At 73.5% G+C, this 54766-nt stretch carries 55 protein-coding genes (1 of these 55 cut by a window edge); 35 read left to right on the forward strand and 20 right to left on the reverse strand.

Features of this window, described 5'->3' with window-relative positions:
• Together ACFYP3_RS02030 and ACFYP3_RS02035 are read right to left on the reverse strand one after the other, a co-directional pair.
• Positions 1 to 501 (reverse strand): EamA family transporter (locus tag ACFYP3_RS02030; RefSeq protein WP_388825256.1); only part of this gene is annotated, 501 nt, incomplete at its 3' end.
• 62 nt (positions 502 to 563) lie between these two features.
• Positions 564 to 1298, reverse strand: a complete 735-nt coding sequence (locus ACFYP3_RS02035; RefSeq protein ID WP_388825258.1) for an ArsR/SmtB family transcription factor — start codon at positions 1296 to 1298, stop codon at positions 564 to 566.
• A 148-nt stretch (positions 1299 to 1446) separates the two neighbouring features.
• On the opposite strand from ACFYP3_RS02035, the gene ACFYP3_RS02040 reads away from it, so the two are divergent.
• The 5 genes from ACFYP3_RS02040 (at position 1447) to ACFYP3_RS02060 (ending at position 4228) form a co-directional block, all read left to right on the forward strand.
• Positions 1447 to 2280 (forward strand): class I SAM-dependent methyltransferase, encoded by an 834-nt coding sequence (locus ACFYP3_RS02040; RefSeq protein WP_388825261.1) that lies wholly within the window; start codon positions 1447 to 1449, stop codon positions 2278 to 2280.
• A gap of 69 nt (positions 2281 to 2349) precedes the next feature.
• The gene (locus ACFYP3_RS02045; protein ID WP_388825264.1) at positions 2350 to 2724 is read left to right on the forward strand and encodes a glyoxalase superfamily protein; all 375 of its coding nucleotides are present in this window, start codon (positions 2350 to 2352) and stop codon (positions 2722 to 2724) included.
• A gap of 4 nt (positions 2725 to 2728) precedes the next feature.
• The gene (locus ACFYP3_RS02050; protein WP_388825267.1) at positions 2729 to 3070 is read left to right on the forward strand and encodes an ArsR/SmtB family transcription factor; all 342 of its coding nucleotides are present in this window, start codon (positions 2729 to 2731) and stop codon (positions 3068 to 3070) included.
• Positions 3067 to 3546: an SRPBCC domain-containing protein gene (locus tag ACFYP3_RS02055; protein WP_388825270.1), complete on the forward strand. Its 480-nt coding sequence runs from the start codon at positions 3067 to 3069 to the stop codon at positions 3544 to 3546. The genes ACFYP3_RS02050 and ACFYP3_RS02055 overlap by 4 nt, the downstream gene beginning before the upstream one ends.
• A gap of 88 nt (positions 3547 to 3634) precedes the next feature.
• Positions 3635 to 4228, forward strand: a complete 594-nt coding sequence (locus ACFYP3_RS02060; RefSeq protein ID WP_388825273.1) for a GNAT family N-acetyltransferase — start codon at positions 3635 to 3637, stop codon at positions 4226 to 4228.
• Between the two features lie 159 nt (positions 4229 to 4387).
• Here ACFYP3_RS02060 and ACFYP3_RS02065 read toward each other — a convergent pair whose 3' ends face one another.
• Positions 4388 to 5371: an IS481 family transposase gene (locus ACFYP3_RS02065; RefSeq protein WP_388825276.1), complete on the reverse strand. Its 984-nt coding sequence runs from the start codon at positions 5369 to 5371 to the stop codon at positions 4388 to 4390.
• A gap of 160 nt (positions 5372 to 5531) precedes the next feature.
• Positions 5532 to 6149 carry a sigma-70 family RNA polymerase sigma factor gene (locus ACFYP3_RS02070; protein WP_388825279.1) on the reverse strand — a complete coding sequence of 206 codons (618 nt, stop codon included), beginning with the start codon at positions 6147 to 6149 and terminating at the stop codon, positions 5532 to 5534.
• A 77-nt stretch (positions 6150 to 6226) separates the two neighbouring features.
• On the opposite strand from ACFYP3_RS02070, the gene ACFYP3_RS02075 reads away from it, so the two are divergent.
• Positions 6227 to 7057 carry an alpha/beta fold hydrolase gene (locus tag ACFYP3_RS02075; protein ID WP_388825282.1) on the forward strand — a complete coding sequence of 277 codons (831 nt, stop codon included), beginning with the start codon at positions 6227 to 6229 and terminating at the stop codon, positions 7055 to 7057.
• A 21-nt stretch (positions 7058 to 7078) separates the two neighbouring features.
• Here ACFYP3_RS02075 and ACFYP3_RS02080 read toward each other — a convergent pair whose 3' ends face one another.
• From ACFYP3_RS02080 to ACFYP3_RS02095, 4 genes are all read right to left on the reverse strand, one after another.
• A complete protein-coding gene (locus ACFYP3_RS02080; RefSeq protein WP_388825285.1) occupies positions 7079 to 8416 on the reverse strand; it encodes an MFS transporter in 1338 nt (445 codons plus the stop codon).
• Positions 8417 to 8529: 113 nt separating this feature from the next.
• Positions 8530 to 8880, reverse strand: coding sequence for an ArsR/SmtB family transcription factor (locus ACFYP3_RS02085; protein ID WP_388825288.1), 351 nt, complete (start codon positions 8878 to 8880; stop codon positions 8530 to 8532).
• A 90-nt stretch (positions 8881 to 8970) separates the two neighbouring features.
• Positions 8971 to 9804: a CbtA family protein gene (locus tag ACFYP3_RS02090; RefSeq protein WP_388825291.1), complete on the reverse strand. Its 834-nt coding sequence runs from the start codon at positions 9802 to 9804 to the stop codon at positions 8971 to 8973.
• Positions 9805 to 9816: 12 nt separating this feature from the next.
• Positions 9817 to 10044, reverse strand: coding sequence for a CbtB-domain containing protein (locus tag ACFYP3_RS02095; protein WP_189733983.1), 228 nt, complete (start codon positions 10042 to 10044; stop codon positions 9817 to 9819).
• 366 nt (positions 10045 to 10410) lie between these two features.
• On the opposite strand from ACFYP3_RS02095, the gene ACFYP3_RS02100 reads away from it, so the two are divergent.
• Positions 10411 to 11640 (forward strand): MFS transporter, encoded by a 1230-nt coding sequence (locus ACFYP3_RS02100; RefSeq protein ID WP_388825294.1) that lies wholly within the window; start codon positions 10411 to 10413, stop codon positions 11638 to 11640.
• A gap of 61 nt (positions 11641 to 11701) precedes the next feature.
• On the forward strand, positions 11702 to 12337 hold the full coding sequence (locus ACFYP3_RS02105) for an alpha-ketoglutarate-dependent dioxygenase AlkB (protein WP_388825297.1): 636 nt from the start codon (positions 11702 to 11704) through the stop codon (positions 12335 to 12337).
• A gap of 26 nt (positions 12338 to 12363) precedes the next feature.
• Here the strand turns inward: ACFYP3_RS02105 and ACFYP3_RS02110 are convergent, their stop codons facing one another.
• Both ACFYP3_RS02110 and ACFYP3_RS02115 read right to left on the reverse strand, forming a co-directional pair.
• Entirely contained in the window at positions 12364 to 12678 is a 315-nt protein-coding gene (locus ACFYP3_RS02110) for a YkvA family protein (protein ID WP_388825300.1), read from the reverse strand.
• 54 nt (positions 12679 to 12732) lie between these two features.
• Entirely contained in the window at positions 12733 to 13197 is a 465-nt protein-coding gene (locus ACFYP3_RS02115; protein ID WP_388825303.1) for a MarR family winged helix-turn-helix transcriptional regulator, read from the reverse strand.
• 120 nt (positions 13198 to 13317) lie between these two features.
• Here ACFYP3_RS02115 and ACFYP3_RS02120 point away from each other — a divergent pair, with 120 nt between their 5' ends.
• The 3 genes from ACFYP3_RS02120 to ACFYP3_RS02130 all read left to right on the forward strand — a co-directional run bounded on the left by ACFYP3_RS02120 (position 13318) and on the right by ACFYP3_RS02130 (position 17217).
• Positions 13318 to 13881, forward strand: coding sequence for a DoxX family protein (locus ACFYP3_RS02120; protein ID WP_388825306.1), 564 nt, complete (start codon positions 13318 to 13320; stop codon positions 13879 to 13881).
• 359 nt (positions 13882 to 14240) lie between these two features.
• Complete coding sequence (locus ACFYP3_RS02125; protein WP_388825309.1) at positions 14241 to 15275, forward strand: AraC family transcriptional regulator; 1035 nt, start codon at positions 14241 to 14243, stop codon at positions 15273 to 15275.
• A 64-nt stretch (positions 15276 to 15339) separates the two neighbouring features.
• Positions 15340 to 17217 (forward strand): glycoside hydrolase family 15 protein, encoded by a 1878-nt coding sequence (locus ACFYP3_RS02130; protein ID WP_388825312.1) that lies wholly within the window; start codon positions 15340 to 15342, stop codon positions 17215 to 17217.
• Positions 17218 to 17232: 15 nt separating this feature from the next.
• Here the strand turns inward: ACFYP3_RS02130 and ACFYP3_RS02135 are convergent, their stop codons facing one another.
• Both ACFYP3_RS02135 and ACFYP3_RS02140 read right to left on the reverse strand, forming a co-directional pair.
• Complete coding sequence (locus ACFYP3_RS02135) at positions 17233 to 19338, reverse strand: SpoIIE family protein phosphatase (RefSeq protein ID WP_388826076.1); 2106 nt, start codon at positions 19336 to 19338, stop codon at positions 17233 to 17235.
• Between the two features lie 49 nt (positions 19339 to 19387).
• Positions 19388 to 20851 (reverse strand): MFS transporter, encoded by a 1464-nt coding sequence (locus tag ACFYP3_RS02140; protein WP_388825315.1) that lies wholly within the window; start codon positions 20849 to 20851, stop codon positions 19388 to 19390.
• A gap of 143 nt (positions 20852 to 20994) precedes the next feature.
• Between ACFYP3_RS02140 and ACFYP3_RS02145 the strand changes: the two genes are divergently transcribed.
• Both ACFYP3_RS02145 and ACFYP3_RS02150 read left to right on the forward strand, forming a co-directional pair.
• On the forward strand, positions 20995 to 21915 hold the full coding sequence (locus ACFYP3_RS02145) for a LysR family transcriptional regulator (RefSeq protein WP_388825318.1): 921 nt from the start codon (positions 20995 to 20997) through the stop codon (positions 21913 to 21915).
• Positions 21916 to 22029: 114 nt separating this feature from the next.
• Positions 22030 to 22767 carry a class I SAM-dependent methyltransferase gene (locus tag ACFYP3_RS02150; RefSeq protein ID WP_388825321.1) on the forward strand — a complete coding sequence of 246 codons (738 nt, stop codon included), beginning with the start codon at positions 22030 to 22032 and terminating at the stop codon, positions 22765 to 22767.
• 54 nt (positions 22768 to 22821) lie between these two features.
• Here ACFYP3_RS02150 and ACFYP3_RS02155 read toward each other — a convergent pair whose 3' ends face one another.
• Positions 22822 to 23730 (reverse strand): alpha/beta hydrolase fold domain-containing protein, encoded by a 909-nt coding sequence (locus ACFYP3_RS02155; protein ID WP_388825324.1) that lies wholly within the window; start codon positions 23728 to 23730, stop codon positions 22822 to 22824.
• A 211-nt stretch (positions 23731 to 23941) separates the two neighbouring features.
• Here ACFYP3_RS02155 and tdh point away from each other — a divergent pair, with 211 nt between their 5' ends.
• From tdh to ACFYP3_RS02175, 4 genes are all read left to right on the forward strand, one after another.
• Entirely contained in the window at positions 23942 to 24970 is a 1029-nt protein-coding gene (gene tdh / locus ACFYP3_RS02160) for an L-threonine 3-dehydrogenase (RefSeq protein WP_388825327.1), read from the forward strand.
• A gap of 122 nt (positions 24971 to 25092) precedes the next feature.
• Positions 25093 to 26301 carry a glycine C-acetyltransferase gene (locus tag ACFYP3_RS02165; RefSeq protein ID WP_388825330.1) on the forward strand — a complete coding sequence of 403 codons (1209 nt, stop codon included), beginning with the start codon at positions 25093 to 25095 and terminating at the stop codon, positions 26299 to 26301.
• A 192-nt stretch (positions 26302 to 26493) separates the two neighbouring features.
• Positions 26494 to 27408, forward strand: a complete 915-nt coding sequence (locus ACFYP3_RS02170) for a LysR substrate-binding domain-containing protein (protein ID WP_388825333.1) — start codon at positions 26494 to 26496, stop codon at positions 27406 to 27408.
• 153 nt (positions 27409 to 27561) lie between these two features.
• The gene (locus ACFYP3_RS02175) at positions 27562 to 28299 is read left to right on the forward strand and encodes a hypothetical protein (RefSeq protein ID WP_388825336.1); all 738 of its coding nucleotides are present in this window, start codon (positions 27562 to 27564) and stop codon (positions 28297 to 28299) included.
• A 51-nt stretch (positions 28300 to 28350) separates the two neighbouring features.
• Here ACFYP3_RS02175 and ACFYP3_RS02180 read toward each other — a convergent pair whose 3' ends face one another.
• Positions 28351 to 29130 (reverse strand): DeoR/GlpR family DNA-binding transcription regulator, encoded by a 780-nt coding sequence (locus ACFYP3_RS02180; RefSeq protein WP_388825339.1) that lies wholly within the window; start codon positions 29128 to 29130, stop codon positions 28351 to 28353.
• A 190-nt stretch (positions 29131 to 29320) separates the two neighbouring features.
• On the opposite strand from ACFYP3_RS02180, the gene ACFYP3_RS02185 reads away from it, so the two are divergent.
• From ACFYP3_RS02185 to ACFYP3_RS02195, 3 genes are read left to right on the forward strand one after another with little or no spacing between them, the layout of a single operon-like run.
• Positions 29321 to 30223, forward strand: coding sequence for an SIS domain-containing protein (locus ACFYP3_RS02185; protein ID WP_388825342.1), 903 nt, complete (start codon positions 29321 to 29323; stop codon positions 30221 to 30223).
• A complete protein-coding gene (locus ACFYP3_RS02190; protein WP_388825345.1) occupies positions 30220 to 31056 on the forward strand; it encodes a class II fructose-bisphosphate aldolase in 837 nt (278 codons plus the stop codon). Before ACFYP3_RS02185 ends, ACFYP3_RS02190 begins: the two co-directional genes overlap by 4 nt.
• A gap of 24 nt (positions 31057 to 31080) precedes the next feature.
• Positions 31081 to 31608, forward strand: a complete 528-nt coding sequence (locus ACFYP3_RS02195) for a hypothetical protein (protein WP_388825348.1) — start codon at positions 31081 to 31083, stop codon at positions 31606 to 31608.
• Between the two features lie 11 nt (positions 31609 to 31619).
• On the opposite strand, the gene ACFYP3_RS02200 is transcribed toward ACFYP3_RS02195, so the two are convergent.
• Positions 31620 to 32171, reverse strand: coding sequence for a DinB family protein (locus tag ACFYP3_RS02200; RefSeq protein ID WP_388825351.1), 552 nt, complete (start codon positions 32169 to 32171; stop codon positions 31620 to 31622).
• 124 nt (positions 32172 to 32295) lie between these two features.
• Here ACFYP3_RS02200 and ACFYP3_RS02205 point away from each other — a divergent pair, with 124 nt between their 5' ends.
• A complete protein-coding gene (locus ACFYP3_RS02205) occupies positions 32296 to 33486 on the forward strand; it encodes an acyl-CoA dehydrogenase family protein (RefSeq protein WP_365473727.1) in 1191 nt (396 codons plus the stop codon).
• A 132-nt stretch (positions 33487 to 33618) separates the two neighbouring features.
• Here ACFYP3_RS02205 and ACFYP3_RS02210 read toward each other — a convergent pair whose 3' ends face one another.
• The gene (locus ACFYP3_RS02210) at positions 33619 to 33834 is read right to left on the reverse strand and encodes a hypothetical protein (RefSeq protein ID WP_388825354.1); all 216 of its coding nucleotides are present in this window, start codon (positions 33832 to 33834) and stop codon (positions 33619 to 33621) included.
• Positions 33835 to 34237: 403 nt separating this feature from the next.
• Here ACFYP3_RS02210 and ACFYP3_RS02215 point away from each other — a divergent pair, with 403 nt between their 5' ends.
• The 3 genes from ACFYP3_RS02215 to ACFYP3_RS02225 all read left to right on the forward strand — a co-directional run bounded on the left by ACFYP3_RS02215 (position 34238) and on the right by ACFYP3_RS02225 (position 36807).
• Entirely contained in the window at positions 34238 to 34513 is a 276-nt protein-coding gene (locus ACFYP3_RS02215; protein ID WP_388825357.1) for a hypothetical protein, read from the forward strand.
• 141 nt (positions 34514 to 34654) lie between these two features.
• Complete coding sequence (locus ACFYP3_RS02220; RefSeq protein ID WP_388825360.1) at positions 34655 to 34861, forward strand: hypothetical protein; 207 nt, start codon at positions 34655 to 34657, stop codon at positions 34859 to 34861.
• 473 nt (positions 34862 to 35334) lie between these two features.
• Positions 35335 to 36807 (forward strand): sialidase family protein, encoded by a 1473-nt coding sequence (locus ACFYP3_RS02225; RefSeq protein ID WP_388825363.1) that lies wholly within the window; start codon positions 35335 to 35337, stop codon positions 36805 to 36807.
• A gap of 110 nt (positions 36808 to 36917) precedes the next feature.
• Here the strand turns inward: ACFYP3_RS02225 and ACFYP3_RS02230 are convergent, their stop codons facing one another.
• The gene (locus tag ACFYP3_RS02230) at positions 36918 to 37490 is read right to left on the reverse strand and encodes a TetR/AcrR family transcriptional regulator (RefSeq protein ID WP_388825366.1); all 573 of its coding nucleotides are present in this window, start codon (positions 37488 to 37490) and stop codon (positions 36918 to 36920) included.
• A gap of 149 nt (positions 37491 to 37639) precedes the next feature.
• Here ACFYP3_RS02230 and ACFYP3_RS02235 point away from each other — a divergent pair, with 149 nt between their 5' ends.
• The 6 genes from ACFYP3_RS02235 to ACFYP3_RS02260 all read left to right on the forward strand — a co-directional run bounded on the left by ACFYP3_RS02235 (position 37640) and on the right by ACFYP3_RS02260 (position 45236).
• Entirely contained in the window at positions 37640 to 38431 is a 792-nt protein-coding gene (locus ACFYP3_RS02235; protein ID WP_388825369.1) for an SDR family NAD(P)-dependent oxidoreductase, read from the forward strand.
• Between the two features lie 152 nt (positions 38432 to 38583).
• Positions 38584 to 41061, forward strand: coding sequence for a CehA/McbA family metallohydrolase (locus tag ACFYP3_RS02240; protein ID WP_388825372.1), 2478 nt, complete (start codon positions 38584 to 38586; stop codon positions 41059 to 41061).
• Between the two features lie 64 nt (positions 41062 to 41125).
• Positions 41126 to 41692 carry a TetR/AcrR family transcriptional regulator gene (locus ACFYP3_RS02245; RefSeq protein WP_030708757.1) on the forward strand — a complete coding sequence of 189 codons (567 nt, stop codon included), beginning with the start codon at positions 41126 to 41128 and terminating at the stop codon, positions 41690 to 41692.
• A 108-nt stretch (positions 41693 to 41800) separates the two neighbouring features.
• Entirely contained in the window at positions 41801 to 43285 is a 1485-nt protein-coding gene (locus ACFYP3_RS02250) for an MFS transporter (protein WP_388825375.1), read from the forward strand.
• A 53-nt stretch (positions 43286 to 43338) separates the two neighbouring features.
• Complete coding sequence (locus tag ACFYP3_RS02255) at positions 43339 to 43779, forward strand: SRPBCC family protein (protein ID WP_388825378.1); 441 nt, start codon at positions 43339 to 43341, stop codon at positions 43777 to 43779.
• An 86-nt stretch (positions 43780 to 43865) separates the two neighbouring features.
• A complete protein-coding gene (locus tag ACFYP3_RS02260) occupies positions 43866 to 45236 on the forward strand; it encodes a carotenoid oxygenase family protein (RefSeq protein WP_388825380.1) in 1371 nt (456 codons plus the stop codon).
• Between the two features lie 51 nt (positions 45237 to 45287).
• Here the strand turns inward: ACFYP3_RS02260 and nadE are convergent, their stop codons facing one another.
• Positions 45288 to 46118 (reverse strand): ammonia-dependent NAD(+) synthetase, encoded by an 831-nt coding sequence (gene nadE, locus ACFYP3_RS02265; protein ID WP_388825383.1) that lies wholly within the window; start codon positions 46116 to 46118, stop codon positions 45288 to 45290.
• A gap of 417 nt (positions 46119 to 46535) precedes the next feature.
• On the opposite strand from nadE, the gene ACFYP3_RS02270 reads away from it, so the two are divergent.
• The 4 genes from ACFYP3_RS02270 to ACFYP3_RS02285 all read left to right on the forward strand — a co-directional run bounded on the left by ACFYP3_RS02270 (position 46536) and on the right by ACFYP3_RS02285 (position 52781).
• Positions 46536 to 47936, forward strand: a complete 1401-nt coding sequence (locus ACFYP3_RS02270) for a hypothetical protein (RefSeq protein ID WP_388825386.1) — start codon at positions 46536 to 46538, stop codon at positions 47934 to 47936.
• 206 nt (positions 47937 to 48142) lie between these two features.
• Entirely contained in the window at positions 48143 to 49003 is an 861-nt protein-coding gene (locus tag ACFYP3_RS02275) for an oxygenase MpaB family protein (protein ID WP_388825389.1), read from the forward strand.
• Positions 49004 to 49029: 26 nt separating this feature from the next.
• Positions 49030 to 51219 (forward strand): tetratricopeptide repeat protein, encoded by a 2190-nt coding sequence (locus ACFYP3_RS02280; protein WP_388825392.1) that lies wholly within the window; start codon positions 49030 to 49032, stop codon positions 51217 to 51219.
• Positions 51216 to 52781, forward strand: a complete 1566-nt coding sequence (locus ACFYP3_RS02285; RefSeq protein WP_388825395.1) for a phytoene desaturase family protein — start codon at positions 51216 to 51218, stop codon at positions 52779 to 52781. Before ACFYP3_RS02280 ends, ACFYP3_RS02285 begins: the two co-directional genes overlap by 4 nt.
• A 25-nt stretch (positions 52782 to 52806) precedes the next feature.
• On the opposite strand, the gene ACFYP3_RS02290 is transcribed toward ACFYP3_RS02285, so the two are convergent.
• Both ACFYP3_RS02290 and ACFYP3_RS02295 read right to left on the reverse strand, forming a co-directional pair.
• Complete coding sequence (locus ACFYP3_RS02290) at positions 52807 to 53256, reverse strand: nitroreductase family deazaflavin-dependent oxidoreductase (RefSeq protein ID WP_388825397.1); 450 nt, start codon at positions 53254 to 53256, stop codon at positions 52807 to 52809.
• A gap of 39 nt (positions 53257 to 53295) precedes the next feature.
• Entirely contained in the window at positions 53296 to 54504 is a 1209-nt protein-coding gene (locus ACFYP3_RS02295) for an FAD-dependent monooxygenase (protein ID WP_388825400.1), read from the reverse strand.
• 69 nt (positions 54505 to 54573) lie between these two features.
• Here ACFYP3_RS02295 and ACFYP3_RS02300 point away from each other — a divergent pair, with 69 nt between their 5' ends.
• On the forward strand, positions 54574 to 54766 hold the beginning of the coding sequence (locus ACFYP3_RS02300; RefSeq protein ID WP_388825403.1) for a TetR/AcrR family transcriptional regulator. 458 nt of this gene lie beyond the right edge of the window; 193 of the gene's 651 nt are visible here — the first part of the coding sequence; it begins with the start codon at positions 54574 to 54576; its stop codon lies off the right edge, out of view.

Here is a 54766-nt window from a genome sequence, read left to right on the forward strand (position 1 = left end):
CACAACAGCGGCTACCCCATGCCAGCCACACCCGACTCCCCTGGGTGTCCCGATCTTACGAATGACCCGAATCAACCCACGAAGAAAGGTATGGACGCCCATGCCCGCCAGCAGCCGCGGGGGCAGCGCCTCGCCGAGGAGGCGGGCCGCGAGGAGGGCCATGAGGATGGGCCCGGTGTTCACGAGCAGGGACGCCGTTCCCGCGTCGACCAGACGCTCACCCCAGTTCAGGGCGACCGTGTAGCCGCCGAACCACACCACGCCCGACACCAGGATTCCGCGCCGGGCCCCGCGGGGCGGCAGCCCTTGACGGCGGACGAGGAGCAGGACGGCGAGCACCAGCGAGGCGGCCAGCAGCCTGCCGAGGGCGAGGGCCCCGGGGGAGTAGGCGGCGCCCGCGCTGCGGATGGAGACGAAGGCGGAGGCCCAGGCGAACACCGTGAAGGAGACGGCGCCGATCGTGAGCACGTGGGGAGGGATTCGACCCGAGCGGAACGTCATACCCGCACCCTACGACCGCAACATTTCGTTGTCGACCGAAATATCGATCCGGATGCTCAGGGTCAGGTCCACGCCTCCGGGGTGAGCCCGAGCAGATCGCCGAAGGCCCGCTCCCCGGCCCGGGTCACCTCCAGGGCCCGTCCGCCGCCGGCCGGGCGCACCACCCATTCCTCGCCCACGGCGTGCGCGCACAGCCGCGCCCCGGTGATGCCGCCCAGGTGGCGGCGCCGCTCGGTCCAGTCGAGGCAGGAACTCGCCAGCGGCCTGCGCCCCTCGTGGTCGAGGCCGATGCCCGCCCGCGCGCACCAGGACCGGCCGTCGTCGGTCAGCTCGAAGACGCCCTCCGTGCGCAGCAGTCCGCGCCGCTCCATCGCGTCGGTCACCGCCATGCCGAACCGCCCCGCGAAGTGGTCGTAGCAGGTTCGGGCGCGGGCCAGCGGGTCCGGGGCGGCGACCACGGGGACCGCGTGCGCCGCGTCCCGGTCCGGGATCGCGTACGAGGCGAGCTGGTCGACGAGGCGGGCGGTCGCGGCGTCCGCGATGCGCACGTAGCTGTGGCGGCCCTGCCGTTCGGTCACGCAGATGCCCGCGTCGAGCAGCCGGGACAGATGTCCGCTGACGGTGGACGGCGCGACCGCGGTCATCCGGGCCAGCTCGCCGGCCGTCCAGGCCCGGCCCTCCAGCAGCGTCATGCAGATGGCGGCCCGCGTCTCGTCGGCCAGGGCCGAGGCGAAAGCGGCGAGACGGGCGGCGGGCGCCGGCTCGTCTGCCGGCGTGCCGGCCTGCGAGGTGTTCATGCGTCCAGGATGCCTCATGATTTCGGCCTGCACCGAACCATCCCACTATCGGAGGGTCCGGGGGAGGCCCTCTGTCGTGTCGGTGCTTCCCGCGCCACACTGATCGCCTCGGGGCAGGACGCCCCGTCACGAGGAGGGTGGTGGGGAGTTGTCGCGTGGATCCGCGGAGCAGCCCGCTCCGGACGTACGACCCGCGGTCTGGGAGACGTACGGGCCGGCCGATCTCAGCGCCGTGCCGGTCTTCGCCGGCGGGTTCATCAACTTCGGCTTCTGGCAGTCCGTCGATCTCGAACGGCCGCTGTCGCAGGGTGACCGGATCCGGAGCGAGCAGGACCTCTACCGGCACGTGCTCGACGCGGCCGCCCCCGCGGGCGGCCGGGCCGTGGAGATCGGGTGCGGTCTCGGCCTCGGCTGCGCCCTCGCCCTCGACGAGTACGGGCCAGAGGCGATGACCGGCGTGGACATCCACCCCCAGCAACTCCAGCGGGCCCGCGAGGCGAACTCCGCACACCTCGAAGCCCGGCCGCACCGGCTGCGGTTCGTCCTCGGGGCGGCGGAGGACCTGCCGCTCGGCGACGCGGAGTTCGACTCCCTCTTCAGCGTCGAGGCGGCCCAGCACTTCCCGGACCTGTCGGCGTTCGCCCGGGAGGCGGCGCGGGTCCTGCGCCCCGGTGGGCGGGTGGCGGTCGCCAGCTTCTTCACCGTCGACGGCGCACCCTCGCACGCGGAGCGGCTCGCGGGGCTCCTCGACTCGTTCGCCAGCGGCCTGGACATCGCCCGCCCCGTCTCCCGCCTCGCGGACGCCCTCGGCGAGGCCGGTTTCGCCGATGTCGAGGTCGCCTCGATCGGAGCGCAGGTGTGGCCCGGCTGGGACCGCTGGCTCGCCCGCCTCTGGAAACCCGGCACCTGGCCCCGCAACTTCCGGGCCGCCTGGGAACAGCAGATCCTGGACTACTACCTGGTCACGGCCACCCGCCCGTAGGCCCGCTGAGCATAGGTAGGGGATGTCCTACGTTTGACGCGTAGGGAATCTCCTACCTATCGTGGGGGCATGAACATATCGCACGTTTCCTTCGTCACCCTGCCCGTCGCCGACCAGGACCGGGCCCTCGCCTTCTACACCGACGTCCTCGGCTTCGAGGTCCGCGCCGACCGCCGGGTCGGACCGATGCGCTGGCTCCAGGTCGCCCCCGCGGGCGCCCGTACGGTCTTCACGCTCTCGGGTCCGGGCATGGGTGATTTCACGCCCGGCTCCACCCGGGGGATCATGTTGGTCACGGCTGACGTCGACGCCGACTGCGCGAAACTCGCCGCGGCCGGAGCCGAGGTGACCGGACCGGACGATGCCCCCTGGGGGCGGATGGCCGGCTTCCGGGACCCCGACGGCAACAGCCTGATGCTGCTCACGGAGAAGGAAGGCTTCTGACGCCATGGTCACGACGGGTGCCGACGAGGACCGCGTGTTCGCCGCGCTCGCCAATGGCACCCGCCGTGAAGTGCTCCGCCTGCTGCGCGAGCGGGGCCCGCAGCCCGTCCAGGCGCTCGCGGACCACTTCGACATGCGCCGCCCCAGCCTCTCGGAACACCTCAAGGTGCTGCGGGAGGCCGGGCTCGTCACCGAGGAACGCGCCGGCCGGCAGCGGATCTACCGGCTCGAAGCCGCGCCGTTGGCCGATGTCCAGGACTGGCTGCATCCGTACGAGCGGTTCTGGCGTGACCGGCTCACCGACCTCGGCCGGCTCCTCGACCGCATCTCCGACGATGAGACATGACCTCCGCACCCGAACCCCCCGCCGGACCCCACGGCTCCGATGACCTGACGACCGTCCGGGTCGACCAGTTCCTGCCCCACCCGCCGGCCAAGGTCTGGCGGGCCCTCACCGAGCCCGACCTGATCGCCCAGTGGCTCATGCCGTGCGACTTCCGTCTGGAGGTCGGCCACCGCTACACGATGACCAGCACGCCCCGCCCCCATACGGGCTTCTCCGGCACGACCGCGGCGGAGGTCCTCGCCTTCGAACCGGGCCGCATGCTGACGGTCCGCTGGCAGGACGCCTCCGGTACGCACCCCGCCGACTGGACGATCACCTGGACCCTCGCACCGGAAGGGCATGGCACCCGCCTCTTCCTCGTCCACGAGGGTTTCGACCCGGACGACCCGATGCAGATGACGGCCCGGAACATCATGGGCAAGGGTTGGCGGACCTACGTCATGGACGCGCTGACCGGCGTGGTCGAGCGGCTCTGACCCCACGTCGGCGCAGGCGGTGGGTCACCTTCGAGGGGTGCCCGTAATTCGTTCGCCGCCCCCCTTCGGCCGCCCGTAGCATCCGCCCGTGACCGAGAACGAGTTTGGCGACGCGCCCCGGACGAGCGAACGCGTGCTGTGCTGGCGGGGCAGGACGGTCGGGTTCGCGCCGCTCGATGCCGAGGACGCCGAGCTGATGCACGCCTGGCGGTCCGACCCCGTGGCCGCGTTCGAGATCGGCTTCTGGCCGCGCTCCCTCACCTCGGTCCGTGAGCGCCTGGAGCGGGACCGGGACGACCACGACCGGGACGACTTCCTGATCCTGCTCCCGGACGGCACGCCGATCGGTCACATCGTCCTGGTCGACCAGGACATGGTCGACGGCACGGCGGAGATCCATCTGATGATGGACCCGCGGTACCGGGGCCGGAGCCTCGGCACCGACGCCGTGGACGCACTGGCCGATCTCGCCTTCGGCGAACTGCCCATGCAGCGCCTCCAGGCCGTCACCCACACCGCCAACACGGCCGCGCTGGGCGTCCTGGCCAAAGCCGGCTTCGTCCAGGAGGGAGTGCGGCGCTCGGCCTGTCTGCACCGGGGGCGCCGCCTCGACGTCGCCGTCCTCTCCCTGCTCCGTGCGGAGTGGGAGGCGCTGGCGCGCCCGCGGTCCTGGGAGCTCTGACCGGCACCGCCCCGCCCGGCGGGGGCGTGGTGCGGGAGCGGCGACGGCGGCGCAGGCCGCTGCTGATCGGCGGCGCGGCCGTGGCGGCGACTACACCAGCCTCGCCATCTGGTGCGACCGCTTCGACGTCTCCTTCGGCGCGGCCACCCTCAAGCCGGTCTAGGTGTATTGACTCGGAGCGTTGTTGACTCGGCTGATGGGCGGGTGGCCGTCGAGTGCGGTGTGGCAGCGGTGGTGGTTGTAGGTGTGGAGGAAGTCTGCCAGTGCCGTGGTCCGCTCGTCGTTGGAGCGGTAGGGCCGCAGGTAGGCCCATTCGTCCAGCAGGGTGCGGTTGAAGCGTTCGACTTTGCCGTTGGTCTGGGGGCGGTAGGGCCGGGTTTTCTTGTGGGTGATGCCGGCCGCGGCCAGTGTCTGGGTGAAGAGTCTGGATTTGTAGCAGGAGCCGTTGTCGGTCAGGACGCGTTGGACGGTGATGCCGTGGGCGGCGAAGAAGGCATTCGCCCGTTGCCAGAAGCCGGCTGCGGTCTCCTGTCGTTCGTTGGCCAGGACCTCGCTGTAGGCGAGGCGGGAGTGGTCGTCGACGGCGGAGTGGATGTAGCTGTAGCCGATCACCGGTGTGGAGCTCTTGCGCTGGCCGGTGGTGGCCTGCCGGTTGCGGTCGCCTGCTGTTCGGCCGACGACGCGCCAGCCGCCGCCGTCGGGGATGTTGCCGAGTTTCTTGATGTCGAGATGGACCAGTTCGCCCGGCCGGGCCCGCTCGTAGCGGCGGATGATCCGGCCGGTGGGCCGGTCCAGGAACGCCAGGCGGTTCAGGCCGTGCCGCAGGAGGATCCGGTGGACCGTGGAGGCGGGCAGGCCCAGGATCGGGCCGATGCGGGCGGGCCCCAGTTTGCGGTCGGTCCTCAGGCGGCAGACCTCGGCCTCGGTCACGGCCGGTGTGCGATGCGGGGTGCGGGCGGGACGGCTGGAGCGGTCGTGTAGTCCGGCGTCGCCCTCGGACCGCCAGCGGCGGACCCACTTGTGGGCCGTGGGCCTCGATATGCCCATCTCGGCCGCGACATGCGCGACCGGGCGGCCGGAGAGGACGCGTTCGACCAGGATCCGCCTGCCGTGAACCGTCAGCCGGGCATTACGGTGGGACACGAAGACCTCCGTGCGGTGTAGTCCTAGACACCTCCACCACACCGGAGGTCTTCGTCATGATCAAGACCTGACCCGCGTTAACAACGCTCGTGATCAATACATCTAGGCCGTCTCTTCCGGATCTTGCCTCGCCCGCGCCGCCCGGCACCGCAGAGACGACCTACGTCGCCTCTCCGAGCTGGTCGCGCTGGATGCGGTGGGCGAGGGCGCGCCGCACGGAGGCCGACTCGGGGCCGGGGGCGGCGGCGGTGGCGGCCTTCGGCGGGACGTCCAGGCCGCGGCTGATCTCGTCGTACGCGCTCCGGTAGCCGGCGGGCAGCTCCGCCCGGTGCACCCGCAGGTCCTCTTCGACCAGGCGGCGCAGCGCGTCGACGTTCCCGGGCGTGAAGCGCTTGCGCCCGCGGGCGAGGGCGTCGACGTGCCGGACGCAGCGGGCGGTGTCGCCGACGGTCTCGGCGATCTCCTCCGCGAGGCCCCAGAGCCGTCCTTCGAGCCAGGGCGCGTCGCCCTGGTCGAGGGCGAGCCCCATCGGCGCCGGCGGCCCCTGCGTCCGGTGCTTGGCCGCCTGCTTGGACACGGCGGGCTGGCTCACGTCGGCGAGCCGGGCGATCCGGTCCTGGGTCCAGCCCCATCCGGCCAGCACCCCGATCATCTCGGTGCGCAGCTGCCGCATCTCCTCGCCGGCGCGGATGACCTCGTTCATGCCGGCGAAGATCCGCCCGGCCTGCTCCTCGGTCAGTGCCCCGGGGCGCTGCCGCGCATCCTCTTCCCCTGTCATGCCTCGGTTATACACCGTGCGCCGCCACAGCCATAACCAGGTTGTACAACCTGGTTATGGCTGGCAGGATCCGGCGCATGCCCACCTTCACCGCACCCGACGGAACCCGCCTCGCCTACCGTGTCACCGGCGACGGCGAACCGCTCGTCTGCCTTCCGGGGGGACCCTCGGACTCCCGCTACCTCGGCGACCTCGGCGGCCTGTCCGCACACCGCCGGCTCATCACGCTCGACCTTCGCGGCACCGGCCGGTCCGCCGTACCCGAGGACCCCGCCTCCTACCGCTGCGACCGCCTGGTCGGCGACGTCGAGGCCCTGCGCACCCACCTCGGGCTCTCCCGGATCGACCTGCTGGCGCACTCGGGCGGCGCGAACCTCGCGGCGCTGTACGCCGCCCGTCACCCGGAGAAGGTCGCCCGCCTCGTCCTGATCGGCCCCGGAGTCCGGGCCGTCGGCATCGCCGTCACCGAGGAGACGCGCCGCGAGCTCGCGCTGCTCCGGAGCGACGAGCCGTGGTTCCCGGCCGCCTTCGCCGCGCTGGAGGCGATATGGCAGGGCATCGGCAGCGACTGGGAGGCCGTCGCCCCCTTCTTCTGCGGCCGGTGGGACGCCGCGGCGCAGGCGCACCACGCGGCCGGCCGGCCGGTCAACGACGAGGCCGTCGCCCGCTTCGCCACCGAGGACGCCTTCGACCCGGAGGCCACCCGCGCCGCGCTCGCCGCCTTCGAGGCCCCCGTACTGCTGGTCGCCGGCGAGTACGACCTGAACAGCCCGCCCCGGACGGTGACCGGGTTCGCGGAACTGTTCCCCGACGCCGCCTTCGTCGTGCAGCCCCGGGCGGGCCACTACCCATGGCTCGACGACGCCGACCGCTTCGTCGCGACGACCGCGGCGTTCCTGGACCGCTGACCCGCCGCGCCCACGACCGCGTCAGGGCCAGTGCGGGTGGTGCCGGTCGATGACGTAGTGGTGGTCGTGGCGCCAGCCACCGCCGACGGGTCGGGCGTCGGCCAGGTGCGGGTGGCCGGGCGGCAGGTCCGGGTGGACGTGTTCCAGGCGGTACGGGTCACGGGCGGGCCAGGTCGCGGCAGCGGCCGCGGTGGACCCGAGGGCGACGGCCCCCAGGACCGCGGCCGTCAGCGGCAGGCCCGCCCCCGCGCCGAGCCACCCGGCCAGCGGGTACGTGAGCAGCCAGCAGCCGTGGGAGAGGGAGAACCGGGCGGCGAAGGCGGCGGGCAGGTCCGCGTCGGCGGTGGAGCGGCGGATCAGCCGGCCCGCCGGGGTCAGGACCGCGGAGCAGGCGGCGCCGAGCGCAGCCCAGAGCGCGAGCAGCGCGGACCAGGACCAGGAGCCCGGGGCGGTCGAGGTGACGGCCGCCGCGGCGGCCAGCAGCACCGGGAGGGCGAAGGCGGCGCGGAGCATCACCGTGCGGTCGGTGGCGCGTTGCAGGAGGCGGGGGAGGACCAGCGCGGTCAGGATCGATCCGGCGCCGTACGCGCCCAGGGCGAGCGAGACGGCGCCGGCCGGGCGGCCGAAGTGACCTCGGACCAGGCTCACCGTGCCGACGAAGACGAGGGCCCCGGCGGCCGCGACGGCCAGGTCGAGGGCGAGCAGGGCGCGCAGTCGGGGAGTGGCCCGGAAGAGCCGGATGCCGAAACCGGCCCGGGGGCGGACGCCGCCGGTCCGTTCGACCGGAGCCGGCCGGGGCAGCACGGTGGCGACGACGAGCCCGGCCGAGCCGAGGAAACCGAGGACCGTGCCGGCGAACAGCCAGTCGTAGGAGACCAGCGTCAGCAGGGCAGCGGCCAGTACCGGACTGAAGAGGCTCTCCAGGTCGTAGGCGAGCCGGGTCATCGACAGGGCCCGGGTGTAGTCGCGTTCGGCGGGCAGGACCTCGGGGACGGTGGCCTGGAAGGTCGGGGTGAAGGCCGCCGACGCCGCCTGGAGCAGGAAGACCAGCAAGTAAATCTGCCAGACCTCGGTGACGAACGGGAGGGCCGAGGCGACGCCGGCGCGGGTGAGGTCCGTCGTCGCCATGAGGGTGCGGCGCGGGACCCGGCCGGCGACCGCTCCGATCAGCGGGGCGACGCCGACGTACGCGATCATCTTGATGGCCAGCGCGGTACCGAGGACCGCCGAGGCGTCGGAGCCCGCGAGGTCGTAGGCGAGCAGGCTCAGCGCGACCGTGGCGAGTCCCGTCCCGACCAGGGCGATGACCTGGGCGGTGAACAGGCGGCGATAGGTGCCGTTGCGCAGTACGGACAGCACGGGCGGCCCCGTCCGGTCGGCGGGTCGACGACTTCACGTCAGCGTAGCCAACATGTGCGTACCCGTGCACCTGTTGGACGTCCTGCGGGGCGGAACCCGGCCGCACGCCGCGGTCAGTCGTGCGGGGGCAGCGAACCGAGCTGGTGGTCGGCGGCGTTCAGGGCCTCGTCGACCAGCCGCCGCAGATGCCCGTGACGTACGGCGTACACGACCCGGCGGCCGTCCTTGCGGGTGGTGACCAGCCCGGCGAGGCGGAGCTTGGCGAGGTGCTGGCTGACCGAGGGCCGGGCCGCCCCGCACGCCTCGGTGAGCGTGGTGACATCGGCCTCGCCCCGGGCGAGCCGTTCCATCAGCGCCAGCCGGGTGCGGTCGGCGAGCAGCGCCAGAACGGACGCGGCGACCTCCAGCCGCTCACCCCGTTCCTGCGGGACCTGTGCACCTGCCGGATCCGCGCCCGCGCTCATGCGCACATCGTAGGGCCGCCGCGGGGCAATGCCACGGGCCCCGTCGCCCCCGGCAGGGGTGACGGGGCCCGTGGCGCGGGCAGTTCGGGATCAGCCGGCCGCGGGCTCCGGCTGCCGGCCCGTCGCCTCCGCGCCGTCGGCGCGCGCGGCCAGGAGCCGCTGGGCCAGGACGCCGAAGACGATGGCGAACGCCGCCCACAGGACCAACTGGACGGCCAGCGAGGCGATGCGGAACTCCCACAGCAGGGCGGCGGGGAAACCGGGCTGGACCGCGTCGCTGTTGTCCGGCAGGAACACGAACGCCAGGGCCGCGGCGACGACGAAGGCGCCGCCCGCGGCCAGCGTCGCGTTCCAGTTGCCCAGGCGCGGTGCCAGCCGTCGCCCGAGGATGATCGCGCCGACGCCGAGCAGCACGCTCAGCAGGATCATCAGGAAGAACAGCGTGGTGCGCTGTCCGATCGTGTCCGGATTGCCCACCGCCGGCGGGGTGGCCGGGTACTTGAGGAACGGCACCAGGTAGACGGTCGCGAAGGCACCGGCCGCGGTGAGCGCCGCCGTGGCCCGCGGGCTGAACCCGCCGACGCGGCCGAGGGCGAACGAGAACGCGAGCGAGGCGATACCGCCCAGCGCGACCCCGTAGACCAGGACGCCGGTGGCCAGGCCGAAGGTGGACTGCACCGGCCGGCTGACCAGTTCCTCCTCCTCGTGCGCGGCTTCGGCCGGCGCGGCGTCGCCGCCGCCGTGCCCGGCGTGGGCGCTCGGGGCACCCGCCGCGTCCTTGGCGGCCTGGGCCTCCTCCACGGCGATGGAACCCCGGACCGGGGGCTCACCCACCACGTAGGCGACGGCGAAGGCGAACAGCCCGGCGATCAGGCCCGCGAGCATGCCGCGGACCAGTAGACCTCTGACAGTCGAGGCGTACATGGGCGTGGCCTCTCAGTGGCAGGGGAAGCCGAGCAGGTGACGACCGTCGTGGACCCACTCGTGCACGCCCTCGCCGGCGAACACCGCCGTGGCGCCCTGTTCGGCGCCGACGAAGTACAGGGCGACGAGCATCAGGAGACCGACGAAGAGCGCCCAGGGCAGCACCGCGCGGACGGGCAGCGGAGCAGACAGGGAGCCGGCGGGGGTGGAAACGGCAGCGGAAGCGAGAGCCTCGGCCATGATGGAACCTCCTCGGGGAACACGCGTCCCATACGGTGGTGCAGGACGACGGTCCTCGGGTCTGACTCGCCGCGGCGCCCCCGGAGGGGAGGTCACCGCAGCACACAGTGGCGCGACCATGCCGGATTCTCACCGGGCTTCCGTCTCGCCGTCGTCGCTATGTGGAAATGTCGCCGTGACGCTACCGTGCGCAGCGCCTGCGGCCAAGTGCGTGAGTCCCTGATCACACGCGGGCACGGGCAGGATCGCGCCCCGGGCCGGTCCTGGCACCGCCGGTGTCCACGGAGCGGTACGGAAAAGACTGCTAGAATCACGGTGTTGGCCTTCGGCGTGCGTGCCCCGTGCACGTGTCCGGAGGCTTTTTTCATGCCTTCTTCCCTTCCTTCCTCTCCTTCCGGTCCTGCCACTCCCAAGCCGGCTCCCGCGCCTGCCTCCGGCTACCGAGACCTGCTCCGCAACCGGGAGTTCACCGGCCTCTACGCCGGCTTCACCCTCACCGTCGCCGCGAGCACCCTGTCGGGCTTCGCCCTCGGCACCCTCGTCGACCAGCAGACCCGTTCGCCGTTCCTGACGGCCGTGAGCATGTACGGCGCCACGTTCGCCACGGTGCTCGGCGCGCTGACCCTCATGTCGGTCGCGGACGGGAACCGGCCGCGCCGGACCGTCGTCGCGCTCCAGTCCGCCTCGCTGGTCGGCGTCTGTGCCCAGGCCGTTCCGGGGCTGCCGCTGGTCGTCCGGTTCGCGCTGCTGCTGATGCTGGGCTTCTTCCAGTCCCTGGGCACCGGCACCCGGTTGGGGCTGCTCGCCGAGATCGTCCCGAAGTCCGCCTACGCGCCGGCGCGTTCGCTCATGAACATCACCTCGGGCGGCACGGCGATCCTCGGCTACGCCCTCGGCGCCGTACTGCTGTCGTACCTGAGCCCGTACGGGGTCTTCCTCGTCGCCGCCGCCCTGACCGCCCTCGGCCTCGTCGTGGTGGCGGCCACCGTCCGCGAACGCTCGGTCCGGCTCACCCGTCGCCCCGGACTGCGTCAGACCTGGACGACGAACGCCGAGTTGTTCTCCCACCCCGGCCGGCGGGCACTGCTGCTCAACCTGTGGGTCCCCAACGGTCTGATCGTCGGCTGTGAAGCCCTGTTCATCTCCTACGACCCCGGCCACGCCGGCACCCTCCTGGCCGCCGGATCGGCCGGCATGCTCCTCGGGGACCTCGCCGTCGGCCGGCTGCTGACCGCCGGGCAGCGCCGCCGCCACGCCTTCGCCCTGCGGCTGCTGCTGGCCGTCCCCTTCCTGGTGTTCGCGTTCCACCCGCCCCTCCCGGTCGTCGCGGCCGCGGTGTTCCTCGCCAGTGCCGGGTTCGCGGCGACCCTGCCCCTCCAGGAGCAGCTCCTGGCCCTGACCCCCGACCCGGTGCGCGGCCAGGTGCAGGGCGTCGAGTCGGCCGGCCGGATGACCTGGCAGGGCCTCGGCGCCGCGCTCGCCGGCGGCCTGGCCCAGTACCTCGCCCCGGGCGCCGCGATCGCGGTCGTGGCCGCGGTCTCCGTCGCCGTCACCGTCCTCACCCGGCCGTACGTCGTCCGTGCGGGCGGCCGGTGAGGCCTCGCACCCGGCCGACGTAATCGTGCACATGTTCGGTTCATGGGGTTAGGCTGGGGACATGCACGCAGTCCAGGGACTCCAAGGCTCCCTCTTCGACCAGGGTGACGAGGTCCGGCTCGGCCCGCTGGGCGGCCTGCGGCGCACCGAGCTCGGCGCCGGGGCGTGGGTCGACCACCTGCCCGGCTGGCTGAGCGGCGCCGACGCGCTCTTCGAGCGGCTGGCTGCCGACGTGCCCTGGCGCGGCGAGCGGCGGCAGATGTACGAGCGCGAGGTCGAGGTGCCCCGGCTGCTCGCCTACTACGGGGAGGGTGCGGCCCTGCCGCACCCCTCGCTCACCGAGGCCCGGGAGGCGCTCACCCGCCACTACGCCGCCGAGCTGGGGGAACCCTTCGTCACCGCCGGCCTGTGCCTCTACCGCGACGGCCGGGACAGCGTCGCCTGGCACGGAGACCGCACGGGCCGCTCCTCGACCGAGGACACCATGGTCGCCATCGTCTCCGTCGGTGACCCGCGCGACCTCGCCTTCCGCCCCCGCGACGGCGGAGCCACCCTGCTGAGGCTGCCCCTGGGCCACGGCGACCTCGTCGTCATGGGCGGCTCCTGCCAGCGCACCATGGAGCACGCGGTGCCCAAGTCGGTCCGGGCGGTCGGGCCACGCATCAGCGTCCAGTTCCGGCCCCGGGGCGTGGGCTGACGCCCCGCCCCGTACGGCCGCGGCCGCTACCCGACGGTGTCCGGCTCCTTCGCCGTGCGGGCGGCCCGGCCGACCCCGGCGGCCCCGGCCGCCGCGTGCAGCGAACGCAGCGCCAGCAACAGCACGCCGATGTCGTCCAGGTACACCGGGTCCGGGATCAGGTCCACAGGTGAGACGGTGTAGATCACGGCGACCCAGAACAGGGCCTTGTCGCGCAGCGGGATCCCCGCGTCGACCAGCAGCCGTCGCGCCTTGAAGACCCGCACGAGCAGCACGGCCGCCGTGATCGCGAGCCCCACCGCGACGACCGCGAGCAAGGTGAGCCAGACCTTTCCGTCCATGGCGCGCCTATACCCCGTAACCGGCACTCGCTACCCGACCGGCGGCGGGATCCCTCAGGCGCCCTGCTCGCGCAGCCGGCGGCCGACCTCGCCCAGCCCGTCGGCGAGCGCGTCGAGCTGACCGGGGGTCAAGACGTCCACGAGGACCTCCCGGACCGCCGCCACGTGCCCCGGTGCGGCCTGTTCCAGTTTGGCGCTGCCGGCGTCGGTGAGGACGGCGAAGACGCCGCGCACGTCGGAGGGGCAGCTGCGGCGGCGGACCAGTCCGGCCTTCTCCATCTGGGTGACCTGATAGGTCAGCCCGCTCTTGGAGTTGATCAGGCCGTTGGCGAGCTCGGTCATCCGCAGCTCGCGCCCGGGCGCCGCGGCGAGCCGCACGAGGACCTCGTACTGCGGGTGGGAGAGCCCGGCCTCGTCCTTGAGCTGTTGGTCGAGACGGCGGTTCACCAGGGCCGAGGCGGCCAGGAAGCCGCTCCATGCCCGCATCTCGCGGTCGTCCAGCCATCTCGGTTCTGCCATGCCTCCAGCCTACACGGGTTGTTCCAATTTGAATCAATGGTTAGGGTCGACTCCCAGCGGTTCGAATTTGAACAACTCTTCTGCCCGCTCCACCGGGCCGCCCGACCGTAAGGACCCCCCATGACCAGCCCCTCCGTCACCATGACGAAGCCGCAGGCCGCCACGCCCTCCGTGCGCCCCCCGGCCACCACCGTCTCCACCCCCGGCCACGACACCGGCCTGCTGCTTCTGCGCCTCGTCCTGGGCCTGACGATGGCCGCGCACGGCACGCAGAAGCTCTTCGGCTGGTTCGACGGCGGCGGCATCAGCGGCACCGGCCAGTTCTTCACCGCCAGCGGATACCCCGCCGGTGACGCCATGGCCGTCCTCGCCGGGCTGACCGAGACCCTGGGCGGCCTCGGCCTCGCCCTCGGCCTGCTCACCCCGCTCGCCGGCGCCGCGATCGTCGGCACCCTCATCAACGCGATCGCCGTCCACGGCGCCGGCGCCTTCTTCGCCCCCAAGGGCATCGAGTACGAACTGCTGCTGACCGCGGGCGCCGCCGCCCTCGCCCTCACCGGCCCGGGCCGCTACGCCGTCGACCGCTCCCTGCCCGTCCTGCGCGGCCACCGCCTGGCCCACGGCGCCCTCGCGGTCGCCCTCGGCGTGGTCCTCGCCGCAGTGCTGCTCCTCGTACGCGACTAGGTCGCAAGCGGCTCGGCCGGCTCGGCGGCCACCTCGCCGCCACCTTCATCCGGTCAGCGAGGTGATCCGGAGGAAACGGCCTGGCCGGCCCGGTCCCGGCACTGGGCTGACGCCGCCCGAAACCCCCGTCCTCGGGCGGCGTCAGCTCAGTGCCGGGATCGCGAAAGGCCCCGGTCGTCGGGAAGGGGCTCCGGTTTACCGTCCCCGCACCGACCCTCCGGCGCCCAATCTGCCAAGCCCCGGAGCACCGCGCATTGGCCTGGCGTGCACAGTGTCTTGACGGAGAGTCGCCCCGCCGCCCGCGCCCCGGGTCCCGGCTCTTGTTGCGCGGCCGCCAAGGCCGGTGTAAACCCGTGATCATGCTGCCCGAGAGAACGTTCCGCAGCGCGGAACTGGCGCCCGCCGACCGTTTCGAGAGCTGGCGGGCCCTGATGTCGGAGACGCATGCGCCCATGGAGATGCGCAGTGAGCACGCCGCCGACTTCTGGGTGAACCAGCGCGTCATCTCACTCGGCGGGATCACGGTCTACCCGATGGAATGCCGTCCCCTGACCTTCCAGCGCACACCGAAGCTGATAGCGAGGTCGGACCCCGAGGCGTTCCACCTCTCGCTGATCAAGCGCGGGGCGGGAGCGGTGACGCTGGGCAAGGACACCGTGGTGCACGGTGTGCGCGACATCCACACCAGTGACACGTCACGGCCGTTCGAGATCAGTTCCGGCCCGCATTCCGTCGAGATCATCGGGGTCGAGGTACCCAAGGCGCTGCTGCCGCTGCCCCCGCACACCGCCGGCCGGGTCATCGGCAGGCGCATCTCGGCCCGGGAGGGAATGGGGGCCCTGCTGGCCACCTTCCTCGACCAGGTGACCAAGGACAGCCGGTCCTACCGGCCGGCCGAGGGCCCGCGCCTGAGCGGCGTACTGGCCGATCTCGTCGCCTCGCTCTTCGCCGGCGTCCTCGAAGCCGACCGGTCCTTGAGCCCGGAGACGCACCGGCGCGCCCTGGCGCTGCGCGTGATGGCCTTCATCCGGGACAACGCCGACGATCCGCTGCTGGACGTCCCCGGGATCGCCGCCGCCCACCACATCTCCGTCAGCTATCTCCACCGGGTGTTCCAGCAGGAGGGGGACGGGGCGACGGTCGCGGCCTACCTGCAGGGCCGGCGGCTCGCGCGGGCACGCCAGGACCTGGTGGACCCGTTGCACCAGGGGGTGCCCGTGCACGTCATCGGCGCCCGGCGGGGCTTTCGGCACGCGTCCGCGTTCAGCCGGGCGTTCCGCGAGGCCTACGGCCTGCCGCCCGCGGCCTTCCGCGAGCAGGCCCGGGTGGAAGACCCGGCCGGGCGGACGCCTCCCGGGCAGCGCGACGGGAACGGTCCCCAGAGCCTGACGTAGCGCGCACGGGGGTGTCCGGCGCCCGAGCTGATTGGTCCCGTGCATTCGGGGGAAGAGCGCACCAATGACACAACCCATCGAAGACTACGCACTCATCGGCGACCTGATGACCAGCGGACTGGTCGGCCGTGACGGGTCCATCGACTGGCTGTGCCTGCCCCGCTTCGACTCGGCGGCCTGCTTCACCAAGCTCCTCGGCGACGAGGAGAACGGCCACTGGCGCATCGCCCCCGTCGACGCCGAAGACGGCGAACCGTGCACGCGCCGGGCGTACATCGACGGCACGCTCGTCCTCGAGTCGTACTGGGTGACCGACACCGGCACCGTCAAGGTCATCGACTTCATGCCGCAGCGCGACGTGGCCCCCGACGTGGTCCGCATCGTCGAGGGCGTCAGCGGCACGGTGCGCATGCACAGCACCCTGCGTCTGCGCTTCGACTACGGCAACGTCGTCCCCTGGGTGCGCCGGGTCGAGGAGGACCGGGTCGCCATCGCCGGACCGGACGCCGTCTGGTTCCGCAGCACCCCCCCGGTCCGCACCTGGGGCGAGGCCAACAGCACCCGCTCCCAGTTCCCGGTCTCCGCCGGCCGGCGCGTGGCCTTCGTCCTCACCTGGCACCCCTCGCACGAACCGTGCCCCGACCCCTGCGACCCCTTCGACGCGCTGGAACAGAGCGTCGCGGGCTGGCGCGAGTGGAGCTCGCAGTGCCGCTACGAGGGCCCCTACAAGGAGGCCGTGAACCGCTCGCTGATCACCCTCAAGGCCCTCACCTACGCCCCCACCGGCGGCATCGTCGCCGCCTCCACCACCTCCCTCCCCGAGGAACTCGGCGGCGTGCGCAACTGGGACTACCGCTACTGCTGGCTGCGCGACTCCACCCTCACCCTGGGCTCCCTCCTCGCCACCGGCTACCTCGACGAGGCCCGTGCCTGGCGCGCGTGGCTGTTGCGCGCGGCCGCCGGCGACCCCGCCGACCTGCAGATCATGTACGGGATCGCCGGCGAGCGGCGGATCCCCGAGAGCGAACTGCCGTGGCTGGGCGGCCACGCCTCCTCCGCCCCGGTCCGGGTCGGCAACGCGGCCGTGAACCAGCTCCAACTGGACGTGTACGGGGAGGTCATCGACTCCCTCCACGTGGCCAGGGCCGCCGGACTGCCCTCCGAACACCACGCCTGGCGGATCCAGCTCGCGCTCCTCGACTTCCTGGAGCGCAACTGGCAGCGGCCGGACGAGGGGCTGTGGGAAGTCCGCGGCCCGCGCCGCCACTTCGTCCACTCCAAGGTGATGGCGTGGGTCGCCGCCGACCGGGCCGTACAGGCCCTGGAGCGCGACCCCTCGCTGCCCGGCGACGTGGAACGCTGGCGCGCCATGCGGGACGCGGTGCACCTCGACGTGTGCACCAAGGGCTACGACCCCGTGCGGGGCACCTTCACCCAGTACTACGGCTCCAGCGAGCTCGACGCGGCGACCCTGCTCATCCCCAGGACCGGATTCCTCCCGCCCGAGGACCCGCGGGTCGTCGGCACGGTCGACGCCGTGCGGGCGGAGCTGGGCCGCAGCGGACTGGTCCGCCGCTACACCACCGAGGGGCCCTCCGTCGACGGATTGCCCGGCGACGAAGGAGCCTTCCTGGCCTGCTCGTTCTGGCTGGCCGACGCCCTGTACCTGACGGGCCGGGAGGAGGAGGCCCGCGGCCTCTTCGAGCGGCTGCTGGCCGTACGCAACGACGTGGGACTGCTCGCGGAGGAGTACGACCCCCTGACCGGACGCCATCTCGGCAACTTCCCGCAGGCGTTCAGTCACGTCGGTCTGGTGAACACCGCGCTGATCCTGACGGGCGGCACGGACGGGTCCACGGGCGGATCCACGGACGGGTCCACGGGCGGGTCCACGGCCGAGTCCGGTGACGGCTCGACGGGCCGGCCGACGCAAGCCGGCTGAGGGGTCCCGCGGGACCTACGCGTCCCCGCCGCGCCTGCGGGAGGCCAGCAGCAGGGCGATGTCGTCCGGCCGGTCGGCGGTGCCGTCCGCCTCGCCGATCAGCCGGTCGGCGGTCTCGGTCAGCGGCGACGGCCGGGCCGCCGCCAGGGTCAACCGCAGCCGCTCGACCCCGTCGTCGATGTCCGTGCCCGGCGTCTCCACCAGCCCGTCCGTGTAGAGGGCGAGCACCGCGCCCGTTTCCAGCCGCAGTTCCGTGACGGGGTACGAGGCGTCCGGATCGATGCCGAGCACCACCCCGCCCGCCAGGTCCAGCACCTCGGTCCGGCCGTCGGGGTGGCGCAGCAGTGGTTGGGGGTGCCCGGCCCGTACGGCCCGCACCGTGCCCGACACCGGGTCGAGCAGGACGTAGCAGCAGCTGGCGAACTGGCCCGGATCCAGGTCGATGAGCAGCTGGTTCGTGCCCCGCATCACCTGCTCCGGCGTACTGCCGCTGAGCGCGAAGGCCCGTACGGCGCTGCGGAGCTGCCCCATGGTCGCCGCGGCCGCCACCCCGTGGCCCTGGACGTCCCCGATGGCGAGGGCCAGCAGGCCGCGACCCGTCTCGATGACGTCGTACCAGTCGCCGCCCACGTCCATGCCCGCGGTGCCCGCGAGATAGCGGCCGACCGTGTCCACGTTCTCGCGCACCGGCAACCGGTGCGGCAGCAGCGCGGACTGGAGCCCGCGCGCCAGGGCCGCCTCGCTGTCGTAGCGCCGGGCCCGCGCAAGGGCCTGGGCGATCAGGCCGGCCAGCGCCGTGAGGACCGTACGCTCCTCCGAGCTGAAGCCGCGGGGCGCGTCGAAGCCCAGGATGCACGAGCCGACCGGCCGGCCGGAGGCGATCAGCGGCAGGAAGGCGCGGGCACCGATGTCGGCGTCGAGCGGAATGCCGGGATAGGCGGCGGCGAGATGCTCCATCGACTCGAAGAACAACGGCCGGCCCGTGGTCAACGTCTCCACGCCCGGCAGCCGCACGTCGAGCGAGACCCCGTCGAACCGGTTGAGGAATCCCTGGGGGAAACCGGTCTCCCAGGCGAGGTACAGGTGCCGCTCGTCGAGCAGGTAGATCGCCAGCTGGCGGCCGCCGAAGGCCGGCAGCAGTTCCTCGGTGACCACCGCCGACACCTGCCGGGCGGTGACCGCCTCCGACAGCGCGATGGCGAGGGCCACCGGCCGGTACAGCGCGGAGGTCGGGTCGACGGGCGACACCGGGCCCGCGGCGGGCTGGGCCACCGACGTGGGCGCGTAGGCGGGCTTGTCGGAGCGGCCGATCGTCAGGGTCACGCCGTCGGGGGCGGGGTCCAGGGTCACCGACAGCCACTCCCCGGGCGGGTGGCGGCCGCGACGGGCCGGGAAGCGCGCCGGCTCGCCGGACATGAAGACGGCCCGGAAGTGGTCGTCGTAGGCGTGGTGGCCCAGCCACGGCAGGGCCTCCCACAGCACCTTGCCGTACAGCTGCGGGCCGGTGAGGCCGAGCAGCTCCTCGGCCGCCCTGTTGACGAAACCGATCCGGCCCTGCCGGTCCAGCGAGAGCACCGCCAGCGCGAGCCGGTCGAGGGCCGCGCGGGCACCCGCGGGCCCGGTGTCGGGTGGTGGCGTCGGCACCGCCACCGGGCCGCCCTCCCACGCCACCGGTGCCCCGGCCGCCGCGAGCTCGGCGAGCTCCTGGGCCAACCGGTCCGCGGTCTCCCGCAACCGTTCCCGGTCGGCGGCCCCGATCGGGACGCCGGGGGTCGCCGGGCGCAGCACCAGCAGCACGCCGAACCGCTGCGTCCCGGCGGTCACCGGCTCGTACAGCGAGGCGAAGGGGAACGGCAGACTCGCCACGAGCTGCGGGAAGCGGCCCGCGGCCGACTCCGCGTCGGCCAGGTGTACCGCCTGCCCGGTGCGGTAGGCCTCGGCGGGCGGGTACGGGCGGTCCACCTGGATCCGCCACCACGGGCGGAACAGCGGCAGCGGCAGGCCCATGAACACCGCCAGCAGCAGGATCCCGGCGGTGGGCGAGCGCAGGTACACCCCGCCCGCGTACCCGCCCACGGCCTCCACGGCGCTCACGGTCGCCCGGGCGAGCGCCCGCGTCATGGCATCGGGGGCCGGGACGCCACCGCTGTCCGCTCTCGCGATCACACAGTCAGGATGCGCCCTCGGCGGCGGCCGCTGCATCCCGGCCGCGCCCGCGCCGCCCCGTCCGGTACCAGGTCACCACCGCGGCCGACGCGCACAGGAGCACCACGGCCACCGTGCGCAGCGCGGCCCCCATCGCGTCGGTGAAGGCGGCGACCTGAGCCGGATCCTGCGGGTTCCCGTGGAAGCGCGACGCCAGCACGGTGCCGACCACCGCCACGCCGAGGGCGGCGCCGATCTCCCGGGCCGCCGTGTTCAGCCCGGAGCCGAGCCCGGCCTGGTGGGAGGGCAGCTCGGCGACCACCGTCAGCGTCAGCGAGGGTGCGGCCAGGCCCGTGCCCACGGAAAGCACCAGCAGGTAGAGCGCGTACAGGGCGTAGGGGGTGCCCGCGTCGGCGGTGGAGACGAGCAGCAGCCCCGCCCCGATCAGGCCGAGCCCGGCGCCGACAGGCAGCCGCGGCCCGATGCGCTCCTGGAGGCGTGCGCCGAACCGGGGCACGAGCGCCATGCCGACGGTGAGCGGGACGATCGCGAGGCCGGTCCGGGCGGGGGAGAAGCCCTTCGCGTACTGGAGGTACTGGGCGTTGACGAAGAACAGGGCGAAGAGCCCGAAGAAGGCGGTGCCGATGCCGAGCGTTCCGGCGCGCAGCCTGCGCGAGCCGAAGATCCGTGGGTCCAGCAGCGGGCGGGCGGCGCGCAGCGCATGGCCGGTGAACGCGGCGAGCAGCACCGCGCCCAGGCCGAAGGCGGTCAGCACCTGCACCGAGGCCCAGCCGTACGCCGGCCCCTCGATGATCCCGTAGACCACCGCGAGCAGGGCGGTCGCGAGCAGCGCCGCCCCGAGCGGGTCGACGGCAGCGGCGGGCCGGGAGGGAGTACGGGGCACCGCGCGGGCGACCGCGAGCGCGAGCAGCGCGCCGAGCGGGACGACGGCCCAGAACAGGGCCCGCCAGGTCAGGTACTCCCCGGCCAGGCCGCCGCCGACGTTGCCCGCCAGGCCCCCGAGGCCCGCGGACAGCGTCCAGGTGGCCAGGGCGCGGCCGCGGTGCTCGGGCGCGGTGAGGTGGATCAGGACGGACATGGTGGCGGGCATGATCAGGGCCGCGCCCGCCCCGCACACACCGCGCCCGGCGATCAGCAGGGCCGGGGTCGGGGCGAGGGCGCTCGCGGCCCCGCCCGCGGCGAACAGGCCGAGCCCGGCGAGGAGCGCGCCCTTGCGGCCGTAGCGGTCGCCGAGCGCCCCGGCGGGGATGAGCAGCGCGGCGAAGACGATCACGTACGCGTCCACGGACCACAGCAGCTCGCCGGGATCCGGATGCAGCTCGGACGCGGCGAGCTGGGGGATCAGCAGGTTGACGGCGGCGACCATCCCCTGGGCGACCAGCACGCAGGCGCACAGGACGAGCAGGGCGGGCCGGGTGAGGGTGGGCGCGGGGACGGCGGGACCCTGCTGGACGGCATGGCGGAGCACGGCTCCTCCTCGGAGTCGGTGACGTGGTGGTACGGCGGAGGTGAGGAAGGGAGGGAAGACGGGCGGCCGGTAGCGGCCATCACCCTTGGATCACCGTAGAGTTGGGCCGATCTGCTTTCCAGTGCAACTTATGCAAGGGATGTATGCGTGTGACGCAATCCGGCCTGGACCTGAATCTCCTCGTCGCCCTGGACGTCCTCCTGGAGGAGGCCAGCGTGTCCCGGGCCGCGGCCCGCATGCACCTGTCCGAGCCCGCGATGAGCCGCACCCTCGGCCGGATCCGCAGGGCCCTCGGCGACCCGGTCCTGGTCCGGGCCGGCCGGGTCATGGTCCCCACCCCGCACGCGCTCGCCGTTCAGGGGGAGGTCCGCGCGGTCGTGGAACGCGCCCGCGCCCTCTTCCTCACCGGCGGCGAAGTGGACCTGCCCACGCTCACCCGCACCTTCACCGTGCTCGCCAACGACGCCTTCACCGCCGTCTACGGGGCCACGCTCTTCAACCGGATGACCCGCGAGGCCCCCGGCGTGCGGCTGCGCTTCCTCCCGGAGAGCCACGTGGACGTCCCCGCGCTGCGCGAAGGCGTCGCCGACCTGGAACTCGGCGTGGTCGACACCCGTTCCCCCGAAGTGCGCGTCGAGCACCTCTCCGACGAGCGCATGCTGGGCGTCGTACGCCGCGGGCACCCGCTGCTCCGCGGCCGCCTCACGGTGCGCCGGTTCGCCGCGGCCGAGCACCTGACCGCCTCCCGGCGCGGCCGCCTCGAAGGCCCGGTGGACGCCGCCCTGGCCGAACAGGGGCTGACCCGGCGCGTGGTGGGCAGCGTGGGCACCTTCCCCGCCTCCCTGTTCGTCCTGCGCGAGAGCGACCTCGTGGGACTGCTGACCAGCCAGGTCGCACCGCTCGCCGCCGCGCTGGGGCTGGAGACCTTCGAGATACCGCTCGACCTGCCGGCCCTGCCCTTCGGCATGGCCTGGCACCCGCGCCACGACGCCGACCCGGCACACGCCTGGCTGCGCGCCTGCGCCCGCGAGCTGGTGCCCCCGGACCGGGAGCCGCCGCGATAGGCCGACCGCCTCCCTCATCCGGGGGACGTACGGGTGTACGGCCCGGCCCCCGGACGCGCCGCGGGGGACGATACGCACGCGTCCCACCTGCGGCAGGCCCCCGGAAGGCAGAGCATGCGGTTCCAGTACGACACCATCGGCGAGCGTTACGCGGAGTCGAAAACCACGGCGGCCTTCTCGGCGGCCGACACCTACACGCTGCACGGAGCCCTCGACGCGCTCGGCGGGGTGCGCGGGCTCGACGCCCTCGACCTGGCCTGCGGATACGGCTACAACACCCGGCTGTTGGCCCGCGGCGGGGCCCGCCGGACCGTCGGCGTGGACGTCTCGGAGGAGATGATCCGGCTGGCCCGCGAGCACGAGGACACGAAGGGCCGGGCGGACGTCGAGTACCACGTCGCCGACGCCGCCGGCCTTCCCCGACTCGGCCCCTTCGACCTCGCCACCGCCGCGTACGTCTTCAGCTACGCGCCCGACCGCCGGTCTCTGCACGCGATGTTCCGGTCCGTCCGCGCCAACCTGCGCGCCGGCGGTCGGCTGCTGGCCATCGTGCCCAACGCGGGGGCGTTCCCGCGCGTGGACTGGTCGCCGTACGGGGTCCGCATCATCGACCGGGTCCCGGACGGCGACGCGCCCCTGCTGAAGGCACACTTCCTGACCGAGCCGCCGGTGCCCTTCGAGTTCCGCGAGTGGGCCCACGCCGACCTCGCCGAAGCGGCCGTCGATGCCGGTTTCGTCACCGTCGGCTGGCAGCCGAACCGGACCCCACCCGCCGACGCCCTGCGCGACGAGGAGTACTGGACGCGGTACCGGGCCTGGCCGATCAGCTCACTGATGACCTGCACGGCGTAGGGCACCCCGGCGGGGGCGCGGACAGGTCACTATGGACGGGTCACCGGAGACGGGTCACGCCTCCGCCGTCGCCCTGATCAGCTCGACGATCCGGTCGCGCGCCGCCCGCCCCTCCGGCACCGGAAGCAGCGGGTAGGTGTGCGGCAGCCCCACGGCCTCGTGGAACTCCACCTCGGCCCCGTCCGCCCGCGCCCGGCGCAGCAGCTCCCTGCTGTCCGTGGTCAGCACGTCCCGGGTCCCGGTGAACACCGTCAGCGGAGCCAGCCCCGCGAAGCTCCCGTGCAGCGGGCTCACCCGGGGATCGTCGGCCGCGAGGGTCCCCGCGTACAGCCGGCCGGCCTCCCGCAGCCCCGGACGCGCCAGCATCGGATCGGCCGCCTCGATGGCCGCCTGGTCCGGATGGCTCATCGTCACGTCGAGCCAGGGGGAGATCAGCACGATCCGGGAGGGCTGGGCCCCGGTGCGGTCGCGCAGCCGCTGGGCGGCCGCCAGCGCCAGCCCGGCCCCCGCCGAATCCCCGATGAGCACCGTCCCGCCGCCACCGCCGCCCGCGATCAGGCCGCTCAGCAGGTCGGCGGCGACCGGGACGGTCCGGTCGGCCGTACCGCGCGGAGCGAGGATGTACGCCGGCACGACGACCCGCGCCCGCGCCTGCGTGACCAGGGTCCGGATCAGCGCCCAGTGCGGGCGGACCAGTTCGTTGACGTACCCGCCGCCGTGCACGTACAGCACCTGCGCCGCGGGCTCCTTCCCGAGCGGGGAGACGTCGTACACCGGCCACGCTCCGACGAAGGTCCGCGAGATGTCCGCGACCCGGCCCAGCGAACGCGGCGGCAGATGGGAGGCGGGCCGGCGGGCGGACTCCGCCACCCGGGCCCGTACCGCCTCGGCGCTCGCGAACCGTCTTCGGCGTCCCGCCGCGATCAGCCCCGCCGACAGCGCCCTGCTGCGCAGACTCGGCACGCCCCTCACCTCCCCTTTTCCCCGCGCCGTCACCAGCGCGAGCCCCTTCCCCGTCACGGGAGGAGCATAGGCGTGAAGCTGCGCTGTCGACCCGCTTAAGAAAGTCTCGATGGACTGATCACTGCGCCGATCGGCAGATTGGTGCACGTCACCGCCGCCGTTCGGGTCCCTCGGCCCGCGGCGCCCCCTTCCGCATGCCTGGAGCCACCACATGAAGGCACTCGTCAAGCACAAGGCCGAGCCCGGACTGTGGCTGATGGACGTCCCCGAGCCCGAGTACGGCCCCGGCGACGTGCTGATCAAGGTGCTGCGCACCGGCATCTGCGGCACCGACCTGCACATCCGGGCCTGGGACGGCTGGGCGCAGGGCGCGGTGAAGACCCCCCTCGTCCTCGGCCACGAGTTCGTCGGCGAGGTCGCGGCCCTGGGGGCGGACGTCCAGGACATCGAGATCGGCGCCCTGGTCAGCGGCGAGGGCCACCTGGTGTGCGGCAAGTGCCGCAACTGCCTGGCCGGCCGCCGCCACCTGTGCCGCAGCACGATCGGGCTCGGCGTCGGGCGCGACGGCGCCTTCGCCGAGTACGTCGTCCTGCCCGCGCAGAACGTGTGGGTGCACCGCACCGCCGTCGACCTGGACGTGGCGGCGATCTTCGACCCCTTCGGCAACGCCGTCCACACGGCCCTGTCGTTCCCGATGGTCGGCGAGGACGTCCTGATCACCGGCGCCGGCCCGATCGGGATCATGGCGGCGGCCGTGGCCAAGCACGCCGGCGCGCGCAACGTCGTCATCACCGACGTCAGCCCCGAGCGGCTGGAGATCGCCCGCAAGGCGGGCGCCACGCTCGCGGTGAACGTCGCCGAGTCCTCGATCGCCGAGGCGCAGGCGCGGCTCGGCCTGCGCGAGGGCTTCGACGTCGGCCTGGAGATGTCCGGCCGCGCCGAGGCGATGCGCGACATGATCGACAACATGACGCACGGCGGCAAGATCGCCATGCTGGGCCTGCCCGCGCAGGAGTTCCCGGTGGACTGGGCGAAGGTCGTCACCTCGATGATCACCATCAAGGGCATCTACGGCCGCGAGATGTTCGAGACCTGGTACGCGATGACCGTGCTGCTGGAGGGCGGGCTCGACCTCAGCCCCGTGATCACCGGCCGCTACTCGCACCGTGATTTCGAGGCCGCCTTCGACGAGGCGTCGACCGCCCGCAGCGGCAAGATCATCCTGGACTGGACGGCGTAACCGCCCTCCGTCCCCCGAACCACCTCCCTCCGGCCGGGCCCCGCACACCCTCCCCCCTCCGCGGGGCCCGGCCCCCCTTCCTCGTCCCCTCGCCGCCCTCCGCCGCACAAGGAGAACCGCACATGTTCGAGACCGTCCGCGAGGACCTCCGCACCACCCTCGACGAGATCCGCGCCGCCGGCCTGCACAAGCCCGAGCGCGTCATCGGCACCCCGCAGAACGCCGCGGTCGCCGTCACCGCGGGCGGCGCCGCCGGCGAGGTCCTCAACTTCTGCGCGAACAACTACCTGGGGCTGGCCGACCACCCCGAGGTCGTCACCGCCGCGAAGGAGGCACTGGACCGCTGGGGCTACGGCATGGCCTCCGTCCGCTTCATCTGCGGCACCCAGGAGGTGCACAAGGAGCTGGAGGCCCGGCTGTCGGCCTTCCTCGGCCAGGAGGACACGATCCTCTACTCCTCCTGCTTCGACGCGAACGGCGGAGTCTTCGAGACCCTCCTCGGCGCCGAGGACGCCGTCATCTCCGACGCCCTCAACCACGCCTCCATCATCGACGGCATCCGGCTGAGCAAGGCCAAGCGCTTCCGCTACGCCAACCGCGACATGGCCGAGCTCGAAACCCGCCTGAAGGAGGCCACGGAGGGCGGCGCCCGCCGCAAGCTGATCGTCACCGACGGCGTCTTCTCCATGGACGGCTACGTCGCGCCGCTCGCCGAGATCTGCGACCTGGCGGAGCGCTACGACGCCATGGTCATGGTCGACGACTCGCACGCGGTCGGGTTCGTCGGCCCCGGCGGCCGCGGCACCCCGGAACTGCACGGCGTCATGGACCGCGTCGACATCATCACCGGCACCCTCGGCAAGGCCCTCGGCGGCGCCTCCGGCGGCTACGTCGCGGCCCGCGCCGAGATCGTGGAGCTGCTGCGCCAGCGCTCGCGCCCGTACCTCTTCTCGAACTCCCTCGCCCCCGTCATCGCGGCGGCCTCGCTCAAGGTCCTCGACCTGCTGGAGTCCGCCGGCGACCTGCGCGAGCAGCTCGCCGCCAACACCGCGCTCTTCCGCACGAAGATGACCGAGGCCGGCTTCGAGATCCTCCCCGGCGACCACGCCATCGCCCCGGTGATGATCGGCGACGCGGCCGAGGCGGGCCGGATGGCGGAGCTGCTCCTGGAGCGCGGGGTCTACGTGATCGGCTTCTCCTACCCGGTGGTGCCCATGGGCGCGGCGCGCATCCGCGTCCAGCTCTCGGCGGCCCACTCGACGGCCGACGTCGAGCGCGCGGTGGCCGCGTTCACGGACGCGCGTGCGGCTCTGGCGGCCGAGAAGGCCTGACCGGCCCGAGTGGCCCAAGTGGCCCCAGTGGTCCGAGTGGTCCAAGCGGCCCAAGTGGTCCGAGGTGCCGGAGAGCTGTGAGGGGCCTGACCGGCCTCGGGGGCTCAAGCGCCCTGAGGGGTCCGAGAGGTTCGCGAGGGCCGAGGGCTTCGCGCGGCCGAGGGGCCCTGCGTGGCCTGCGACAATGGAGGGGTGATCGACCCCCGCCGGCTGCGCATCCTGCGGGCCGTGGCGGACCACCGTACGGTGACCGCCGCGGCCGCAGCCCTGTACCTCACCCCCTCGGCCGTCTCCCAGCAGCTCGCGGCGCTGGAACAGGAGACCGGCCACGCACTGCTCACCCGCAGCGGCCGGGGCGTACGGCTCACCGCGGCCGGTGAGATCCTCCTCGGCCACACCCACGAGGTGCTGGCGCAGCTGGAGCGGGCGGAGGCCGAACTCGCGGCGTACGCGGGCGGCTCGGCGGGCGAGGTCACCGTGGCCGCCTTCGCGACGGGGATCGCGGAGGTCCTGGCCCCGGCCATCGCCCGGCTCGCGCTGGACCGGCCGGGCATCCGGCTGCGGGTCCGTGACGCGGAGGGCGACCAGAGCCTGCCCCTGCTGCTGGACGGCGAGGCGGACGTCGCCCTGGCGGTCGAGTACCGGGGCGGTCCGGGGGCGGACGACGCCCGGCTGTCGGTCCTCCCGCTGTACGCGGAGCCCTTCGACGCGGTGCTGCCCTCGGGGCACCCGCTGGCCGACCCGCCCGCGGTGTCGCTGGCGGACCTGTCCGACGCGGACTGGGTGGGCCAGTACCCCGGCAACCCCTGCCACGACGTGACGCTGCTCGCCTGCGAACTGGCCGGTTTCGAGCCCCGGTTCGTCCACTCCTCCGACGACTTCCGCGCCGTCACCGCGCTGGTGGGCGCCGGGGCGGGCGTGGCCCTCGTACCGCGCTCGGCGCTGCGGGGCATGGACCTCAAGGAGGTCCAGGTCCGCCCGGTCACCGGCCCGGCCGCCACCCGCCGGGTCTTCGCGGCCACCCGGCGGGGCGCCGAGACCCATCCCCTGATCGCCCCCGTGCTGGCTGCCCTGGTCCGGGAGGCGGAACGGGTGCCGGGCCACTGAAGGGCACACCTTCGGACGCTCCCCGTTGGTCCGATGTGCTGGCCTGCTCGCGTGTCCGGCGGGCCGAGAGGCCCGGTCGCGGTGCGGACGGGTCAGGCTCTCGTTCAGACCCGGGGAACGACCCCGGGGTTGTCCGAGAGCAGGAGCACTCATATGAGTCCTGAGCACAGCGCGACCCCGCAGGACGCGCCGACGCCTCGCGGCGGGCTGACCGGGATCCGCAAGCTCATCGCGATCGCGGCGGCGGTGACCGTCGCGGTGGGGACCCCCGCGGTGGCGGTGGCCGCCGCCGCGACCAACCAGTCCGACACCGGCACGACGTACGCCGCCGATCCGCACTGCGACGACTACGACGACGATGACGACGACAACCACCACCAGAACAGGAAGTGCAAGTCCTCGAAGCCCAGACCGACCGTGACGGTGACGCGAACGGTCACCGCCTACCCGACGGCGACGGTCACCGCCACGGCGACCGTGACCGCCACGGCCACGGCCACCGCCACCGCGTGCGGCACGGGCGTCGACTCGGCAAAGTCGAATGGCAATGAGCAGTTCCTTGCCGCACTGGTGAACGGCGTGCCGTACGCCGGCAGGCGGGCCGCCACCAACACCGCCCCGGACAGCCCGAACATCGTGTCGGGTGCGGGCAACGCCCCGGGCTGGACCAACCTGAGCGCCATCACGGGATACCCGACGGCTTCCCCGGTGTGCGACATCTCGGTGGACTCCCAAGGCAGCGACGTGTTCTACAAGATCATCACCACGGCCGGAACGGTCCATACGCTGCACTGTGCGTCCAACGGCGCCACTGTCATCTGTCCCGCGCCGGCACAGGGCAACACCCCGCAGTCCCAGTGGGTGGCGGTGACCCCCCAGCCCGCGCCCTAGCTCCCCAGGAGCGGGTGGAACAACGCCCCCGGTCGAGGCCGGCCGGGGGCTTCACACGCGGACGACCTCCACCCCCGCCGCCGTGAAGCGGGCCGCCACCTCCGCCGGGATGCCGGTGTCCGTCACCAGTACGTCCACCTGGGAGGTCGCGCAGATGCGCGCGAAGGCGCGCACGCCCAGCTTGCTGGAGTCAGCCGCGATGACCACCCGGCGGGCCCGCTCGCACAGCAGGCGGTTGACCGAGGCCTCGTCCTCGTGCCGGGTCGCCGCGCCGTCCGCCGGGTCGAAACCGTCCACGCCGAGCACCGCCGTGTCCACGGCGAGCTGGCCGAGCACCTGCTCGGCGAGGGGGCCCGTGAGCTCGTAGGACTGGGGGCGGGCGACACCCCCCGTCAGCACGATCTTGAACTGCGGCCGGATCACCAGCTCGCCCGCGATGTTGAGGGCGTTCGTCACCACCGTGAGCGCCGGCGAGCCCTGGGCCAGGTCCGGGCGTCCGGCCAGGGCCCGCGCCACCTCGGTGGTCGTGGTGCCGCCCGTCAGGCCGACCACCTCGCCCGGCACGATCAGGGCCGCCACCGCCTCGCTGATCCGTTGCTTCTCGGCGGCCCGGCGCGAGGTCCGGTAGCGCAGCGGGAGCTCGTACGAGACCCCGTGCAGCACGGCCCCGCCGCGGGTGCGGACCAGCAGCTGCTGTTCGGCGAGCTGGTCGAGGTCGCGGCGGATCGTCGCGGCCGACACGCCGAGGGCCTCCGCCGCCGGCTCCACCTCCAGCTCGCCCCGCTCCACGAGCAGGTCCAGCAGTGTCTGCCAGCGTTCCTTGCGCGTCATCGGCCACCCCCTTCGGTCTTTTCTGCGACATTCGTTCCACGGCGCCGCCGGCGGGTTCCCCGGCCTCCACCGGCCCACCCGGCGACACTAACGCAGTCGATCACCCCGTGAATGCTTGAAGTTGCGTGAAACTGCCCGATACCTTGCAGGAAAACGCATTCAGACCCGCCTGTCGCACGAGGGAGCCTGTATGAGTCACGTCGCGCACGAGTTGGGCACACAGCCCGCATGCTGGGAGCGGGCCGCCGAACTGGCCCCGGCCCAGCGGGCGTTGCTGCCGCAGCCGGGGGAGCGTACCGCGATCGTCGGGTGCGGGACCTCGTACTTCATGGCCCAGGCGGCCGCCGTCCTGCGCGAGGAGGCCGGCCAGGGCGAGACCGACGCCTTCGCCGCCTCGGAGTTCCCCCGCCACCGCCGCTACGACCGGGTCGTCGCCCTGACCCGTTCCGGCACCACCACGGAGGTGCTCGACCTGCTGGGCGCGCTCCGCGACGCGGGCGTGCCCACGACCGCCGTCATCGGCGATCCCGCCACCCCGGTGATGACCCTCGCGGACGAGCTCGTCGTCCTCGACTTCGCCGACGAACAGTCCGTCGTGCAGACCCGCTTCGCGACCACGGCCCTCACCCTGCTGCGCGCCCACGTCGGTCTGCACACCCCCGCCGTGGTCGCCGACGCCCGGACCGCCCTCGCCGAGCCGCTGCCCGCCGAGCTGGCGAGCCGGGGGCAGTTCACCTTCCTGGGCCGCGGCTGGAGCGTCGGACTGGCCAACGAAGCCGCGTTGAAGATGCGGGAGGCCTCGCTGTCCTGGGCCGAGTCCTACCCGGCGATGGAGTACAGGCACGGGCCGATCAGCGTCTCCGGACCCGGCACCGCCACCTGGTCCCTCGACGAGGCCCCCGAGGGACTCGCCGCGCAGGTACGGGCCACCGGCGCCCAGTGGGTGGCCGGGCGGCTCGACCCGCTCGCCGAACTGGTCCGCGTGCACCGCCTCGCGCTCGCCGTCGCCGCCCACCAGCAGCTGGACCCGGACGCGCCGCGCCACCTCACCCGCTCGGTGATCCTCACCACCGGCGAGGAGGCGGTCCGATGAGCCTCGTCCCCGCCGGCCCGCTCGTCCTGGAGGCGGCCCGTGCGGGCCGCGCCGTCGCCGCCTTCAACATCATCACCCTGGAGCACGCCGAGGCGGTCGTGGCCGGGGCCGAGGCCGCCGGGCTGCCGGTCATCCTGCAACTGAGCGAGAACGCCGTGAAGTTCCGCGGCGGACAGCTGCTGCCCATCTCCCGCGCGGCCGCCGCCTGCGCGGAGGCCGCCGGGGTCCGCGTAGGCCTGCACCTGGACCACGTCAAGAGCACGGAACTGCTGCGCCAGGCCTGCGACGCCGGATACAGCTCGGTGATGTACGACGCCGCGCACCTCCCTTACGGCGAGAACCTCGAGGCGACGCGCTCCGCCGCCGACTGGGCGCATGCCAACGGGCTGTGGATCGAGGCCGAGTTGGGCGAGGTCGGCGGCAAGAACGGCGCCGCGCCCCTGGACCCGCACGCGCCCGGCGCCCGTACGGATCCGGACGAGGCACGGCGGTTCGTCGCCGACTCCGCGGTCGACGCGCTGGCCGTCGCGATCGGCAGCAGCCACGCGATGACCAGCCGGACGGCGGCCTTGGACCACGTGCTGCTGGCCCGGCTGGCCAAGACGGTCGACGTGCCGCTCGTCCTGCACGGCTCCTCCGGGCTGCCGGACGCCGAGCTCGCCGCGGCCGTCGCCGGCGGCATCCGCAAGGTCAACATCGGCACCGCGCTGAACGTCGCCATGACCGGGGCCATCCGCACCCACCTCACCCCGGCGGACCCTCGGCCCTACCTGACGGCGGCCCGGACGGCGATGACGGCGACGGCGGCGGCTATGATCAGCGCCCTGAACTGACGGGGCACGGGGGCGGGGGCGGTCGTGGAAGCACAGTCGGGACGCACGAATCGGCGCAGGTTCCTGCTGATCGCCGGCCTGCCCCTGCTCGCCGCGGGAGGGCTCACCACGTACGCGGCCTGGCCGGTGCCGAACCCGGACACGACCCGGGTCCGCACCGACCTCGACCCGCTGAAGTCCCGCTTCGGGACGTACGTGGGCGAGCTGACCGAGGCGCACTGGCTGGGCTACGACATGGACGAGAGCCCCGGGGACCGGACCATCCCGAGCCCGGACTCCCGGGTCCGGCTGGCCGGTGTCGCCCACCTCGCGGCCGGCGGCGCGGCCGCGCTCGTGCGCAACGCCGAGTACGCCTTCACACCCGCCGCACCCGCGTCCGCGCTGCCTGCCCCGCTGAAGAACTACGTGCCCGCCGACGCCGCCTGGCAGCACAGCCCGCAGTTCGACGCGTACGCGAACCGCCCGCAGTCGGACGGCCGGCCCTCAGGCGCGTACCACCTCGACGAGGCCCGGGACCTCGTCCACTTCGACCTCGTCTACCTGTACACCTGAGGGCCCGCGGCTCAGATGCCGACGGCCCCGTCGATCCGCTCGCGGAGCAGGTCGGCGTGCCCGTTGTGGCGGGCGTACTCCTCGACCATGTGGATGAGCACCCAGCGCAGGGACACCTTCCCGCGCCACGCGTCCACGGCCTCGACGTCCAGGTGGGGCGCCTCGGCGACGTAGCGTTCGGCGAAGGCCACCTCGGCGCGCCACGCCTCCCAGGCCGCCTCGACGGCGGCGGGGTCGAACACGGCGCCGTCGAAGTCCCCGTCGGGATCGGCCGCGGACGAGAAGAGCGGCGGTGCGTCCTGCCCCGCCAGGACCTGCCGGAACCAGCGGCGCTCCGTATCGGCGAGGTGGCGGACCAGTCCCAGCAGGGAGAGCGTGGACGGTTCGATCGACCGCCGCGCCAACTCCTCTCCCAGGCCTGCGCACTTCAGTTCCAGGGTCGCGCGGTGGTCCGCCAGGAAGGCGGCCAGCATGCGCCGTTCGTCACCGGTGGCGGGGCCGCTGAAGCGGCCGTCCCGCTCGGGCTCGACGAAGAATTCCGCTCTGCTCCGTGGAGTCGTCATAGCCGAGAGTATGAACGCCGCCACCGGGCGGACGGCACCCGGGTTCTTCCTAATTTCTGCAACTGGTTCTACTCTGACCGCCGCCACAGCGAACCGGCTGGACCGCGACACTCCCGGAGGGGCCGTGCACCTCGAATACACGCCTGAGCAGCAGCAGTTGCGCACCGAGCTGCGTGCCTACTTCGCCGAGCTGGTACCGGACGACGTCTACGCCCGCTACGAGGACCCGGCCGCCCAGAAGCGCTACTACCGGGAGACGATCCGCCGGCTCGGCGCCGACGGCTGGCTCGGGGTCGGCTGGCCCAAGGAGTACGGCGGCCGCGGCATGTCCCCGATGGACCAGTTCATCTTCTTCGACGAGGCCGCGCAGGCCGTCGTACCGCTGCCCCTGATGGCGCTCAACACGGTCGGGCCGACCATCATGCAGTTCGGCACCGACGAGCAGAAGGCGTACTTCCTGCCGAAGATCCTCGCGGGCGAGATCGACTTCGCCATCGGCTACAGCGAGCCCGACGCCGGCACCGACCTCGCGGCGCTCAAGTGCAAGGCCGTCCGTGAGGGCGACGAGGAGAGCGGCACCTACGTCGTCAACGGCCAGAAGATCTGGACCACCAACGGCGACACCGCCGACTGGGTCTGGCTCGCCGTACGCACCGACCCGGACGCCCCCGCGCACAAGGGCATCACCATGCTCCTCGTGCCGACCTCCGACCCCGGCTACTCCTGCACCCTGATCAACACCCTCGCCTCGCACGACACCACCGCCAGCTACTACGAGGACATCCGCGTCCCCGCGAGCCGCCGCGTCGGCCAGGAGAACAAGGGCTGGCGCCTGATCACCAACCAGCTCAACCACGAGCGCGTCACCCTGGCCGCGCACGGCACCATGGCCATCCGCGCCCTCCACGACGTGCAACGCTGGGCCGCCTCGACCAAGCTCGCCGACGGCCGCCGGGTCATCGACCTCGGCTGGGTACGCGGCCGGCTCGCGCGCACCCACGCCCGACTCGACGCGATGAAACTGCTCAACTGGCAGATGGTGAACGCCGTCCAGGCCGGCACCCTCACCCCGCAGGACGCCTCCGCGGTCAAGGTGTACGGCTCCGAGGCCCGCCGCGACGCGTACGCCTGGCTGATGGAGATCGTCGGCGCGGCCGGCTCCCTCAAGGACGGCTCCGCCGGCGCGGTCCTGCACGGTGAACTCGAACGCGGCTACCGCAGCGCCGTCATCTTCACCTTCGGCGGCGGCAACAACGAGATCCAGCGCGAGATCATCTCCTGGATCGGCCTGGGCATGCCCCGAGTCCGCCGCTGACGCCCTGTGTCCTGACGCCCTGTGATGCTGAGACACCGTCACAAAGGATTGTGCTGCCCGCACTTCGGGACGGCGCGGATCCGGACGGCTCGGAGCGCCCCGCGGCGCTTGGCTGCGGGGCGCCTTGTGGGTTCAGTCGACTTGCTCCCCGTCGTACGTACCGCCCTTGCAGTAGTTGCCCGCGTCATTGATCGCAGGCGTTCCGCCGCCCTGCTTGCACTCGGAAGGAGTGACGACGGAGGGGGCGCCCTGGGCGGTCGCGGCGGTGGCGGTGGCGGCGCCGGTGAGGCCGAGTCCGGCAAGGGCCGCCGTGGCAATGACGGCGGCGAGGATTCGTCGAATGCGCATGTGGTTCCCCTTTCACGGATTACCTCGGTTGGGGCACTCTTCAGCTTCTCACCCATGTGGGTGGCACGTCATGTTGGGCCGTGAGGAGGGCAGCGCTGTCGGGCGCGCGGGCGGGTGCCCAGGACGGGCGGGGGAGACGATGCGAGGCTGGAGTGAGGGCCCGCGCGAGTGGAGGTCCGGGTACGTGTCCCGGTCCGCCGGTCCGCGGCCCCCACCTTCGAACCTTCGGCCTGGCGACCACGCGCCGTTGCGGCGCAAGGGATGCGACGCGCAGTTCGTGTGGTCGGTCCGTGAGCCCGCCGGCCGGCGGGGCAGCGGTGACCGAGCCTCGCCAGGCGGCATCGCCCCGTGGATCCGGCCCGACGGGACCGGGACCGCGCGACCAACCCGGAAGGCAGGTCCCATGCGCACGTCGACCCGTATCGCCGGTGCCCTCACCGGCCTGACCCTCACCTTCGGCGGTGCGGTCCTCGCCGCTCCCGCGGTCCGAGCGGACATCCCCGCCTGCACGAACATGGCCGAAATGGCCGGTGCCACCGCTTCCGACTCCGTCACCGCGGCCTGCGGCCGCGGCGTGGTCGGAGACCTGCAGAGTTGCGTGAGCGGGCTGACCGATGCCGGAGTGGCCGGCGGCGCGGCAACCGCTGCCTGCCGGGCGGCGGCCCACGAACCGCGTTAGAGGACCGCGCGCGGAACTCACGGCGCCCGGCCTCGCCTCGCGGGCCCCATCCGGAGCGCCCATGCTGGGTAAGAGGGCGCCGTCGACTTGAGACTCGTCCTTCCCGAAGGCCGAGAAGGCGCCTGAGAGGAGGAGGAAGTCATGCGCATGCGAAGAATCCTGGGCCTCGCCCTGGCCGCGGCAACCCTCGCCGGCGCGAGCGCCATCGGCGCTGTCAGCGCCGGGGCCGCCTCGTCTCCGAACATCTCCAGGGACGACTGCGTGGCCGCCGGCGGCCAGGTCGTCGGACGCCCCTACAGCGGCGACGTCTGCACGCTGCCCGACGGGACCTCGCAGTCGATCACCTGACCGCTCGGCGCACGGCCGGGCCCCGGTCCGGCCGGTGCACAGGGCGCGGCGCGCTCCGGGTGACGGCCCCGGCCCACCTCGGTGGGAGCCCGCGCCCGTCCCGACACCGCGCCCGCCGCCGCCGTCGTGAACGGTGTCGGCCACCCCGTCATGTCGTCATCCACCGACCGGCGGGGTCGTTCGCACGTCCCGCCCGCACCGCTTTCGGATGTCCCCTGAGTTTCCCCTGACTTTCCCCTGAGCCCGCACAACCGAGGAGCCGACCGGCACGCTACACCCGCCGGTCGGCTCCGTCGTGCTCCTCGACCTCGCCGGGGCTGACTCCGTCGTTCGGCCCATCAAGGGCACCGGCTGCCCTGCCGAAAAGGACGAAGCGGAGTCGCCCCACCCTCGCGTTGCGGCACGCCTCCGCGCCCAGGCCGCCCCGATGACGGCGGCCCCGTCCCAGCCGACAGGCCCGGAGGCAATTCCGCATGCGCGTCTTCCTGCCCCTGACCGCCGTCACCACCGCCGCGCTCCTGCTCGTCACCGTCACCGGCGCGACTCCCGCCGCAGCGGACCGGAACCCCGACGGCACCCGACTGGTCAAGGTGTCCGACGGCGACCCGTACGCGGAGTGCACCATCGGAGCGAGATCCCCCGAGAGCATCGTCTACCCGGCCACCGAGGTCGAGCCGTACCTGTCCGTCGATCCGCGCGACTCCCGGCGCGTGGTCACCGTGTTCCAGCAGGACCGCTGGAACGACGGCGGCGCCCGTGGCCTGGCGGCGAGCTGGACCACGGACGGCCACACCTTCCACCGGAGCACGTTGCCGTTCAGCCTGTGCGCCCCCGGCGGCGCGGACTTCGAACGGGCCAGCGACCCCTGGGTGAGCACCGGACCGGACGGCACCGTCTACGCGAGCGGCGAGGGCGTCGACTTCGTCAAGAGCACGCGCAGCGCCCTTCTCGCCGTCACGTCCCGCGACGGCGGCCGCACTTGGCAGAACCTCACCACCACGCACGTCGACGAGCAGCCGTTCTTCAACGACAAGCCCTCGCTCACCGCCGACCCGATCCGCGAGGGCACCGCCTACCAGGTCTGGAACCGCCTCGACAACGACCCGCCCGGCCCCAGCTCCCTCAACGGTCCCGGCTACATCTCCATCACCCGCGACGGCGGCCACAGCTGGAGCGGGGCCCGGCAGTTCGTCGACACCAGCGCCGTGCCCAACACCCAGACCATCGGCCACCTGATCGTCGTCGACCGGCACACCGGCACCCTGTACGACTTCTTCGACACGATCACCTTCGCCGACGACCTGAGCACCGTCCTCGATGCCCACTACGCGATGGTCACCTCGACCGACGCCGGAGAGACCTGGAGCGCCCCGGTCACCATGGCACGGGACAGCGCCGTACCGGAGGTCGACCCGAACGACCCCACCAAGCTGCTGCGCGCCGCGTCCACCCTGCCCAGCCCGGCCGTCGACCCGAAGACGGGAACGCTGTACATGGCCTACGAGGGCGCGGACTTCTCCGGCGGTGCGTTCGACTCCGTCCAGCTGGTGCGCTCCACCGACGGCGGACGCACCTGGGGGAGCCCGGAGCTGATCAGCCCGGAGGGCGTGCCGGCCTTCTCCCCGTCGATCGCGGTCGACGAACGGGGCACGGTCGCACTCACCTACTACGACCTGCGGTTTCTCGAGCCGGGCGACACCACCACCCTGCCCACCGCCTACCAGCTGGCCACCCTGCCGCACGGGGACCCGAAGCGGCGGACCGAGCGACGCATCTCGCGGATCTTCGACTGGCTGGAGGCGCCGTTCGCCGGGGGCTACTTCCTCGGCGACTACCAAGGCCTGGTGGCGGACGACAAGGGAGTGCGGGCGGTGCTCACCGAGACCAACTCCGGCGCACCGCAGAACCGTACGGACGTGTACACCGGCAGATTCCGCATCCACTGACCGGCGCGGACGCCGCCGCCCGGCCGGCCGGCTGAGCTGCCGACCGCCGACGGCTGCGGGTGCGGGGCGAGCCGGTCCTGGTCGGCGTGTGCGGCCGGGCGCGTATTCGGTTACGGGGTCTGCGTCGGGGTGAACCTCGTGAGGAACAGCAGGGTGTCGACCAGGTCCTCGGCGGGGGCGCCGGTCGCGAGGCGGCGCAGCTGCTGGCCGAAGACCAGGGCGACGGCCACGCCCGCCAGGCGCTCCGGGTCCGGTACGCCGAGTTGGGTCAGGACCCGGGTGGCCAGCAGGTCGTAGGCGGCGAAGCACTCGGCCGCGGCGACGCGCAGCCGTTCGTCGCGGCCGGCCTGGACGTACAGCTCGAACGGCGCGATGTGCCGGCTGTCGAAGGCGTTGCCGCCGGCGACCTGCGCCACCACCTCGGCCGCCTGCCCGATGTCGAAGCGGTCGTCGGAGCACGCGTCGGCCAGCGCGGTGAAGTGGCGGGTCTCCTCGGCGACGAAGTGCAGCAGGCTCTCGCGCAACAGCTCGTGCTGGGTGGCGAAGTGGTAGGTGACGGACCCGAGGGATACGGCCGCCTCCTTGGCGATCCTCCGGTTGGTGACGGCGGCGATGCCGTCCTGCCCGATGATCCGCAGCACGGCGTCGATGATGCTCTGGCGGGTGTCGGAAGCGTGGGGCATGTCGGCATTCTGCCCCATCGGACGACGCGTCGGTCCCGACGGACAAGGGGAGTTGGGGCGTCCGCGGTGTGGACAGGCGGCACCGCGATCCCTACTGTTCGTTCGAACGAACAGAAGAGTGCCGTCGCGCGGGAGTCACGGGAGTCATCGTGGACATATCCGGATCGAACGTTCTGCTCACCGGGGCCACCGGAGGCATCGGCGCCGCCCTCGCCTCGCGTCTGACCGCGCAAGGGGCCCGCCTCACGGTCACCGGGCGGCGGGAGGAAGCCCTCAAGGCCACCGCGGAGGCCTGCGGCGCCCGCACGGTGGTCGCCGACCTGGCCGTCCGCTCCGACGTCGTCGGCCTCGCCGAAAGCTGCGCCGACACGGACGTCCTCGTCGCGAACGCGGCCCTGCCCGCCAGCGGCAACCTGCTGGACTACACCGAGGAGCAGCTCGACCGAGCCCTCGATGTCAACCTGCGCGCACCCGTGCTGCTGTCCCAGCTGCTCGCGGCGCGCATGGTGGCCCGCGGCCGCGGGCACATCGTGCTGGTCGGTTCGATCTCCGGCAAGGCGGCGACCAAGTCGACCTCCCTGTACAACGCGACGAAGTTCGGGCTGCGCGGATTCGCCCTCGCCCTGCGCCAGGAGCTCAGGGGCACGGGGGTGGGGGTGTCCCTGGTCCAGCCCGGCTTCGTCCGTGACGCCGGGATGTTCGCCGCCACCGGCGCCGCCACCCCGAACGGCATCCGGACCGTCACGCCCGGCCAGGTCGCCGACGGCGTCGTACGGGCCGTCCGGCGCGACCGGTGCGAGGTCAACGTGGCGCCGCTGGAGCTGCGGCTGCTGAGCGCCATCGCCGGCCAGTTCCCCGGCTTCGCCGAGCGGGTCCAGGCCCGGACGGACGTCGACGGCTCCGTGCGCCAGATCGTCGAAGCCCAGCGCTCACGCCGCTAGGCCGTCTCTTTCGGATCTCGCCGGGGCCTGCGGCCCTCCCCCAGCTACCGCTGGGAGGTGCCCCCAGGCACCGCGCCCGGCCGCCCCGCGCGTCCGTACCCCGTCGCACCCGCACGTCTTCCCTGTCACTTCACGTGAAGGAGAGCACGGCTGTGTCGAGTGAACACCTTCCGAACAACGCGGCGTCCGACCCCGGCCCCGACCCCGACCCCGCCCCGGGTGTCGAGCGCAGGTCCCTGCTCCGCTTAGGGGCCATGCTCGCCGCGGGGGGAGCCGCCGCGCTGGTGCCGGCACCGGTCGTGTACGCCGCGACCAGCGGCCGGGGGACCGACGAGGAGACCACCAGCTACAAGGGACACTCCCCGTCCGGCAGCGACCAGTGGGCGTACGTCGGCTTCGACGTCCCCGCCGGAGTGCAACGGATCTCCGTCTCCACCTCCCACGACGCCGCCGCCGGCATCCTGGACCTCGGCATCTTCGGCCCGTCCGGATTCCGCGGCTGGTCGGGCGGCGAACGGGCCGGGTTCACCCTCTCCGCGGCGGACGCCACCCCCGGCTACGTCCCCGGGCCCGTCGAGCCCGGCGGCTGGTCCGTCATTCTGGGGCCGATGGTCGGCGCCGCCGGCGGCATGGACTGGCAGGTCGACGTCACCCTGCACCGCGGAGACCCGCTGCCCGAGGCTCCGTACGACATCCTGCCGGCCGCGGTGGCGGGGCGCGGGCCCGGCTGGTACCGGGGCGACCTGCACCTGCACAGCGTGCACTCCGACGGGAAGCGCACGGTGGACGAGATCGTCGCGGCCGCCCGCCGGGAGGGCCTGCACTTCATCGCCACCTCCGACCACAACACCAGCTCCACCGGGGTGACCTGGCGCGGAAACGTCCCGACGGACCTGCTGGTCGTCAACGCGGAGGAGGTCACCACCCGCCACGGCCACTGGCTGGCCGTCGGTCTGCCCCAGGGCGAATGGGTGGACTGGCGCTACGGCCCCGCGGACCAGGGGGTGTTCGACGGCCACGCCCGGCGCGTGCACAGTCTGGGCGGACTCACGATCGCCGCCCACCCGCTCACCCCGGCGGCGGGGTCCTTCTGGGAGTTCGGCCTCGACCGCGTGGACGCGCTGGAGGTGTGGAACGGACCGTGGACCCTGGACGACGCCGCCAACATCGCAGCCTGGCACGTCATGCTCTGCCTCGGCAAGCGGGTCGCCGCCGTCGGCAACAGCGACGCCCACAGCCCGGAGGACGCCGTCGGCCGGCCCCACAACGTGGCGCGAGCGACGAGCCTGTCGACGCCCGCGATCCTGGACGCCCTGCGCCTGGGCCGGTCGTACGCGGTCGAATCCGCGGCCGTGACCGTGGACTTCACCGCCCGCGCGAACGGGGCGGTCGCGGGACCCGGCGAGGAACTGCCCCTGTCGTTCTTCGACACCGTCGACGTGACCCTGGACGTGACCGGCGCCCCGGACAGCATCGCCACGCTGTACACCGAGTGGGGCATCATGGCCGCCACCCGCATCGACGGCAGTGGCAGGGGACGACTGCGGTGGCGCGGCTGGGGCAAGGCCTCCCTGTTCGCCCGGGCCGAGGTGCGCCGGCCCCAACCCGCCTCCACCACACTGGACCAACTGGTGGCCCTCACCAACCCGGTGTGGTTCTACTCCGCGCAACTGCCGCCCTACGACGTCGAGCGGCGCGTGTTCTTCCACACCGAGCGCCACCCCGACGGGTCGTGGAGCGGCATGCGGCCGCTGCCGGGAGCCGCCGGCGCCGCCTCGTTCGCCGGGGTGCAGAGTGCCGCGGCCGGCACGGCGGACGGTTCCGTCGTGGTGCTGGGCATCGCGGCCGACAACGGCCTGTGGCTGACGGTCGTACGGGGGGCGGCCACGGTCCGGCCCTGGCAGCGCGTCGCGGGACCGGACGGCTCGGCGGCGTTCCCCGTGCGGGAGGCGGACATCGCCGCCTTCCCGGACGGTACGTGCCAGCTCGTGGTGACGGCCCTGGACGGCACCACCTACCACCAGCAGCGCCGGGCCGACGGCGGGCTGCCCGGGTTCCGGGCCCTGCCCGGCTCGACCGCGCAGAGCCGCTGGGGTGCCACGAAGGTGTCGATCACCGCCATGCCCGACGGATCCGCCCAGCTGCTCAGCTACGGCACGGACGGGGCCATGTACCACCGCGCCCGCGGACGGGACGGTACGTGGACGACCTGGGGACGCCTGGCCGGCGTCAACGGGGCCCCGACGTTCTCCGGCCCGGCCCTGGCGATCACCGGCATGCCCGACGGCTCCTCCCAGGTCCTCGCGATCGGGCTCGACGGGATGGTGTACCACCAGCTGCGGCGGCCCGACGGCTCCTGGTCCGGTTTCCGGGCCCCGCGGGGCGTCGCCTCGGCCACCATGGGGGCCAGCGCCATCGGCATCGCGGGGACGCCCGACGGATCCGCCCACATCGTGGCGGTCGGGCTCGACGGACGGATCTGGCACGACATCAGGAAGCCGGACGGCTCCTGGACGCCGTTCGCACAGATACCCGGCCCGAACGGGAGGGACTCCTTCCCCGCGGGGCAGGTCCGCATCACCGCCCTGCGCGACGGCACCACGCACGTGACGGCCGTCAGCGCCGGCTAGCCGGAGCAGGGGCCGCCAGCCGCCAGGCGTTGACACACAAGAGTGTGAGTGGTTGAGTACTCACATGAAGAACGAACGCCCCCGGAAGCTGTCCACCGCCGAAGAGCGCCGCGAGACGGTGTTGCGCACCGCCATCGGCGCCTTCGCGGCGCGCGGCTACTGGGGGACCACCACGACCGAGGTGGCCAAGGCGGCCGGCATCTCGCAGGCGTACGTCTACCGGCTGTTCCCGAGCAAGGAGCTGCTGTTCACCGCGGTGGTCGAGCACTGCTTCGTGCAGGTCCGGGCCGGACTGGAGCGGGCGGCGGCCGAGGCGAAGGGCAGCTCCGCCGAGGTGGTGCTGGAGGCCATGGGGGATGCGTACGCGCTGCTGATCAAGGACAACGACCTGATGTTGATCCAGCTGCACGCCCAGGCCGCGGCCGTCTCCGAGCCGGCCGTGCGCGAGGTGGTCCGGCAGGGCTACGCCCGGGTGGTGGAGTACGTCCGCGGCGCCTCCGGCGGCACCGAGGAGCAGGTCCAGCAGTTCTTCGCGCTCGGCATGCTGTGCCACCTCATCGTCTCCATGGGGGCCGACGAGGTGGACGCCCCCTGGATCCGCACGCTGTCCGCGGGCATCACGCACTACTGAGGTCCGGGGCCGCCGCGTCACCGCGCGGGCGGTCCTCCTCGGCGGGGCACGAGCCCCGCCTTTTCTTGGCGGTCAAATGTGAGTGGTTAACCACTCAAGGAGGATGTCATGAGGTTCACCGCCACCGGTCGGCGACCCGGAGTGGCGCTCGCGGCTTTGGCGGGGGCGCAGTTCACGGTCATGCTCGCCACCTCGATCGTGAACGTGGCCCTGCCGCAGATCCGCGCCGGCGTCGGGCTGTCGGACAGCGGCACGACCTGGGTGGTCAACGCCTACGGCCTCGCCTTCGGCGCGCTGCTGCCGGCCGGCGGACGGGCGGCCGACCTGCTCGGCCGTCGGCGGGTGCTGATCGCGGGGCTCGCGGTGTTCGGGGCCGCCTCGGCAGCCGCCGGGCTGGCCGCCGCACCCCCGGTCCTGATCGCGGCCCGCGCGGTGCAGGGTCTGGGCGCCGCGGCCATCGCCCCGGCCGCGCTGGCCCTGGTGATGGACCTGTTCCCGCCGGGAGCCGGGCGGGGGAGGGCGCTGGGCGTGTGGGGCGCGGTCTCCGGCGCGGGAGGTGCGGCCGGAGTCCTGCTCGGCGGGGTCCTCACCCAGGCGTGGGGCTGGCAGTGGATCTTCTTCGCCGTCGCCCTCGGCACGCTGCCGGTCCTCGCCGGCACCGTGGTGAGCGTGCCGCGGACCCCGGTCACCGGCAGCGGCCGGTTCGACCTGCCCGGGACCACCACCGTCACCCTGGCGCTGGCCGCCCTGGTGTGGGGCCTGACCACCGCCCGCCGCTCCGGCTGGACGGACACCGCCGTCCTCGGGGCCTTCGCGGCCGCCGCCGCGCTGGCGGCCGTGTTCGTCCTCGTCGAACGCCGCCACCCGAATCCGCTGCTGCCGCCGCGCCTGTTCCGCGCCGGCCGCGTCACCGCCGGCAACGCGCTGATGGCCCTGCTCGGTTCGGTGTGGATCGCCCTGTTCTTCTTCCTGCCGCTCTACCAGCAGCAGGTCCTCGGCTCCAGCCCGCTGGTCACCGGCCTCGGCCAACTCCCCCTTGCGGCGGCCAACATGGTCGGTTCCGCCCTCGCCCCACGGATCTCCCGCCGGGTCGGCGCGACCGCGGCGGTGACCGGCGCCCTGCTGACCGAGGCCGCCGGATTCCTCTGGCTGTCCCGGCTCGGCGCGGACGGCAGCTACCTCGCCGACGTCCTCGGCCCGAGCATCCTGATCGGCCTGGGCCTGAGCATCGCCTTCGTGCAACTCACCGCCCTGTCCGTGGAGGGCGTCGCCCGCCGGGACGCCGGGCTCGCCGGCGGCCTGGTGAACACCTCCCGGCAGGTCGGCGGCGCCATCGGCCTCGCCGTCCTGGCCACCCTCGCGGGCACCGTCACCACCCACGCGGCCGTCCACCAGCCGCAGCTCGAAGCACTCACCGCCGGCTACCGCGTGGCCTTCGGCATCTCCGCCGCCGTCCTCGTGGCCACCGCCGCCCTCGCCCCCCTCCTCATCCGCCGCACCTCGGCCGCCCCCTCCGCGGCCGCCCCCTCCGGGGCGACCGACAGGACACCCCCCGGCCCGGCCCCGCAGCCCGCCGCAGACGGCCACCGCTGACCATCCGACCGTACGCACCACCGACAGCACCCCGACCGAGAGGAAGAACCGCCGTGTTCACCATCGACGAGACCGCTCCCGCCATCGTCCGCCTGTCCACCGTGATCGACGCCCCGCTGGAGCGGATCTGGGCCCTGCACACCGACATCGACGCCTGGCCGAGCTGGAACGCCGACGTGGACCAGGCCGAACTCGACGGCCCGCTGCTGCCCGGCCACTCCTTCACCTGGAAGACGCACGGGCTGGACATCACCTCCACCATCCGCGAGATCGTCCCCGGCGAGCGGCTGGTCTGGGGCGGCCCGGCCAACGGTATCGAGGGCGTCCACGTGTGGACCTTCGAACAGACCGGCGGCCAGGTGACCGTCCGCACCGAGGAGTCCTGGAGCGGCGCCCCCGTCGACGCCGCGCCCGCCGAGCTCGGCCAGGCCCTGCACGACTCGCTGACCGCCTGGCTCGCCGCCCTCAAGGCCCGTGCCGAGCAGACCGACTGACAGCGACCGCCCGCGCCCCCCAGGCCCGTACCAGCGCCAACCCGTCAACCGTCACCGTTACCGTCACGCAAAGCGAGGTTCCCGCCATGACCACCGACAAGAAGCCCTACCTGACCGGCCACTACACCCCGGCCGTCGACGAGATCACCGCCACCGAGCTGACCGTCGAGGGCTCCCTGCCCCCCGAGCTGACCGGCCGCCTGATCCGCAACAGCCACAATCCCAAGCCCGGCGTCACCCCCACCCACTGGTTCAAGGGCAGCGGCATGGTCCACGGCATCCGGCTTCGCGACGGCCGCGCCGAGTGGTACCGCAACCGCTGGGTGCGCACCCCCGCCCTGGACGGCGCCCCGTACATGACCGATCGCGGCCCCGACCTGACCGCCAGTACCGCCGGCACGCACGTCATCGAACACGCCGGGCGCCTGCTGGCCCTGTGCGAGGCGCACCTCCCCTTCGAACTCACCCGGGACCTCGACACCGTCGGCGCCTACGACTTCGACGGCAAACTCACGAGCGCGATGACCGCGCACCCGAAGACCGACCCGGTCACCGGCGAGCTCCACTTCTTCGGGTCCTCGCCGTTCCCGCCGTTCCTCACCTACTACGTGGCCGACGCCAAGGGCGAGGTCTTCCACAGCGCCGAGGTGCCGGGGGCGACCGCCTCCCTCAAGCACGACTTCGCCGTCACACGCAACCACGTGGTGTTCTTCGAGGGCACCGTCACCTTCGACCCCACCGAACACTCCGGCATCCCCTACGGCTGGAACGACGCACAGCCGGCGCGCATCGGCGTCATGCCCCGCGGCCCGCACGGCGCGGCGAAGACCCGCTGGTTCCCCATCGAGCCGGGCAGCATGCTGCACGCCGCCAACGCCTACGAGGACGCCCACGGCCGGATCGTGCTGGAGGGGCCGACCGTGGACCGGGAGGGCTTCCGGCTCTCGTGGAACTGGTGGGTCGGCGCGCCCGAGCGCGGCGCCGAACCCAACACCCGCTCCTACAACCGCCGCTGGGTCGTCGACCTGGCCGCGGGCCGCGTGGACGAGCGGGTCATCGACGACCTCACCATCGAATTCCCCACGCTCAACGAGGAGTTCCTCGGCGCCGAGCACCGCTACCAGTACGCGGTCTCCTTCCCCGACCAGGAAGGTCACGACGGCTACGGCATCGTCAAGTACGACCGCACCACCGGCGCCCGCCGCATCCACGAGGCCGGTGACGCCCGCCTGCCGAGCGAGGCGGTGTTCGTCCCGGCCGCCGGCGCCTCCCGCGAGGACGACGGCTACCTGCTCACCGTCGTCTCCGACCTCAAGCAGGACGCCTCCCAGCTCCTGGTCCTGGACGCCTCCGCCCTCGAACGGATCGCCACGGTCCACCTGCCGCGCCGGGTCACCGGCGGCATCCACGGCTCCTGGATCCCCGACGGCGACCCGGACGCCGACCTCGACGGCTGACGCCGCCGCCCGCGGCCCCGGGGGACTCCACCCCCGGGGCCCGGCGCCGGCTCAGGGGGCGATCGGGAGCTGTCGCTTGTGCGCGGTGAGGCGGTAGCGGTGGGTGATGGCCGCGTAGGCGGCCTCGCCGACGGGCTTGCCTTCCAGGAGGTCGTCGATGTCGTCGTACGTGACGCCGAGGGCCTCCTCGTCGGGCCGGCCCGGCTTCAGCGTCTCCAGGTCCGCGGTCGGGGTCTTCACGGTCAGCTCGGCGGGCGCGCCCAGGGCCTGGGACATGGCCCGTACGCGCCGCTTGGTGAGGCCGGTGAGCGGCACCACGTCGGCCGCGCCGTCGCCGAACTTCGTGAAGAAGCCGGAGACGGCCTCGGCGGCGTGGTCGGTGCCGACCACCAGGCCCTCGTGCGCGCCCGCGACCGCGTACTGCGCGATCATGCGCTGGCGGGCCTTGATGTTGCCGTGCACGAAGTCCTGGTGGTGCGGGTCGCGGAAGACCGTGCCGCCGGCCAGTACCGCCTCCAGCGCCGCGTCACTGGCGGCCTTCACGTCGACGGTCAGGATCCGGTCGGGCCGGATGAACTCCAGCGCCAGCTGCGCGTCCGCCTCGTCGGCCTGGGTGCCGTACGGCAGCCGCATCGCGAAGAACGTGGCGTCCTGCCCGGCGGCCCGCACCCGCTCGACGGCGAGCTGACACAGCCGGCCCGCGGTGGTGGAGTCCACGCCGCCGCTGATGCCCAGCACCAGGGAGCGCAGGCCCGTGGAGGTCAGCTGGCCGGCCAGGAAGGCCACCCGGCGCTCGATCTCCTGCTGCACGTCGAAGGACGCGCTCACCTGGAGATCCCGGGCGATCTCCTGCTGCAGGGGTATGGACGCCAGGTCGGTCACGGCTGCTCCTCGGTCGGGCCCGTCGGCGGGGGCGGGGCGCGCCGCAGGGCCGGGGCCACGGGCGCGTGGATGGGGGACGGAAGCACTCTAGAGGACGGCCGGGGCCGCACGCTCAGGGCATCCGGGCAGGTGGGCGCGGTCCCGGCACGGGCGTCCCGGCGCCACGGCCCGGCGCCGGACCCACTCGTCCGGGCGTCAGCCTGTTGGCCCAGTGGTGACTGACACGCCGTCACCCGGGGTCCTACGCTGCGCAGTGCGCAGGCCCCCGGGCAGTGCGCACCGCACCGCACCGCACCACACCGCACCGAACCGCTGTCGCGACCCCGAGCGCCGCCCGACAGCGCCCCGACCCGCCGGCGAGGCCTCGCCCCGACGGCGGGCCTGGCCCCGACCTCCGGCCGAAAGGTCTGCCTCCCGATGTCCCCACGCACCCCGTGCGGGTCCCCGCCCCGGACCCCCCGACGCCGCCACCCGCGCCGGGCGTTCCAGCTGGCCGCCGCCCTGCTCCTCGGCCTGATCGGCCTGCCCGTGGCCGCGGCCCCCGCCCGCGCCGACGCCGGGGACATCACCGAGTACCCGCTCCCCACGGCCGGCAGCTCTCCCGGCGACATCACCACGGGATCCGACGGGAACCTGTGGTTCACCGAGCAGGGCGTCCGGAAGATCGCCCGGATCACCCCCGCCGGACAGCTGACGGAGTACCTGCTGCCCGGCGTCGACAACAGCCCCCTCGGGATCACCGCCGGCCCCGACGGCAAGCTGTGGTTCACCGACACCGGCCACCGGATCGGGAACATCACCACGGCGGGTCTGATCACCGAGTACGACCTGCCCGCCGGCAGCGGCACACCGTTCGCCATCACCACGGGGCTCGACGGGAACCTCTGGTTCACCGAGGACCCCGGTGACCGGATCGGGCGGATCACCCCCACCGGGAAGATCACCGAATACCCGCTGCCGCATCCCGGCAGCGGCCCGGAGTCCCTCGTGACCGGGCCCGACGGGAACCTGTGGTTCACCGAGATCACCGGCAACCGGATCGGGAGGATCACCCCCCAGGGCAAGATCACCGAGTACCCGCTGCCCAACGCCGACAGCGGCCCGGACGTCATCACCGCCGGCCCCGACGGGAACCTGTGGTTCACGGAGCTCTTCGGCAACCGGATCGGCCGGATCAGCACGGCCGGGGTCGTCACCGAGTACACCCTGCCGGACGCCGACAGCGGTCCGGACGGGATCGCCGCCGGGCCCGACGGCAATCTGTGGTTCACCGAGCAGCTCACCGACGGGATCGGCCGGATCACCCCCGGCGGGGACTTCGCGCGCTACGCGCTGCCCCGTCGGGGCAGCCTCCCGATCCGGATCACCGCGGGACCGGACGCCCGCATGTGGTTCACCGAGATCGGCGGCGACCGCGTCGGACGGCTGGAGCTCGACGCCGGTCCGCCCCGGGCCGACCTGGCGGTCCGCCTGAGCGCACCGGCCTCCGTACGCGGCGGCGCCGAGTACGCGTACGACGTCACGGTGACCAACAAGGGGCCCTTCGCCGCCGCGGACCCGACCGTCATCCTGACCCTGCCGCGCGGGGTGCAGGTCACGGACGCGCCGCCGGGCGCCGACCGCCGCACTCCCGCTCCCACCCCGCTGACCTGGCGCGTCGACGCCCTGGGCGCCGGACAGCTGCGCGTCTTCCACGTCACGGTCCGAGCCCCCCAGCGCGGCGCCGTCACGGCCAGGGCCGCCGTCACCTCCCCGACTCGGGACCCGAACAGGAGGAACGACACCGATACGACCACCACCCGGATCCTCGGCCGCTGAGCGTGCGCACCCCCGACGGCGGCCCCGGATCGGTAGGCTGGGACCGCCGGGCGCCTGCGACGGGGAGGTACGGGATGGGTGACACCGCGACCGCACCGGAACCGGGCCCGGGAACCGCGCCGGAACCGGGACGACCCGCGCAGGAAGCGGAACGGGCGCCCGCGCCGGGACCCGGACCAGGGTCCGGAGCCGCAGCCGATCCGGGGTTGTACGGCCCGGCGTCCGTCACCTGGCACTGCCACGGCGACCCGATGATGTGGATCGCCGGCGTCCGGGCGCTCTACCTCCAGGCGCTCCACCCGCGCGCCGTCCGCGGCGTCATGGAGAACTCGGACTTCCGCCGGGACGCCTGGGGCCGGCTGCTGCGCACCGCCGACTTCGTCGGCACGCTCACCTACGGCACCACCGAGGCCGCCGAGCGCGCCGGCAGCCGGGTCCGCGCGATCCACCGCAAGCTCTCGGCCACCGATCCCCGCACCGGCGAACGCTTCCCCGTGGACGACCCCGCCCTGCTGCTGTGGATCCACTGCGCGCAGATCGACAGCTTCCTGCACGTCCTGCGCCGCTCGGGCGTCCGCCTCACCGCGGCCCAGGCCGACCGCTACGTCGACGAGAACCGCGTGAACGCCCGCCTCGTCGGCCTCGACCCGGCCGACGTGCCCGCGGACACCGCCGGGCTCGCCGCCTACTTCGAGCGGGTCCGCCCCGAGCTCGCCGCCGGCCCCGACGCGCACGCCGTGGACGACTTCCTGCGCGGCCCGCCGATCCACCCCCTCCTCGTGCCTGGCCGAAACCTGCTGTGGCGCCCCCTCGCCGACCTCGCGTACGGTTCCCTCCCCGGCTGGGCGCACCAGCTGTACGGGCGACCCGCACCGGCCCCGCGCAGCACCACCCGGCGCCTGAGCCTCACCGGACGCGTGTTGCGCAGCATTCCCGCAGGTCTGCGCTGGAAGCTGCCTCCAGGTCACATCTTGAAAGCGATGCGTCGCATGGGCCCCGGGAGCCGCCCCTCGCCGTACACACTGCGTACATCAGCGGCCATACTGGACCGGCCGGGGAGGGCGTAGCACGACAACGGGGGCGGCTTTAAGACATGGCGGAGTCCAGACTGATCCAGGGCCGGTACCGGTCGCTCGATCTGATCGGGCGCGGCGGCATGGGCGAGGTGTGGCGCGCCCGCGACGAATCGCTGGGCCGGCAGGTCGCGGTGAAGTGCCTCAAGCCGATCGGCGCCGAGCAGGACGCCCACTTCACCCAGGTGCTGCGCGAGCGGTTCCGGCGCGAGGCGCGCGTGGCCGCCTCCCTCCAGCACCGCGGTGTCACGGTCGTCCACGACTTCGGCGACGACAGCGCCGCCGGCGGCCCCCTCTACCTGGTCATGGAGCTCCTCGAAGGCCGCAACCTCAGCCAGCTCCTGGAGGACAACGAGACCCGCCCGCTCCCCGTGGACGTCGTCGTCGACATCGCCGAGCAGATGGCCGCCGCCCTCGGCTACACCCACGACCAGGGCGTCGTGCACCGCGACCTGAAGCCGGCCAACATCATGCGGCTCACCGACGGCACCGTGAAGATCTGCGACTTCGGCATCGCCCGCCTCGCCCACGACATCGGCTTCACGGCCAAGCTGACCGGCGGCGGCATGGCCATGGGCACCCCGCACTACATGTCGCCCGAGCAGATCGCCGGCGGCGAGGTCGACCACCGCAGCGACCTCTACTCCCTCGGCTGCGTCCTCTACGAGATCGCCACCGGGGCCCCGCCCTTCGACCTCGGCGACTCCTGGTCCGTGCTGGTCGGGCACCGCGACACCCCGCCCGTGCCGCTGCGCGAGCACCGCCCCGAACTGCCCGCCTCCTTCGAGCGGGTGGTCCTGGACCTGCTCGCCAAGCGCCCCGAGGACCGGCCCGCGGACGCCCGCCACGTGCACCGCCGGCTCGTCGAGGCCCGGTCGGGACCGGGCGGGCCGCCAGGGGCCCGTGCCCCGCTCCCGGCGTGGGCCCACGGGATGACCGCGGGCCGCAAGGCCGGGATCGACGCCCGCCCCGCGAGCGGCGAATGGGCGGTGCTCACCGGCTCCTGGACGGCCACCCGTCCCGGCGGCGGGCCGTCCGCGCTCCGTCCGAGCGGCGGGCACGCCGTCGTCCGCCCGTCCGGCGGCCAGCCCGTCGTCCGCCCCTCCGGCGGGCACTCCGTCGTCCGTCCGTCCGGCGGGCAGCCCGCCGTGGGTCCCGGCGTGCGCATCGTCCGGCCCGCGCCCGCCGAGGACCCCCGCCTGACCGTGGCGTACGGCGTCCCCCGCGGCCGCGGCCCTCGGGAGACCGGCCCCGATGCGCTCGCCGCCGGCCACACCCGGGCCTACGCCCTCAGCCGCGCGGGCCGGCCCGAGGAAGCCCTCGCCGTGTACACGGCCGTGGCCGAGGGACGCACGCGGGAACTCGGCCCGGACCACCCCGACACCCTCGCCGCCCGCCAGGAGACGGCGTACGAGCTGGGCCGGCTCGGCCGCCACCAGGAGGCGTACGACACCTACCGTGCGGTGCTCGTCGCCCGCGAACGGAGCACGGGCCGGCTCCACCCGGACACCCTGCGCTGCCGCCACAACCTGGCCTGCGCCCTCGGTGCGCTGGGTCGGTTCGCGGAGGCCCACGCCACCGCCGTCGCGGTCGCCGCCGACCGGGCGGCCGTCCTCGGCCCCGAGCACGCGGACACGCTGCTGACCCGGTACGAGGCGGCGTACGCGCTCGGCCGCCTGGAGCGCTGGCAGGAGGCCCTGGCCGGCTTCCACGAGGTCGCCGCCGTACGGGAGCGGGTGCTCGGCCGCGACCACCCCGACACCCTGGCCGCCCGCTACGAGGTCGGCATCGCGCTCGGCCGCACCGGCAACAGCGCCCAGGCCCTCGACCTGTTCCGGGCCCTGGTCCGCGACCGCACCCGCGCCTACGGCGCCGCCGATCCCGAGACCCTGCGCGCCCGGCACGTCCTCGGGGTCAACCTGGGCCGCCTGGAGCGCTGGGAGGAGGCGGTGGCCGAGGCCCGGCAGGTGGGGGCCGTACGGGCCGAGGCGCTCGGCGTCGAGCACCCGGACACCCTGGTCAGCCGCCGGGAACTCGCCGTCGGGCTCGGCCGGTTGGGCCGCTGGGACGAGGCCCTGCCCATCTACCGGGAACTCTCCGGCATCCGCGAACGGTCCCTCGGCGACGACCATCCCGACACGGCGTTGGCCCACGCCGACGAGGCCCACTGTCTGGAGCGGCTCGGCCAGGTGTGTTACCAAGAGCCATGACGACCTTCGGGCGGGACGTGTACGACGACGTGATCGTGGGCGGCGGGCACAACGGACTGGTCGCCGCCGCGTACCTGGCCAGGGCGGGCAGATCGGTCCTCGTCCTGGAACGGCTCGGGAACACGGGCGGAGCGGCGATCTCCAGCCGCCCCTTCACCGGCGTCGACGCCCGCCTCTCCCGCTACTCGTACCTCGTCTCACTGCTCCCGGCGAAGATCGTGCGCGACCTCGGCCTGCGGTTCGCGGTGCGCAGGCGGACGATCTCCTCCTACACGCCCGTCGAACGCGACGGCCGGCCCGGCGGACTGCTCGTCGGCGGCGGCGAGCAGCGCACCCGGGAGTCCTTCGCCCGGCTGACCGGTTCGGACCGGGAGTACGAGAGCTGGCGCGCCTTCTACGGGACCACCGGGGAGGTGGCGCGCAAGGTGTTCCCCAGCCTGACCGAGCCGCTGCCCACCCGTGCGGAGCTGCGGGCCCGGATCGACGACGAGGCCGCGTGGCGGATGCTGTTCGAGGAGCCGCTCGGGCGGGCGGTGGAGCGGTACTTCACCGACGACCTGGTCCGCGGGGTGGTCCTCACGGACGGGTTGATCGGCACGTTCGCGGACGCGCACGACCCCTCCCTCGCGCAGAACCGCTGCTTCCTCTACCACGTCATCGGCAGCGGGACGGGGGACTGGGACGTCCCGGTCGGCGGCATGGGCGCCCTGACGGACGCCCTCGCGGCCGCCGCGCGGGCCGCCGGGGCGGAGCTCGCCACCGGCCACGAGGTACTGCGGATCGACACGGACGGGACCGCTCCGGCCGAGGTGGTCTTCCGTACGGCCAGGGGGGAGGGCCGGGTGGTCGGCCGGACGGTGCTGGTGAACGCCTCACCGCGGGCGCTGGCCGAACTCCTCGGCGAGGAACCGCCGAGGGAGGCGCCCGAGGGCGCCCAGCTCAAGGTCAACATGCTGCTGCGCCGGCTGCCCCGGCTGCGGGACACCAGCGTGGACCCGCGTGAGGCCTTCGGCGGCACCTTCCACATCGCGGAGGGCTACGCCGAACTCGCGCGCGCCCACGCGGAGGCCGCGTCCGGCGAGCTGCCCTCCGTACCGCCGTCGGAGATCTACTGCCACTCGCTGACCGACCCGACGATCCTCGGACCCGACCTGGTGGAGCAGGGGTACCAGACACTGACCCTCTTCGGCCTGCACACCCCCGCCCGGCTGTTCGCGCACGACAGCCACCAGGCCCGGGAGGTGCTGCTGACCGCCACCCTCGCGCAGCTCGACGCGCACCTGGCCGAACCCCTCACCGACTGCCTCGCCTTCGACGCCGACGGCCGCCCGTGCATCGAGGCGAAGACCCCGCCGGACCTGGAGCGCGAACTGGGCCTGCCCGGCGGGCACATCTTCCACCGCGACCTGTCCTGGCCCTTCGCCGACTCGGGCGAGGGCGGCCGCTGGGGCGTGGAGACCGCCCACCGCAACGTACTGCTGTGCGGGGCGGGGGCGGTCCGGGGCGGCGGCGTCAGCGGGATCCCCGGACACAACGCGGCGATGGCGGTGCTGGGGCACTAGGCATGTCGTCCGGCCGGGGGGCCGTTTAGGCGATCGGCTCGATGACCACGATCGGGATCTCGCGGTCGGTCTTCGTCTGGTACTCGTCGTACGCGGGCCAGTGCTTCACCATCACCGCCCAGTACGCGGCGCGCTCCTCGGGGGTCGCGGTGCGGGCCGTGCCCTGGAGGATCTTGGGGCCGACCTGGATGCGGACCTCGGGGTGTTCGGTCAGGTTCCGGAACCAGAGCGGGTGCTCGGGGGCACCGCCCTTGGAGGCGACGAGCAGGTAGCGGCCGTCGGCCTCGCCGTAGATGAGGGGGGTGCGCACGGGCTTGCCCGAGACCCGGCCCACGGTGGTGAGCAGGAGGGTCTGGGTGCCGTTCCAGTCGTGGCCCTCGGAGCCGTTGGACGCCACGTACTGCTTGACGTGGTCAAGCTGCCAGCTTCCCGGCCGGGGGTCGGTCGGGTTGTCCCAGTCGATGGCGGTGGTCATGCGGTTTCGCCTGCCTTCGCGTTGAACGGTCAACGAATCTCACCAACGAGTGCCAACGCCCGCGGGCACGGTGTCCATTCCACCCGGGAGGGTGAATCCGTCGAAGAGGGCGTCCATCGCCCGGTGCGCGGCCCGGGCCGGGGTCGCGCGGACGGCGAGATCGCGGACGGCCACGGCGACCGGGTGGGTGAGGGCGGCGATCCGGCCCGCCCGGCGCGCGCGGACACGGATGGCGTCGGTCCGCGCGCAGCGGGCCGCGCTGTACGCGGCGAGAGCGGCCGGCACGTCCGTACCGCGCGCCCCGTCCAACAGGTGGGCGAGGACCGCGGCGTCCTCGACGGCCTGGCAGCCGCCCTGCCCGAGGTTGGGGGTCATCGCGTGCGCGGCGTCGCCGAGCCAGGCGAGGCGTCCGTGGTGGAAGCGGGGGAGCGGGGCCGCCAGGTCGTACAGGTCGTGCTGGAGCACGGCCGCCGGGTCGATCCGCTCCAGCAGGGCCGGGATCGGGTCGTGCCAGGTGCCGTAGCGGCGCAGCAGCTCGGCGCGGACGTCGGCGGGGCGGTGGCCCTCGGGGACGACGGCGGTGGCGTAGACGTACGTCCGGCCGTCGGCGAGCGGGACGACGCCGAAACGCTCGCCGCGGCCCCAGGTCTCGGCGGTGACCGCTTCGACGCGGCCCCCGGCGGCGGGCAGGACGGTGCGCCAGGCGGTCTCCCCGCTGTGACGGAGGCCGGGGTGGTCCGGGAAGTACCGGCGCCGCAGCGGGCTGTGGATGCCGTCGGCGGCCAACACCAGGTCGGCGCCGCCGAGGTCGCCGTCCGAGGTGCGGACCACGGGGGACCCGTCCGCATCGGCCACCGAGTCGACCGCGACGCCGTACCGGATCGTGCCGGCGGGGAGCGCGGCGGCCAGGGCGTCGGCGAGGGCCGAGCGGTGCACGGCGAGCGGCGGACCGCCGTAGCGGGCGGCGAGCGCCGCCGTGTCGGCGCGGCTCAGCCAGCGCCCGTCCGGGCGGCGCAGGCCCATCGCGGCGGGGACGGTCCGGCCCACGGCGCGGGTGACGTCGAAGCCGATGGCGTCGAAGGCGCGCAGGGCGTTGGGGGCGAGGACGATCCCGGCGCCGACGGCGGGCGGTCCCGGCGCCCGCTCGCAGACGGTGACCCGCCAGCCGCGTCGGTGCAGGGCCACGGCCGCGGTGAGCCCGCCGATCCCCGCGCCCGCCACGACCGCGTCACGCTGAAGTGCCGACATCACGCATCCCCTCTTTCCTCTACAGCTGTAGAGCCTGATGGCTTCACTCTACAGCTGTAGAGTGAGGGGATGTCCACCCCCTCCACGCCCTCCACGCCCGCCCCCCGTCGTCGGGGCGAGGGCGTCCCGGACCGCAGGACCCTGATCGCGGACACCGCGATCGGCCTCGTCGCCGCCTCCGGGCTCCGCGGGCTCACCCACCGTGCGGTCGACGGCGCGGCCGGGCTGCCCGCGGGCAGCACCTCGTACTACTTCCGTACGC

This window comes from Streptomyces sp. NPDC005533 (genome assembly GCF_042871845.1).
Taxonomy (GTDB): Bacteria; Actinomycetota; Actinomycetes; order Streptomycetales; family Streptomycetaceae; genus Streptomyces.

Coding starts and splice junctions, on each gene's coding strand:
- ACFYP3_RS02035 (WP_388825258.1), bottom strand. CDS start 1,298: ATGAACACCTCGCAGGCCGGCACGCCGGCAGACGAGCCGGCGCCCGCC.
- ACFYP3_RS02045 (WP_388825264.1), top strand. CDS start 2,350: ATGAACATATCGCACGTTTCCTTCGTCACCCTGCCCGTCGCCGACCAG.
- ACFYP3_RS02050 (WP_388825267.1), top strand. CDS start 2,729: ATGGTCACGACGGGTGCCGACGAGGACCGCGTGTTCGCCGCGCTCGCC.
- ACFYP3_RS02055 (WP_388825270.1), top strand. CDS start 3,067: ATGACCTCCGCACCCGAACCCCCCGCCGGACCCCACGGCTCCGATGAC.
- ACFYP3_RS02070 (WP_388825279.1), bottom strand. CDS start 6,149: ATGACAGGGGAAGAGGATGCGCGGCAGCGCCCCGGGGCACTGACCGAG.
- ACFYP3_RS02075 (WP_388825282.1), top strand. CDS start 6,227: ATGCCCACCTTCACCGCACCCGACGGAACCCGCCTCGCCTACCGTGTC.
- ACFYP3_RS02085 (WP_388825288.1), bottom strand. CDS start 8,880: ATGAGCGCGGGCGCGGATCCGGCAGGTGCACAGGTCCCGCAGGAACGG.
- ACFYP3_RS02090 (WP_388825291.1), bottom strand. CDS start 9,804: ATGTACGCCTCGACTGTCAGAGGTCTACTGGTCCGCGGCATGCTCGCG.
- ACFYP3_RS02095 (WP_189733983.1), bottom strand. CDS start 10,044: ATGGCCGAGGCTCTCGCTTCCGCTGCCGTTTCCACCCCCGCCGGCTCC.
- ACFYP3_RS02100 (WP_388825294.1), top strand. CDS start 10,411: ATGCCTTCTTCCCTTCCTTCCTCTCCTTCCGGTCCTGCCACTCCCAAG.
- ACFYP3_RS02105 (WP_388825297.1), top strand. CDS start 11,702: ATGCACGCAGTCCAGGGACTCCAAGGCTCCCTCTTCGACCAGGGTGAC.
- ACFYP3_RS02110 (WP_388825300.1), bottom strand. CDS start 12,678: ATGGACGGAAAGGTCTGGCTCACCTTGCTCGCGGTCGTCGCGGTGGGG.
- ACFYP3_RS02115 (WP_388825303.1), bottom strand. CDS start 13,197: ATGGCAGAACCGAGATGGCTGGACGACCGCGAGATGCGGGCATGGAGC.
- ACFYP3_RS02120 (WP_388825306.1), top strand. CDS start 13,318: ATGACCAGCCCCTCCGTCACCATGACGAAGCCGCAGGCCGCCACGCCC.
- ACFYP3_RS02125 (WP_388825309.1), top strand. CDS start 14,241: ATGCTGCCCGAGAGAACGTTCCGCAGCGCGGAACTGGCGCCCGCCGAC.
- ACFYP3_RS02130 (WP_388825312.1), top strand. CDS start 15,340: ATGACACAACCCATCGAAGACTACGCACTCATCGGCGACCTGATGACC.
- ACFYP3_RS02135 (WP_388826076.1), bottom strand. CDS start 19,338: ATGACGCGGGCGCTCGCCCGGGCGACCGTGAGCGCCGTGGAGGCCGTG.
- ACFYP3_RS02145 (WP_388825318.1), top strand. CDS start 20,995: ATGCGTGTGACGCAATCCGGCCTGGACCTGAATCTCCTCGTCGCCCTG.
- ACFYP3_RS02150 (WP_388825321.1), top strand. CDS start 22,030: ATGCGGTTCCAGTACGACACCATCGGCGAGCGTTACGCGGAGTCGAAA.
- tdh (WP_388825327.1), top strand. CDS start 23,942: ATGAAGGCACTCGTCAAGCACAAGGCCGAGCCCGGACTGTGGCTGATG.
- ACFYP3_RS02165 (WP_388825330.1), top strand. CDS start 25,093: ATGTTCGAGACCGTCCGCGAGGACCTCCGCACCACCCTCGACGAGATC.
- ACFYP3_RS02175 (WP_388825336.1), top strand. CDS start 27,562: ATGAGTCCTGAGCACAGCGCGACCCCGCAGGACGCGCCGACGCCTCGC.
- ACFYP3_RS02180 (WP_388825339.1), bottom strand. CDS start 29,130: ATGACGCGCAAGGAACGCTGGCAGACACTGCTGGACCTGCTCGTGGAG.
- ACFYP3_RS02185 (WP_388825342.1), top strand. CDS start 29,321: ATGAGTCACGTCGCGCACGAGTTGGGCACACAGCCCGCATGCTGGGAG.
- ACFYP3_RS02190 (WP_388825345.1), top strand. CDS start 30,220: ATGAGCCTCGTCCCCGCCGGCCCGCTCGTCCTGGAGGCGGCCCGTGCG.
- ACFYP3_RS02200 (WP_388825351.1), bottom strand. CDS start 32,171: ATGACGACTCCACGGAGCAGAGCGGAATTCTTCGTCGAGCCCGAGCGG.
- ACFYP3_RS02210 (WP_388825354.1), bottom strand. CDS start 33,834: ATGCGCATTCGACGAATCCTCGCCGCCGTCATTGCCACGGCGGCCCTT.
- ACFYP3_RS02215 (WP_388825357.1), top strand. CDS start 34,238: ATGCGCACGTCGACCCGTATCGCCGGTGCCCTCACCGGCCTGACCCTC.
- ACFYP3_RS02220 (WP_388825360.1), top strand. CDS start 34,655: ATGCGCATGCGAAGAATCCTGGGCCTCGCCCTGGCCGCGGCAACCCTC.
- ACFYP3_RS02225 (WP_388825363.1), top strand. CDS start 35,335: ATGCGCGTCTTCCTGCCCCTGACCGCCGTCACCACCGCCGCGCTCCTG.
- ACFYP3_RS02230 (WP_388825366.1), bottom strand. CDS start 37,490: ATGCCCCACGCTTCCGACACCCGCCAGAGCATCATCGACGCCGTGCTG.
- ACFYP3_RS02245 (WP_030708757.1), top strand. CDS start 41,126: ATGAAGAACGAACGCCCCCGGAAGCTGTCCACCGCCGAAGAGCGCCGC.
- ACFYP3_RS02250 (WP_388825375.1), top strand. CDS start 41,801: ATGAGGTTCACCGCCACCGGTCGGCGACCCGGAGTGGCGCTCGCGGCT.
- ACFYP3_RS02260 (WP_388825380.1), top strand. CDS start 43,866: ATGACCACCGACAAGAAGCCCTACCTGACCGGCCACTACACCCCGGCC.
- ACFYP3_RS02270 (WP_388825386.1), top strand. CDS start 46,536: ATGTCCCCACGCACCCCGTGCGGGTCCCCGCCCCGGACCCCCCGACGC.
- ACFYP3_RS02280 (WP_388825392.1), top strand. CDS start 49,030: ATGGCGGAGTCCAGACTGATCCAGGGCCGGTACCGGTCGCTCGATCTG.
- ACFYP3_RS02285 (WP_388825395.1), top strand. CDS start 51,216: ATGACGACCTTCGGGCGGGACGTGTACGACGACGTGATCGTGGGCGGC.
- ACFYP3_RS02290 (WP_388825397.1), bottom strand. CDS start 53,256: ATGACCACCGCCATCGACTGGGACAACCCGACCGACCCCCGGCCGGGA.
- ACFYP3_RS02295 (WP_388825400.1), bottom strand. CDS start 54,504: ATGTCGGCACTTCAGCGTGACGCGGTCGTGGCGGGCGCGGGGATCGGC.